General features: G+C 46.3%; 45 protein-coding genes (2 of these 45 cut by a window edge). 23 read left to right on the top strand and 22 right to left on the bottom strand.

Translation table 11 applies throughout. From position 1 onward, the window contains the following. The 5 genes from ACJJIP_RS06095 to ACJJIP_RS06075 form a co-directional block, all read right to left on the bottom strand. A protein-coding gene (locus ACJJIP_RS06095; RefSeq protein ID WP_282952927.1) for a glutamine synthetase family protein crosses the window boundary here: on the bottom strand, nt 1–799 show its 5' portion. The gene continues 587 nt to the left of window position 1, outside the view; 799 of the gene's 1,386 nt are visible here — the first part of the coding sequence; it begins with the start codon at nt 797–799; its stop codon lies off the left edge, out of view. A 124-nt stretch (nt 800–923) separates the two neighbouring features. After that, a complete protein-coding gene (locus ACJJIP_RS06090; RefSeq protein WP_353376609.1) occupies nt 924–2,273 on the bottom strand; it encodes an aspartate aminotransferase family protein in 1,350 nt (449 codons plus the stop codon). Between the two features lie 329 nt (nt 2,274–2,602). Next, the gene (locus ACJJIP_RS06085; RefSeq protein WP_353376608.1) at nt 2,603–3,274 is read right to left on the bottom strand and encodes a GntR family transcriptional regulator; all 672 of its coding nucleotides are present in this window, start codon (nt 3,272–3,274) and stop codon (nt 2,603–2,605) included. Continuing rightward, nucleotides 3,271–4,377, bottom strand: a complete 1,107-nt coding sequence (locus ACJJIP_RS06080; RefSeq protein ID WP_282952924.1) for a hypothetical protein — start codon at nt 4,375–4,377, stop codon at nt 3,271–3,273. The genes ACJJIP_RS06085 and ACJJIP_RS06080 overlap by 4 nt, the downstream gene beginning before the upstream one ends. 60 nt (nt 4,378–4,437) lie before the next feature. After that, nucleotides 4,438–4,878, bottom strand: a complete 441-nt coding sequence (locus ACJJIP_RS06075) for a VOC family protein (protein WP_026305087.1) — start codon at nt 4,876–4,878, stop codon at nt 4,438–4,440. A gap of 75 nt (nt 4,879–4,953) precedes the next feature. Here ACJJIP_RS06075 and ACJJIP_RS06070 point away from each other — a divergent pair, with 75 nt between their 5' ends. From ACJJIP_RS06070 to ACJJIP_RS06060, 3 genes are all read left to right on the top strand, one after another. Next, on the top strand, nt 4,954–6,123 hold the full coding sequence (locus ACJJIP_RS06070; protein WP_444946412.1) for a hypothetical protein: 1,170 nt from the start codon (nt 4,954–4,956) through the stop codon (nt 6,121–6,123). Nucleotides 6,124–6,258: 135 nt separating this feature from the next. After that, nucleotides 6,259–7,005, top strand: a complete 747-nt coding sequence (locus tag ACJJIP_RS06065) for an aspartate/glutamate racemase family protein (protein WP_353376604.1) — start codon at nt 6,259–6,261, stop codon at nt 7,003–7,005. 403 nt (nt 7,006–7,408) lie between these two features. Next, complete coding sequence (locus ACJJIP_RS06060) at nt 7,409–8,119, top strand: SIMPL domain-containing protein (RefSeq protein ID WP_020413393.1); 711 nt, start codon at nt 7,409–7,411, stop codon at nt 8,117–8,119. A 52-nt stretch (nt 8,120–8,171) separates the two neighbouring features. On the opposite strand, the gene ACJJIP_RS06055 is transcribed toward ACJJIP_RS06060, so the two are convergent. Next, nucleotides 8,172–9,533, bottom strand: a complete 1,362-nt coding sequence (locus ACJJIP_RS06055) for a metal-dependent hydrolase family protein (RefSeq protein WP_020413394.1) — start codon at nt 9,531–9,533, stop codon at nt 8,172–8,174. 91 nt (nt 9,534–9,624) lie between these two features. Here ACJJIP_RS06055 and ACJJIP_RS06050 point away from each other — a divergent pair, with 91 nt between their 5' ends. Then, nucleotides 9,625–10,236, top strand: coding sequence for a glutathione S-transferase family protein (locus ACJJIP_RS06050; protein WP_020413395.1), 612 nt, complete (start codon nt 9,625–9,627; stop codon nt 10,234–10,236). 437 nt (nt 10,237–10,673) lie between these two features. Here the strand turns inward: ACJJIP_RS06050 and ACJJIP_RS06045 are convergent, their stop codons facing one another. From ACJJIP_RS06045 to ACJJIP_RS06030, 4 genes are all read right to left on the bottom strand, one after another. Then, nucleotides 10,674–11,585 carry a hypothetical protein gene (locus ACJJIP_RS06045; protein WP_444946411.1) on the bottom strand — a complete coding sequence of 304 codons (912 nt, stop codon included), beginning with the start codon at nt 11,583–11,585 and terminating at the stop codon, nt 10,674–10,676. Between the two features lie 923 nt (nt 11,586–12,508). Next, on the bottom strand, nt 12,509–13,099 hold the full coding sequence (locus ACJJIP_RS06040) for a hypothetical protein (protein WP_353376600.1): 591 nt from the start codon (nt 13,097–13,099) through the stop codon (nt 12,509–12,511). A 2,939-nt stretch (nt 13,100–16,038) separates the two neighbouring features. Beyond that, complete coding sequence (locus ACJJIP_RS06035; RefSeq protein ID WP_026305088.1) at nt 16,039–18,855, bottom strand: M16 family metallopeptidase; 2,817 nt, start codon at nt 18,853–18,855, stop codon at nt 16,039–16,041. A gap of 254 nt (nt 18,856–19,109) precedes the next feature. Next, nucleotides 19,110–20,198, bottom strand: coding sequence for a Glu/Leu/Phe/Val dehydrogenase dimerization domain-containing protein (locus ACJJIP_RS06030; protein WP_444946410.1), 1,089 nt, complete (start codon nt 20,196–20,198; stop codon nt 19,110–19,112). 347 nt (nt 20,199–20,545) lie between these two features. Here ACJJIP_RS06030 and ACJJIP_RS06025 point away from each other — a divergent pair, with 347 nt between their 5' ends. Then, nucleotides 20,546–22,513 (top strand): VacB/RNase II family 3'-5' exoribonuclease, encoded by a 1,968-nt coding sequence (locus tag ACJJIP_RS06025; RefSeq protein ID WP_444946409.1) that lies wholly within the window; start codon nt 20,546–20,548, stop codon nt 22,511–22,513. Between the two features lie 124 nt (nt 22,514–22,637). After that, nucleotides 22,638–24,110, top strand: coding sequence for an aminoacyl-histidine dipeptidase (locus tag ACJJIP_RS06020; RefSeq protein WP_444946408.1), 1,473 nt, complete (start codon nt 22,638–22,640; stop codon nt 24,108–24,110). A gap of 1,353 nt (nt 24,111–25,463) precedes the next feature. Here the strand turns inward: ACJJIP_RS06020 and ACJJIP_RS06015 are convergent. The 4 genes from ACJJIP_RS06015 to ACJJIP_RS06000 all read right to left on the bottom strand — a co-directional run bounded on the left by ACJJIP_RS06015 (nt 25,464) and on the right by ACJJIP_RS06000 (nt 29,004). Beyond that, nucleotides 25,464–26,369 carry a polysaccharide deacetylase family protein gene (locus tag ACJJIP_RS06015; protein ID WP_020413403.1) on the bottom strand — a complete coding sequence of 302 codons (906 nt, stop codon included), beginning with the start codon at nt 26,367–26,369 and terminating at the stop codon, nt 25,464–25,466. Beyond that, complete coding sequence (locus ACJJIP_RS06010; protein ID WP_282952914.1) at nt 26,369–27,232, bottom strand: GNAT family N-acetyltransferase; 864 nt, start codon at nt 27,230–27,232, stop codon at nt 26,369–26,371. The genes ACJJIP_RS06015 and ACJJIP_RS06010 overlap by 1 nt, the downstream gene beginning before the upstream one ends. A 45-nt stretch (nt 27,233–27,277) precedes the next feature. Beyond that, nucleotides 27,278–27,721, bottom strand: a complete 444-nt coding sequence (locus ACJJIP_RS06005) for a hypothetical protein (protein ID WP_157533490.1) — start codon at nt 27,719–27,721, stop codon at nt 27,278–27,280. 206 nt (nt 27,722–27,927) lie between these two features. After that, nucleotides 27,928–29,004, bottom strand: coding sequence for a bile salt hydrolase (locus ACJJIP_RS06000; protein WP_444946407.1), 1,077 nt, complete (start codon nt 29,002–29,004; stop codon nt 27,928–27,930). A gap of 327 nt (nt 29,005–29,331) precedes the next feature. Between ACJJIP_RS06000 and ACJJIP_RS05995 the strand changes: the two genes are divergently transcribed. From ACJJIP_RS05995 to rdgC, 6 genes are all read left to right on the top strand, one after another. After that, nucleotides 29,332–29,730, top strand: a complete 399-nt coding sequence (locus ACJJIP_RS05995; protein WP_020413407.1) for a VOC family protein — start codon at nt 29,332–29,334, stop codon at nt 29,728–29,730. 401 nt (nt 29,731–30,131) lie between these two features. Further along, entirely contained in the window at nt 30,132–31,232 is a 1,101-nt protein-coding gene (locus ACJJIP_RS05990; RefSeq protein ID WP_282952912.1) for an alpha/beta hydrolase family protein, read from the top strand. 89 nt (nt 31,233–31,321) lie between these two features. Continuing rightward, nucleotides 31,322–31,825, top strand: a complete 504-nt coding sequence (locus tag ACJJIP_RS05985; RefSeq protein WP_444946406.1) for a hypothetical protein — start codon at nt 31,322–31,324, stop codon at nt 31,823–31,825. Nucleotides 31,826–31,835: 10 nt separating this feature from the next. Continuing rightward, nucleotides 31,836–32,174 (top strand): hypothetical protein, encoded by a 339-nt coding sequence (locus ACJJIP_RS05980; protein ID WP_444946405.1) that lies wholly within the window; start codon nt 31,836–31,838, stop codon nt 32,172–32,174. A 509-nt stretch (nt 32,175–32,683) separates the two neighbouring features. Then, nucleotides 32,684–33,811 (top strand): alkaline phosphatase family protein, encoded by a 1,128-nt coding sequence (locus ACJJIP_RS05975; RefSeq protein ID WP_020413411.1) that lies wholly within the window; start codon nt 32,684–32,686, stop codon nt 33,809–33,811. Between the two features lie 165 nt (nt 33,812–33,976). Further along, the gene (gene rdgC / locus ACJJIP_RS05970) at nt 33,977–34,969 is read left to right on the top strand and encodes a recombination-associated protein RdgC (protein WP_020413412.1); all 993 of its coding nucleotides are present in this window, start codon (nt 33,977–33,979) and stop codon (nt 34,967–34,969) included. Between the two features lie 98 nt (nt 34,970–35,067). Here the strand turns inward: rdgC and gnd are convergent, their stop codons facing one another. Further along, the gene (gene gnd, locus ACJJIP_RS05965; protein WP_020413413.1) at nt 35,068–36,588 is read right to left on the bottom strand and encodes an NADP-dependent phosphogluconate dehydrogenase; all 1,521 of its coding nucleotides are present in this window, start codon (nt 36,586–36,588) and stop codon (nt 35,068–35,070) included. 1,143 nt (nt 36,589–37,731) lie between these two features. On the opposite strand from gnd, the gene ACJJIP_RS05960 reads away from it, so the two are divergent. Beyond that, a complete protein-coding gene (locus ACJJIP_RS05960) occupies nt 37,732–38,214 on the top strand; it encodes a PraA/PraB family alkane oxidation protein activator (RefSeq protein WP_444946404.1) in 483 nt (160 codons plus the stop codon). Between the two features lie 436 nt (nt 38,215–38,650). Here the strand turns inward: ACJJIP_RS05960 and ACJJIP_RS05955 are convergent, their stop codons facing one another. Then, nucleotides 38,651–41,653 (bottom strand): TonB-dependent receptor, encoded by a 3,003-nt coding sequence (locus ACJJIP_RS05955; RefSeq protein WP_444946403.1) that lies wholly within the window; start codon nt 41,651–41,653, stop codon nt 38,651–38,653. 422 nt (nt 41,654–42,075) lie between these two features. Beyond that, nucleotides 42,076–42,591 carry a sigma-70 family RNA polymerase sigma factor gene (locus ACJJIP_RS05950; protein WP_083922726.1) on the bottom strand — a complete coding sequence of 172 codons (516 nt, stop codon included), beginning with the start codon at nt 42,589–42,591 and terminating at the stop codon, nt 42,076–42,078. Nucleotides 42,592–43,621: 1,030 nt separating this feature from the next. Here ACJJIP_RS05950 and ACJJIP_RS05945 point away from each other — a divergent pair. The 6 genes from ACJJIP_RS05945 (at nt 43,622) to ACJJIP_RS05920 (ending at nt 48,583) form a co-directional block, all read left to right on the top strand. Beyond that, a complete protein-coding gene (locus tag ACJJIP_RS05945; RefSeq protein WP_444946402.1) occupies nt 43,622–43,999 on the top strand; it encodes a hypothetical protein in 378 nt (125 codons plus the stop codon). A gap of 72 nt (nt 44,000–44,071) precedes the next feature. Continuing rightward, complete coding sequence (locus tag ACJJIP_RS05940) at nt 44,072–45,544, top strand: alpha/beta hydrolase (RefSeq protein WP_444946401.1); 1,473 nt, start codon at nt 44,072–44,074, stop codon at nt 45,542–45,544. A gap of 116 nt (nt 45,545–45,660) precedes the next feature. Next, nucleotides 45,661–46,755 carry a PaaI family thioesterase gene (locus tag ACJJIP_RS05935; protein ID WP_020413421.1) on the top strand — a complete coding sequence of 365 codons (1,095 nt, stop codon included), beginning with the start codon at nt 45,661–45,663 and terminating at the stop codon, nt 46,753–46,755. 140 nt (nt 46,756–46,895) lie between these two features. Next, the gene (locus ACJJIP_RS05930) at nt 46,896–47,429 is read left to right on the top strand and encodes a DUF2058 domain-containing protein (RefSeq protein WP_020413422.1); all 534 of its coding nucleotides are present in this window, start codon (nt 46,896–46,898) and stop codon (nt 47,427–47,429) included. A 6-nt stretch (nt 47,430–47,435) separates the two neighbouring features. Continuing rightward, nucleotides 47,436–47,981: a DUF1415 domain-containing protein gene (locus ACJJIP_RS05925; protein WP_444946400.1), complete on the top strand. Its 546-nt coding sequence runs from the start codon at nt 47,436–47,438 to the stop codon at nt 47,979–47,981. A gap of 14 nt (nt 47,982–47,995) precedes the next feature. Further along, entirely contained in the window at nt 47,996–48,583 is a 588-nt protein-coding gene (locus ACJJIP_RS05920) for an endonuclease dU (RefSeq protein ID WP_020413424.1), read from the top strand. Between the two features lie 626 nt (nt 48,584–49,209). Here the strand turns inward: ACJJIP_RS05920 and ACJJIP_RS05915 are convergent. From ACJJIP_RS05915 to ACJJIP_RS05905, 3 genes are all read right to left on the bottom strand, one after another. Beyond that, on the bottom strand, nt 49,210–49,740 hold the full coding sequence (locus tag ACJJIP_RS05915) for an isochorismatase family protein (protein WP_020413426.1): 531 nt from the start codon (nt 49,738–49,740) through the stop codon (nt 49,210–49,212). 107 nt (nt 49,741–49,847) lie between these two features. Further along, nucleotides 49,848–50,282: a hypothetical protein gene (locus ACJJIP_RS05910; RefSeq protein ID WP_020413427.1), complete on the bottom strand. Its 435-nt coding sequence runs from the start codon at nt 50,280–50,282 to the stop codon at nt 49,848–49,850. A gap of 181 nt (nt 50,283–50,463) precedes the next feature. Next, complete coding sequence (locus ACJJIP_RS05905; protein WP_020413428.1) at nt 50,464–50,949, bottom strand: hotdog fold domain-containing protein; 486 nt, start codon at nt 50,947–50,949, stop codon at nt 50,464–50,466. 449 nt (nt 50,950–51,398) lie between these two features. Between ACJJIP_RS05905 and ACJJIP_RS05900 the strand changes: the two genes are divergently transcribed. From ACJJIP_RS05900 to ACJJIP_RS05885, 4 genes are all read left to right on the top strand, one after another. Continuing rightward, nucleotides 51,399–52,046 carry a hypothetical protein gene (locus ACJJIP_RS05900; RefSeq protein ID WP_444946399.1) on the top strand — a complete coding sequence of 216 codons (648 nt, stop codon included), beginning with the start codon at nt 51,399–51,401 and terminating at the stop codon, nt 52,044–52,046. A 352-nt stretch (nt 52,047–52,398) separates the two neighbouring features. Beyond that, on the top strand, nt 52,399–53,421 hold the full coding sequence (locus ACJJIP_RS05895; protein ID WP_020413431.1) for a phospholipase C/P1 nuclease family protein: 1,023 nt from the start codon (nt 52,399–52,401) through the stop codon (nt 53,419–53,421). A gap of 58 nt (nt 53,422–53,479) precedes the next feature. Next, nucleotides 53,480–54,808: a peptidylprolyl isomerase gene (locus tag ACJJIP_RS05890; RefSeq protein WP_444946398.1), complete on the top strand. Its 1,329-nt coding sequence runs from the start codon at nt 53,480–53,482 to the stop codon at nt 54,806–54,808. Next, nucleotides 54,793–55,374, top strand: coding sequence for a hypothetical protein (locus tag ACJJIP_RS05885; RefSeq protein ID WP_282952906.1), 582 nt, complete (start codon nt 54,793–54,795; stop codon nt 55,372–55,374). The genes ACJJIP_RS05890 and ACJJIP_RS05885 overlap by 16 nt, the downstream gene beginning before the upstream one ends. A gap of 575 nt (nt 55,375–55,949) precedes the next feature. Here ACJJIP_RS05885 and ACJJIP_RS05880 read toward each other — a convergent pair. Together ACJJIP_RS05880 and ACJJIP_RS05875 are read right to left on the bottom strand one after the other, a co-directional pair. Beyond that, nucleotides 55,950–56,924 carry a DJ-1/PfpI family protein gene (locus ACJJIP_RS05880; protein ID WP_051089500.1) on the bottom strand — a complete coding sequence of 325 codons (975 nt, stop codon included), beginning with the start codon at nt 56,922–56,924 and terminating at the stop codon, nt 55,950–55,952. 742 nt (nt 56,925–57,666) lie between these two features. Continuing rightward, nucleotides 57,667–57,671, bottom strand: the end of a protein-coding gene (locus tag ACJJIP_RS05875) for a neutral/alkaline ceramidase (protein WP_444946397.1). Its footprint extends 2,080 nt past the window's final position; 5 of the gene's 2,085 nt are visible here — the last part of the coding sequence; its start codon lies beyond the right edge, outside the window; it ends in the stop codon at nt 57,667–57,669.

Genomic DNA, 57,671 nt, shown 5'->3' with positions numbered 1-57,671 from the left:
CGGCCTGATCCCCAAACGGCTTGGCCATAGTGCTCACCCGGAAACCATGGCTGCGGGCCACACCTTTCAACAGTCGCTTGAACAGTAGGGTCTGATCGGCAACCTTCACCGGATCAGCACTGTGCAACAAGTTAATTTCAAACTGACCTGGCGCGCACTCGGACAGTACAGAATCAGCCGGGATCCCCTGCTCTTCACAAGCAGCACGAACATCAGCAAAGAAGTGGCGCTGTGCATTCAGCTCAGACAAATCGTATACGTCTGTGGAAGGCACCAACTCAGCGTCGTTATCACTAACCGGGCGCGGTCGTGCCAGGTGATCCACCTCATCACGTAACAGGTAAAACTCCAGCTCGGTGGCACAAACTGCGGTGTAACCAAGTTTTTTTAATCGATCCACCACTCGCTGCAACTGGGCGCGTGGATCTGCGTACAGTGCGCTTCCATCCGCCTCATGCAGTTGCATATGCAATTGGGCCGTCTCTTCTCTGTGCCATGGCGCCAGGCTGATCGGCGAAACCGGCAAGCAGACACCGTCGCTGTCTCCACTGGCGAAGACCAGGGGACTGTCTTCGATATCCCGCCCCCAGATGTCCAGGCTGACAGCGCTGCGCGGCATCTGCAGACTGCCTTTAAGCAGTTTTTCTGCCGCCTCGGCAGGCAGCCATTTGCCACGGGGCACACCGTTAATATCGAACATAAAGCCTTCAATCCACTTTAGGTCCGGGTGCTCTGCCAGGAATTTACGCGACTGCTCCAGCAGCTCTGGCTGGGCAGTGAATTCTTTTTCTTGAGACATAAGTTGCCTGAGGTAATCCAGTCAAACCGCAAAAGCGGCCTTGAGCCACCACTCACATCCGCCACCGACAGACGATGAGGGGCGACCTAGGGCCGCTCTCATAAATAGATGCGATACCGCGAGTTTACGCCAGTGCTTTTGCGGTATCGTCCAGGGCGCGATGCGCCTTCTCCACCAACTCATCGACCTGCTCAGTGGTAATAATCAGCGGCGGCGCGATAACCATTGCATCGCCCACAGCACGCATTACCAAACCGTGCTTGATACTGAGATCACGACACACTGCACCTGCGGTACAGTCGTCATCGAAGCGGGCACGGCTCGATTTATCTTTTACAAGCTCCAGTGCTCCAACCATACCCAGACTTCGGGCTTCACCGACAATCGGATGCTCTGCCAGCTCAGCCCAGCGCTTGGCCAGGTAAGGGCCTGTCACATCGCGCACATTCTCAATAATTTTTTCATTGCGCAGGATGTTAATTGTCGCCAATCCTGCCATACAAGCTGCCGGGTGCGCTGAGTAGGTGTAACCGTGAGTAAATTCACCACCCTTACTTTTAATCACGTCAGCAACACGATCACCCACCATGGTGCCGCCCAGCGGGAAGTAACCATTGGTTACTGCTTTGGCAAAAGTCATCAGATCGGGCTTGAGGCCGTAAAAATCTGCGCCAAACCACTCACCGGTGCGACCAAAGCCAAAAATCACTTCGTCCATCACCAGCAAGATATCGTACTGATCCAGCACCTTCTTCACTTCTGGCCAGTAGGTTTCCGGTGGGATTACTACACCACCAGCACCCTGTATAGGCTCTGCAATGAAAGCGGCAACTGTCTCAGGTCCGAGTTCCTGGATCTTTTCATCAAGGCTGCGCGCAGCATGAATGCCGAACTCTTCCGGGGACATATCGCCACCCTCGGCAAACCAGTAAGGCTGTTGCACATGCTCAATGTAGTCCAGCGGCTGAAACTGCTTATGCATACCACTCATACCACCGAGGCTAGCACCGGCAATGGTAGAGCCGTGATAGCCATTCTTACGGGAGATCACGATACGCTTCTCAGGTTTATCCTGAAGATCCCAGAAACGGCGAATCAGACGCAAGTTCGTATCGTTTGCTTCGGAGCCGGAGCCGGTAAAGAAAACGTTGCTCATATTGGCCGGGGTCACCTCCGCCAGAGCATCAGCCAGCTCAATAGAAGGCACAGTGGTGCACTGGAAGAAGCTGTTATAGAACGGCAGGGTATTCAACTGCTCATAGATGGCATCGCTAATTTCTTTACGGCTGTAACCCAGGTTACAACACCACAATCCAGACATACCGTCCAACATACGATTGCCATCGATATCAGTGATGTAGGCACCTTCAGCGCTGGTAATCACTCGGGTACCCTGCTGGCCCAGATCGTTGAAGTCCGTAAAGGGGTGCAGCAGGTGCTCGCGGTCGTGTTGTTGCAGCTCACTCTTGTTCATATTTCGCTCCTGGCTTTTGCTCTGGGGCTTTCCCGCCGCTCCGGACAATCAGCCTCTGCTTGTCGGGCGGAGGTTTTCCCGCAATCTGTCACCCGCCCTGCTCAATGGGTATCACAAGGCGAATTATTACTACCAAATTTGTGATCACATTTTAGTAGCGAGACTCACAGAAGCGCAAGATCTATCTATGCCTCACAGCAACCTTAAGGTCGAATGAGGCCAAGTGGGCAAACTGAGGGAAAGCTAAAACCAGATGGTCATTTTGTTTGGGCGACGTCTCCTGCCACGCGCGGTTTGATGTACAGCGGGTTAACAGTCACGGCGGCTTGCTAGAGCAACTCCTCAGCGGAGATTGAGCCGAGCCCCTCTTCTATATCCTGGCGAATGGCGCGGCGAATCCTCTCTACACTTCTGTCTGCAATGGCATCCAACAAATCCTCGTGGCGATCCGGCAGCTCCTGAACACCAAAGCGCTGAAATACAAGATGCTGAAGAGGCGCTGTCTGCAGCCACAAACTCTCGATCAACGAGAGAATGATATGCGGCCGCCCCATGCGATAGAGAGTAAAGTGAAAATCGAGATTAGCAGTGACATACTGCTCAATATCCTTTTGTTCGAGGGCAGCCGTCACCCGCGCATCCAGGGCTCGTAGCTGCTGCAGTTCTTCCTCCTGTACAAACGGCAGGGCCTGCTCTGCAGCCTGGCACTCAAGCGCAACACGCGCCGCACAGATCTCATCGAGCTTCTCAGGAGTCATTGTCGGTACCGTGACACGACGGGTATCGGATAACTCCAAGGCCCGCTCAGAAGTCAGGCGCCGTAAGGCTTCACGCACCGGCATAGGGCTGCAATCCAGCTCCGCAGCCAAGCCGCGAATGGTAATCGCATGCCCCGGCAAAAATTTGCCACGTAAAATAGCATCTCGCACCTGGAAATAGACTCTCTCCTGAGTGGTGCGAAACTCTTCCTGCGGATGATTAAACTCCAGCGCCATGTTCATGCGGCCCTGACCTGATGTAACTTGTGCGGAATATCATCGAAGCCAACCTCTATGAGATGGTCCGCTGCACGGCCACTCTGCCAGACTTCATGGAAATCATCGGCAACCCATTTGCTCAGTTCCACAACCTTCTTCCAATAGCGAATCCGTTCCTCGCGGCCCATCTTATAAAAATCATTACGATCAGGGATTTTGCCATAGGGCAGCTTCGCCACGAATGCAGGAGAAGGTGCCACCAACAGTGTCGATGACATAGCATCACCTCGCACACGACGCCAGGAAAGCCCTTTATCAAACCAGCCCGGCACCATAAACGGGAAAAAGTGCGGGTAGAGCACCAAACCCTGGGGGTGACTGAAACGTAAATCAAAATGGTAGTCGGTGATACCACCATCACGATAATTTCCCTGTGGAGCACCAGCGGGGTTGCGAACTCCCGCCATCACCAATGGAATAGAACCACTCGCCAGGACCGCTGCACAAACATTGTCCGCGGATAGCGTCGTATCCACCGTACTCAGGTTGCCAAACCGTACTGCGGCATCACGGCCAGAGTGAAAAACCACCCGTTCCCAAAAAGCGCTCAGGCTGTGCCTGGAGAGCGCGTTGGCCATGGCCGATGCAAACAACGCCGGGGCCAGGAAGGCGCGCTTTTCACTAGCCAGAGGACCGCGGCCACGCACAGTGACAAAATGGCTGTGCCACAACGGGTTGCCTGCTACTTCGCCTGCACCATTTTCACCTAAAACATTGAGCAGGATTTGCTCCCCGGCAGCAGTGATCTCCGCCGGTGTCGGTTTGTCTGAGGCATAACTCTGATGGATATAACCATATTCCAAGCACTCCAGGGCCTCCAATGGCTCCGCCATGGCGTAACACATATTGCGAAAGCTACCGATTGAAGACCCCAGTGTCGCGATAGGATCACGACGCCCCTTAAAAAATTCCCCCATCAGTACCCGGTCCAACTGGCTGATGACCAGCCACTTGGGGCCTCCTGAGGCCCCCACCAGGGTGGAAAACTGTTCCTGGCGTAAGCCCTCCTCACGAATCTGGTGCGCCGCATTTGCGCCGGCCAATAATATGCAACTGGTATTCTTCACAAAGCGTCTCTTAAGGTATCCATTCAGGCGGAAGTGTACCGGGTTTGAATCCTGAGGGGATCACCACTCTCCGGTATTCTCCATTGATTGCCAGGGTTCCTGAGGCGCCAACGGCTCTCCATTTTGTAGTAGCTCTATCGAGATACCATCTGGAGAGCGAAAAAATGCCATATGTCCATCACGGGGAGGCCGGTTGATAGTCACGCCCGCATCCATCATCCGCTGGCAAACGGCATAGATATCATTAACTCCGTAAGCCAAATGGCCAAAATTGCGCCCGCCACCATAGGATTCCGGATCCCAGTTGTAGGTAAGCTCCAGCATAGGGGCCTTATTTTCCCTTGCGGCATCTACATCTTCCGGTGCAGCCAGATACACCAAAGTAAAGCGACCTTTGTCGTAATCGTTACGCGTTACAAGCTGTAGCCCTAACTTTTCACAGTAAAATTTTAAAGATTCTTCCAAGTCGGCCACGCGGACCATTGTATGCAGATACCTCACCCTCTACTCCTTCCTGCTATCAGGATCTAAAATCGCGGAATAATAAATAATTCAGCCTCGCGTGGCGAAAAGCAAATGTATAAGAAATTCTATCGAGCCTTTTCACAAGCCCCTAGCGGCAGCCCCTCTGCCATGTTGCATATGGCCTGCCACTCCCATCATTATTGGCCGGATATCACTCTGGAGGCGGTGCAACAATATTGGCACGATGCGGCACTGCTTGCCGACGATAAATGGGGACCCATTTTTCACGAGAAAATACCCGCCTGGCAAAATGCTGTCGCGCGCACACTACAAATTCCAGATGCCGGGCAAATCGCTATTGCCCCAAACACCCACGAATTGGTTTACCGCTTGATCAGCGCCCTGGATCCCGCCAAGCCACTGCGCATACTCACCACCGATGGCGAATTCTACAGCTTTGCACGCCAATTACAGCGACTCGAAGAATTGCCTCATGTGGAAGTAACGCGTATTCCAAAGACCCCCTATGCGACACTAGCCGAGCGCTTTGAGAGAGAGCTGCATACCCGGAACTACCAGCTGGCTTATGCCAGCCTGGTATTTTTTGATTCTGGCGTGGTATTCCCCGAGCTGCTACGTATTACTGAGCAAAAACCCGAGGAAACCGAGTTTGTTATTGATGGCTACCATGGTTTTTTTGCTCGCCCCATTGACCTGAGCAAGGTCGCAGATAAGGCCTTCTTTACTGCAGGCTCCTATAAATACCTAGGTGCCGGTGAAGGTCTGTGCTTTATGAGTATTCCATCCCGGTGTCGCTTGCGCCCGCTCAACACTGGCTGGTTTGCCGAAATGGCAGAACTTGAAAATCGCCCTGGAAGTGTCAATTACGGGGATAACTGGCTGCGTTTTGCCGGCGCCACTATGGACTATTCCTGCCTGTACAAGGGTCTTGCCATTTTCGATCTATTCCGACGCGAAGGTATCACCGTAGATAAAATCCACCGCTATGTCCTCAATGCCCAAAGCCGCTTCCTGAACACAATGGACAAAAACAGCCACCCGCTACTCAACCGGGAGCGCCTGATTCACCACGACCTGAAGGAGGGCCATGGCCACTTTTTCACGTTCGATTGCGGCACAACAGAAAACTCAGAAAAGCTACAAAAAGAGCTGAAAGCCCGAGCAGTCCTTTGCGACAGGCGCCAACATCTGCTGCGCCTGGGCTTTGCTATCTACCATGACGACAATGAAACTTATCAGCAGGTTTTTGACTCTCCCTAAATAAATTCGCGGGCACCGTTCTGCTGATTAACATACCAAGCTAGCCAGCGGCCCGCTCAGCCTCTATTGATCCATACTCTAATCCATACTTTAGCGGGCGATATAATCTAGAAATAAGAGAGTCTGGACCTGATCATGAAGCTGCTTCTCCTCAACCCAAATACCACAGAATCTATGACGTCACTAATGGCGGGCGCCGCACAAAGGGTTGCATCTCCGCGCACCAAAATCGTAGCGACCACCGCCAAGATCGGCTTTCCTTATATTTCAAGCCGGGTCGAGGCCGAAATTATTGCTAGTGATATCCTCGAGACAATTGCTGAACACCACACACAGGTAGACGCAGTCATTATCTCTGCATTCGGGGATCCAGGTCTTATTGGTGCGCGTCAGTTATTCGACATTCCCGTGATCGGTGTTGCCGAGGCGGCAATGCTGACCGCTTGTGCGCTTGGCCAGCGCTTCTCGATAATCACATTTAGCGATAGTTTGGCGGACTGGTTTCGCGATGGTGTGCTGCGTGCCGGTCTCGAAAATCGCTTCACCGGCATTCGCCTACCTAGCGAGCGTTTCCAATCGATCGAAACCGTACAGGAAGAGCTTAGCGAAAGCTTGGTTCAGCTCGTAGAAGAAGCCGCATATACTGACCGGGCAGATGTCGCCATCCTCGCTGGAGGGCCACTCGCCGGTCTTGCCACAAAGGTTTCTGGCAGACTGCCGATTCCTGTAGTCGATCCAGTCCCTGCCGCTGTCGTGCTAGCAGAGGGTCTTGTACGGCTCAACCCAGGCATTGCCCGCGTAGGTGGTTTCGCCCGTCCGCCCGCGAAAGACACATTGGGCCTCCCCGATAGCCTCGCCAGGCGAATAGAGCACACTGACTGAGCTTCTTCCAAGCCCTCCTTATAATAATCTCTACTCTCCCGACAGCTCTGACTCATAGAATTACGGCGGCTGGATTTAGCCTGCCAGGTACAGCCTGCGATTGAGCATCCTAAAAACACATGCAGCCACGTGTTTCCAACAGATGTCGATACCTTCTTCTCCTGGGGTTTGTTATCTACCAAGAAAGATGAAACTTATCAGAAGAAATTTAGCTCTGATTAAGTTGGCAGCACTTTCCCGGCCAAGTGGCAAGCCAATATTGCCAAGCAGCTTGTCTACAGCTCCCCGATGATCCGTTATGCTGACCTTCTTGCTCAGCTGCGGTTCAGAAAGGCACTGATAGTATTTGGCGCCTAATGCATCGGAGTGATGCCAAATCCATAGCGATTGATAAGGAAAAATCATGAAGTTAGTAAAATTCTCGACAATCACAGTGCTTACTCTGCTTATCGCCGCTTGCGGAAATGGGCAGGCTCCCTCCGAACGGGGAACCCTGGTCTCTATTGCGGCTCACGGTGAAGCCAGCCAGATACCAGATGTAGCCAATATTTCCGTGGGCGTGGTAACAGAAGCCCAAGACAGCAAAAAGGCCATGAGTGATAACGCTGAACAAATGGAATCACTGATGGCGGCGATAAAGAAAGCGGGTATCGCCAAGAAAGATATCCAAACCAGCGGTATCAGCCTTTCTCCCCGCTATCGCTACCAACAAAATCAAACCCCGAAAATAGTGGGCTATACAGCGCGGAATACGGTGAGCGTTAAAGTGCGTAAACTGGATAAACTGGGCCAGGTACTGGACGGTTTGGCAGCTGCTGGAGCAAACCAAATTCACGGCCCAAGTTTTGAAATCGGCGAACCTGGCCCGGTCAAAGCGGAAGCCCGTGAAAAGGCCCTCTTAGATGCCCAGGAGCGAGCTACTATCTATGCAAAAGCCCTGGGAATGAAAGTTCGAAGAATTGTTAGTATTTCTGAAAATGGCAATGGCGGTATGCCCCGCCCGATGATGCTGCGCAGTGACATGGCGGTAAAGGAAAGCGCTTCAACCCCAATCTCTCCCGGTGAGACGACCCTTTCCGTAAATCTTGAGCTGGTATTCGAACTGGAAGACTAAGACAAGCTTTCCGGCTCCACCAATATTTTATGGGGCCGGAAATCTGTTCCCTTCAGCTCTCGCCCACACCCTCGATAAATACCTCAACCGCAGGTTCGCTGGGCTCCTTAAATACTTTGCCCCCTTTCATTACAAATTGCACCCGCTGCAATTCGGAAATATCCTCCAGGGGATTGCCCGCGACTGCGATAATATCGGCAATTTTACCCTCGCTGATGCTACCCAGTTCATCCTGTACCTGCAGAAGTTGAGCCGCATTCCACGTGGCCGAACGGATAGCGTCTGCTGGCGTCATACCACCTTGCACCATCAGTACAAACTCCCGAGCATTCTCTCCGTGCCTGGTGACCCCTGTATCGGTGCCAAAAGCAATTTTGACACCGCGCTTATAAGCTTTGGAAAAAGTATCCTGCATTAACGGGCCCATAGTTGCTGCCTTGGGGCGCACAATATCTGGCAGGAACCCTTCGATTGCAGATTTTTCAGTCACCCACTCCCCCGCCATGAGTGTCGGTACAAACCAGGTACTATTGCGCCGCATCAGGTCCATTACTTCTTCATCCATGTAGGTGCCGTGCTCAATTGAATCCACTCCAGCACGGATCGCACGTATCATCCCCTCCTTGCCATGGGCATGCACCGCCACGGTAAAACCATAGTCCTTAGCCGCTGCAACAATGGCCTCAAGCTCATCCTGCATAAACTGTGGGTTCTGTCCGCTTTTGGCAACACTCAAGACACCACCGGTTGCAGTAATCTTGATTAGATCTGCACCATCTTTATAGCGCTGACGTATTGCCTTACGAGCAGAGATTGGGCCATCGACAACACCATCGACCGGGCCGGGATTGCCAACCAGATCTTCACGGCGTCCATTTGTGGGGTCCGCATGGCCACCGGTGGTAGCAATTGACTTACCCGCAGTATAAATTCTCGGCCCCTCAATCGTGCCAGCTTCAATAGCCCGGCGCAGGCTCACGGTTACATTATCGTGATCACCAAGATTGCGTATAGTAGTAAAACCCGCTTGTAATGTGCGATTAGCTGCATCTACACTGCGCAGAGCAAAGTCTGCCGGATTCCAGGTATAGGACTCCACGTAAGCGCGAGGACCAAACTCATAAGTAAGATGGCTATGCATATCCATAAGCCCTGGCAATACGGTGTACTCGCGCAGATCTACCAGGGACTCCCTATCCCGCTTGGCAAATCCTTTTTGTACCGATTCAATCCGGCCATCCACCACATGAATGGTGCGATTTTCCAATAATTTTCCATTAGTGCTGTCGAACATTTTCCCCGCATAAATAGCGATACTCTCTGCAGATACCGGCAGGCTGAAGAATCCTACACAAACCGCCACGGCAGTGGCGGTGCGGCGAAAGAAGCTGTTTCTCTTGGCACTTGTGGTCATTGTCCTCACCAGTAAGTCTCTCTTAGATTTGAACTGTTTTTATTGGAAATCGTACAATTTACCGTAATCGCCAAGGCGAGAGGAAGCCCCTATGAAAATCTATGAGTTTGCGAGTGCACCCAATTGCCGCCGAGTTCGTATGTACTTGGCTGAAAAAGGCATTGATGTAGAGTTTGCTCCTGTGGATATTACAAAGGGGGAAAATCTCACCCCAGAATTTCGCAGCAAGGATATCAATAAAAAAGTACCGGTTTTGGAGTTGGACGATGGCGCCCACATTGCCGAATCTGTGGCTATCCAGCGTTACTTCGAGGAATTACACCCAACCCCTCCCCTTTTCGGGCGAAATGCTAAAGAAAAAGCCCTGGTGGAGATGTGGAATCGTCGCGCTGATTTTAATTTGATGTTCGCCGTTGGGATGTGCTTTCAGCATGTTTCCGGATTTTTTAAAGACCGTATGAATGTCTACCCAGAGTTTGGTGAGGATGCAGGTAAACGCGCCCTGAAGTTTATGAGCGTTTTAAACGATCACTTTTCCGATAGTGAATACCTGGTTGGCGACTATTTTTCAGTCGCGGACATCAGTATGGTTTGTAGTCTGGACTTCGGCAAAGTTCAAAATCTGCGCCCGAATGAAGAAAAGCACCCCCACCTGATTCGCTGGCGCGAGCAGCTCAAGAAGCGCCCCAGCTTTAAGGTATGACTGCAGCACACAACTAATTTCACTTCACAAAGATAAAGACTATCGCCCCATATAAATGCCGTGGGGCGAATTTATCGAGAAAGAACCTGAAATTACAACAGCATAGATCCCATTCAAACAAACAAGTCATCATCCGACTAATATTTAGGGTTACTCTAACAATTAAGCTTCTCTAGATTTCACCACCTTCAGGTCTCCATAAGTTACCATCAACAAATATAGAGGAAACGTCGCAAGTTCAGTCGACAGATTATGGATAGAGTTTTCGACAAAATTAACTTGAACCCAGACATTGAAAATTGTAAGAGATTGCCCAATAAGATAGCAACTGTGAGGCTATGAATGTACGAAAACTTCCAATGTATTGAAATCTATTAAGAAACTCCTGAGGAGGGTGGCTACTAACAGAATTTGCCTAATACGCTCACCAAAAAAACCTATATTAAACCAATATCAGTAAGAGCATCCTTCAGTGCCTGCTGATTATCATCCAAAGACCAACCTAATATTGACTGACTTAGTTGTCCGTCGTGAAAGAAGTAAAACGCCGGTGTACCCAAATTAGCATCTAAGAAAGACCACGATGATGAATTATATATCAAGCCGACCGGTAATTTTGGATAAGTTTGCATCCAGTTTTTATGCTGCTCAACTTGCAGACTTCCGCCTGGCTGGGTAAGCCAAACAGAATGCTTAAAAAACATCTTTTTAAATTGTAAATCATCACTAATATAATTTGCTGCAGCCCTGGAAAAACGACACCCAGGATTTGAAATAACTAAAATAAAAGGACCCTGTGAAGGAATCTCAAAAGCACGCTGCTTAAGCGACGAATTTTCAAATTCCAAAATAAATGGCTTTTCGAGCGCCAGGTCATTAACCCTGTTAATTTTAGGCAAATATTCCAAATAGTTTAATTTCTTTTCTTCAACCATACTCCTGGCTAATTCGAACTGCCCAGCGGCAACATAGGCTTTTTGCAAATCAGCATAATGCCGTTTCTTTACAAATTCTTTTCTTTCAAGAAACTCCAATAGCCTACGCAAATCACGGGTATAATTAACCTGAGGATCATAAAAATTGACAACCGTTACAGCTCTAAATAAATATTCTAGATCCAGCTGCCTTAGCTGCTGCTCACCAAGGTTAGCTATAATTGGTTTAAAATTCTCTAGATATAGACTCTCAGCTACCTCCCTTCTTTCCTTAATTGAGCCAAGCTCTACATTAGAATAAATTTCATTCAACTGATCGTAACGATCCTTGATAGAAGTGTTACTACTTGCCCATATCTCCACCACGCTTAAAAAGGGCAGCATAAACAGTATCATTACGGGTGTTTTTTTCATTATGATGTCCTAGCTTTATGATAATCCCTTCCGGCTCAGAAATCCGTTTTCGACTGCGTCTGATATATAGCCCTGAAAAAGGAAGCCTTTCAAAGACTGAGCGTGTGACACAACATTTAACACCTTTAAGAAAAGTTCATCCATAGAACCAAACCACCAATACATGGACACATAATTTAAATTACACTAAGGTGTTCTACCGAAATATATAGATTCTTAATTATTCCGGACAGGAAAACTAATTTTTCTATCTTCGCCTGTATACGCAATCAGCATCCTTCTACCAGCCAAGCACAACAATACTTTGGTAGTTTTATTATAAACTGTAATTTTCTTGCCCAGAACACCTAATTGGTTAAAGCAATGCAAACCTGTATCAAAATTCACCTTGCTACTATATTTCCGTGGAAATATGCACTCGAAGCTATTTTATTTAGCCACTGAAAGATCTTCAACAATGAATATCTCGTTAGCATAGATTGACTTTCGACCAACGCTAATTATCTATTGGCTACTGAACATCTAAAGTTAAGATGGCACTCGATTTAAAGCCATACTGTAATTCACAGTATTGTCATTACAATATTAGTCCAGTCCTGCCACCCTACTACCCGCCAAGATTCTTCCACAAAGATGCAGACAACTGGAACACTGATTTTCAAGTAGCAATAGCAGCCCTAGCCTTGAATCTATAGCAACACCGCCTTTGAACTGCACCTGTCAACATTCATGTGTTTTGACGTAGTTTTCGAACCTTTAGCCTGCTATAGCTTTTCTAGCAATCTACAGCAAAAATTGAACTCAGAAGGTAGGCCGATCCTATGACAGCTCCAGAGAAACTATCCTGCCCCAACCACTGGGCGAAGGCAGGATAAACCGTGTAGATTAGTAGCGTCCTAATAAGCTAGCTTTAAATCCGCAGATTAGGGATAATTACACGTCCGTGAATTGCACATAGAGCGCGCCTGCTTTGCACAATAACGAATCGGCCAGCCACCCATATCTACGTCAGACTTACAAGTATAATCTTCGACCCACTCCCAATTAAGAGAGAGTGCAGCTTCAGCTCGCTCTGCTATCGCTCTGTCTTTTTCTGATTCCACAGTTAAATTTTTCATCGCCAAGGTAAATGACTGCAAACCAAATAATTCAAGGATATCATGTACTTCTGTTGCTGTTGGCCCATATTCTAACATCCCGTAATCAAACCCAGCCAAACCCTTGTCGGTGAATTTTAAGCTGTTGATAAATAGCTCTCGCTCTATTTCTGGCAACTTCCCGAGGGGCGTCTTTTCCACTGGATTAGCCACCAGATAATGATTTAAGTCTGACTCACTTTTGATTGGAGCATTCAAGAATTCAACCTGCCTCTTTAAAGACAAAATTTCCTCTTGAAGCTTAAGGAGAGCACTGTTCTCTTGAGCACCTAAAGAAACATCCTTAGAAAATACCTGCTGAGAAAATACAACAAGCAAAAGTGCAAACGTTGTACCAATTAGCCTTAAATTTTTCATACTTCAATTCCTTTGAATAATCATATTTTTGCACCAAAGAAAAGTTAACAGTAACTTTTCCGGGCCGTAACTTACCAACCACATAAAAAAATGTAAAGGTTAATTATGTGCGAGACCTTCGCAAAAACTCAGCTTTACGATGGGTAATATTAAATTCCATCATGACAACCTTTCTAACAGATAGACTTATTTCCAGAACCCTCCCACCTACATACCAGCCGAACAACCATCGTAAACCATGTCGAACTTTATATCGCAATCATATACTGGTGACAACCGGGAATTATCCATTTCAAACCTTAAGCTTTAACGGAACAGAAATTATGCTGGCCACGAATCCCATTATCTTTCCGCACAGCACCCCCCATAATTGGCACCCCAAAATTCACGAGGAACCATTTTAGCCACTTCCACCTAATTTATTTCAATTTCAGTAAAGCAGAACCCTCAAATCATACCTTTTTGTGAACTTCATTTTTATATCCGCCATGTACAAAATACCTCTTGCTTTGAGTCGATTTCGTAGCACACTAATAGGCGAAGTGAAATGAAAAACTCCTGGATATTCTAAACATAAAAGCTCTAGAATGATAAATATAAGCATCCTTCAAGCCCCCCTTACAGACTCACCCCCTTAATTTCACCATCACAAATTACTATTTAATTTAAGGTGCAAATGATGTTACCCAACCACGATAAAATTTATAGAAGACACTAGAGTTAAGCTAATTATAGGAATCAACAAGCAAGGGGACAGGGCTCTCAGATTGCGCTCCTAATTTGAATATGACCCCAACTATCTTAAGCTAGACACTCTAGGTAGGAAATTCCTCACAAGCCTTAGCATGTTGATGACGAGAAATAATCTTAAGCGCCATCAGAATTGAATTAGCGGCGCAAATCAAACTGAAGTGCAGACACAGAGCTTGACTACCATAAATAGAAAATAAGTACAGAAATTATTTTCAGGCCACTGCACAGAATCTAGCTTATTATTCCGTTAATTTTGCCAACCCCTGAAAGCCGTCCCTTAATAAACCTCAGACCCCCTCAACGCTTTAAATCAGCAATTCATAACTTCGCTGGATGGAAACTTAAATAACACCCTCGAATGACCCTCAACTAAATAGTATTTAGAGACAGCTAACTGGCCGCCCTTAGCATTTATCTCAATCTGGCAGGCTCAACTGAAAAGTTGGCTATTTTACTTTGCAAATACAACCTTAAACACCAACATCGTAACGAGATAAATTTTCCTGGAAAAATAGATCGTATCAATTTTGATTTAAGCAGCTTTCTCGTTCCGAACTTCAAAAAACAACTTGTATAACAATTGTACACCTTTAAACCATCAAATGATTCATTTAAGAACCTTGTAATCGGACAATACATTCAAAAATGATAGACTTCTTACCTGAAGGACCAACTCGAAAATAGCAAAGTTTTAATTATCGACCTGTATATCAGTTGGACTCACTAGAAAGTTGGAGTATTATTGCTCCCCACAATATCATTGCCAGTGGCTTCATCTTTTAGCAAACCAGGAAATAGCATAACCAACCTTTGCATGCCCCTGGTTCTGGTTAATTAAAGACAGCTTGGATCTCAAACTGTTTTTTTCAAGAAGTAGTAGGATTCCTGATCGACAACAATGAAGCAAGTTAAAACAGGTCTGATAAACTATCCCAGAATGTATAATATGCTTTGACACAGGATTCACAATCATCCAGCCTGCGCGACCTTTCCGGGAAGGCAAATCCCTCTTTCAATTTGACAATCATTTCATTTATCAATGGTATGCAAATCAAATAATCGTGACACTCTTAATCAAAAGAGTTCTTTTGACAACTATATATACAGTTATTACTCTATTCTGAGGTAGAAAATTATCCCTTTTGCTTGGCAAGTGATCACCAAAGGTTTTCCCTGCCTCATGTGGGACTTATACGCTATCCTGCCACCCATACTTCCTGATTTTGCTCACTATTAATACCGACACCCTCAATAGGATTTATATTTATGAAAGCCTGCATTGTTGAATAATAACTCCAAGAGATGATCAGGGTCTTTAAACCATATAGTGCCCAACCAAAGGAACACATTGAAATTACGTGAATTAAAATACTATTTTTTCAGCAACTCCAACCCTGTTCGCACCCCCGTAAAAAATAGATATTATTTCCTTCTTCTATCTGCTTTCGAAATCAATAAGTGGTGATTTATACAGACTTTGATGTTAAACAGAAAATATATACACTTACCTCCGAAAAAATTAGATGAATGCCCATCCAGCAGCGGATTACTAGTAATCAAGTTAATCCGCCAGAGAAAGCTCGTGCCCCCAGGCTTTGCACATATCTATGTCAATAGGACTGTGACCAGGCTTAACATCTATAAGGTAACCGGCTGTGGAGAGGAGATTTTCAGCCCCTCTCAGAGCCAACAAAGAAGCTGACCGCCTGGAAAACTGCGCGTACGATACTATCCGCACCTTGAAAATGGACTGCATTCGTAGATATTGATATATCCCATGCTACCGTTGATTCACCCAGCCTTCCTCCAGAGTAGATGGGGGCGGCAGCATAACAACCAACCTAAGCAAGTTGAATAATAAGACTTATGAAACACCTGTAATGCAAAAAATAATTTATAGTAGCCTCTTAATACATCTAGAAGTTAAGGCACCCAAACTAACCCTACAGCTTCTGTTAAATTGTTTGGCATCAAAGCCGCGTAAAATCGATGGGCATTTATTCATTTCACAGGCTTTGGTTGAGCTCGCCCCCCCATAACCATTCACTAATCGGTTCTAGCAGAGATATTCGAATTGCAAATCAAGCATTCAAGTACTTTTTTATCGTAGAAAGTTTTTAAATATGCGCTACAAACTCAGGTTGAAAAAGGCCATAAAAGGCCTTTTTCAAAAGTCTGATAAAGCCCTAATCCTTTGAAGGCAGAACTTCTACCGGGCCAATATCCAGCGCCTCTACTTCTCCCTTGATCTTATCCAGGTCTCCAACAATGACCCAGGTAAATTGCTCGGGGGCCAGGAATTCCTGTGCCGAGGCTTCAACTTTATCGGTATCAAGCGCGGCCACCCGCTGTGGGTACTCAGCGATATACTCCTCCGGCAGCCCCTTTTCTACCTGCCAATTAATACTGGAAAGCAATTGCCCCTTGGTTTGGAAGCGTGCACTCTGCTTGAGTACCTCATCATTTCGGTAATCTTCGAGCTCCTTCTCCGTAATTGGACGATCACTGAGATAATCCCGATACTCTTTCACCAACTCCTGTATTGCTGGTGCGGTTTTATCCGTTTGCACTGGCGCGAACAAAATGTAGGGACGCTGGCCTTCTGTATCCATAGAAACAGCGCGAGCTCCATATGACCAGTGCTTATCTTCACGCAGATTCATATTTACTCGGGAAGTAAATTTCCCTGCGATAATATTGGCCATTGCATCGAAGGCCTCAGCACCTTGGGGTTGCCAGGGAGGCATAACCAAACCGGCCATGATAAAACTCTGCTGCGCTCCTGGGCGATCCAGCAAATACACTCGGGCTTTTTCGGGACGCTCAACTTTAGCCACTTCAATTTTTGGTAATTCAGTTTTAGGTGCCTTCCAACCACCCAGAGTTTCGTTCAGTAATGGCTCAATTTCTTTTTCCGTTACATCCCCCACAACCGTCAGAGTGGCGTTATCCGGTCTCACCCAGGTTTTCTGGAAGTTCACCAGATCTTCCCGGGTTATTGACTTTATCCCCTCGGGAGTACCGGAACCGGTCAACGGTGAACCGTAGGGATGATCTGGACCAAACAGCAATGGCGGCAGCTCACGCAGAGCCAAGCCCTGGGGCTGTGCCTTTTCCTGGGCTATGGCATCCAAGCGGTTGGATTTTACCCTTTCAAGATCCGACTCAGGGAAACGGGGCTCAGTCACCACTTTGGCAAACAACTTCAAAGAGGGCTCCAACTGGGTCTTGAGGGCGCTCATACTGATGGAGTTGTAATCCAGTCCGCTCCCCCCGCCAATACTCACCCCAAGCTCCTCAGAGCGCGCACTAAACTCCAGGCTGTCCAGGTCTCCAGCACCCTCATTTAACATTTGAGCAGTCACAGAGGCGAGACCAGGTTTATTCTGATCGGCAGAGGCCCCACTGCGGAACTGCAAGTTCATCAATACCACAGGCGTATCATGACGCTCCGCCAGAACCACCTTGAGGCCATTTTTCAATGTAAATTCGCGCTGCTTGGGCAACTCCAACTCTACATTCTTATCGACCTCTGGCAATTTGCTGCGGTCGGCACCCTCTGTGGCGGCGGTGTACTTTTTCTCGGGCTCAATGATCAGGGTATAGGAATCATCCTTTAGCCACTGCTTTGCCACATCCTGCACCTCAAGCGCGGAAACTTTGGCATAATCTTCCACACCTTTAAGCAGGGCCCCAGGATCCCCATAATAAAATTCAGAGCGGGCAAGAATATCGCTCTTGCCACCAAAGCCACCGGTTTTTTCCAGCCCCTTCACCAACCCGGCAAATTCTCCCTGCTTAACTCGGCGTAGCTCCTCTGCGCTCACCCCGTTTTTCGCAAATTCTCTCAATTCTTTATTCAAAAGTTTTTCAACTTTATCGAGGGACTGCCCAGGTTTCACATCGACAATAATCATCAACTGCCCAGCCAGCTGGCGCCCATAATAAAAAGCGCTCACACTCGTCGCTACTTGCTCATCCCGCACCAAGCGACGATAAAGTAGTGAATTTTTTCGGTTAGCCAACAAGGAGGTCATCAGCTCAAGTGCGTGCTCCTCATTACTACCTACCGCAGGAACATTCCAAACTTTGTAAATACGAGTTTGCGGCACCTGGTCTCGTACCACCTCCCGTTTTTTAACCTGGGTAGGCAGTTCCCAGTTTTTAATTCGCGGTTGTACTCCTGTGCTGGGTATATCGCCAAAATACTTGCGCGCCTTGTCCATAGCCTCATCAACACTGACATCGCCAGCAATTACCAAAGTGGCATTTGCCGGTTGGTAGTGATCTGCAAACCACTTTTTCACATCCTCCAGGCTGGCATTATCCAGGTCTTCCATTGATCCAATTGGCGTCCAGGAGTAAGGATGATCTGCCGGAAAAGTACTCTTGGCAATAATGTCGAAAGCCTTTCCATAGGGAGCATTCTCCCCCTGGCGCTTCTCGTTTTTTACCACTCCACGCTGTTCATCCAAAACTTCCTGGGTGATAGCGCCCTTGAAGTGGCCCATTCGGTCAGACTCCATCCACAGAGCCATATCCAGGGCACCTTTAGGCACAGTAGCAAAGTAGTTGGTGCGATCATTATTAGTGGTGCCATTCATATCCGTAGCACCCGAGCGCTGGAAAGGCTCGAAGTATTCACCTGGATAGTTCTCACTGCCGTTGAACATCAGGTGCTCAAACAGATGTGCGAAGCCAGTTTTGCCCTGCGGTTCATCCTTGGAGCCCACTTTGTACCAGATATTGGTGGAGACAACCGGGGCTTTGCGATCCTCGTGCACTATCACCGTCAACCCATTGGGCAGAACTTCTTTGTGATAGGGGATATCCAGCTCCGGCGGCGGTACATAGGCCTCTTTATCGGTGGCTGCTGCCTTGCTGCTGGCAGCGGCTTCTTTATCCACAGATAACGCATGGGGTGTATCGTCGACAGACTTGCCGCAACCGGCAAGACCTGCAGTGGCAATAACGACACTGATAAGTACTGGACGCAAGTCCATATTGTCACTCCCTCTTAATAACCGCGGCTTCAGGATGGCAAGTTTAGGCCAGGATTCACTCCTGATATCTGCTAAACCCTCAGCACATTCAAACAGTGGATCTGGCATCTTACCCGGTTGCCAGATCGATCGGACAAATATCAGACAAAAAAATGGGCACCGAAGTGCCCAAAAAATACATCACAGAGAGAAATGATCATAGCAATCGCCTGTGGCGATCAGGTCACCGACACTTCTCTTGCGTTAAACTGCTGTTATGCGGCTACAGTGCCGGATTTATTCTCGGTATCGCCAGTCACAGAATGGTGGCCAAAACGCTCTTCGGCTATCCGGTCAGCAACATGTGCCGTAGTCTCACCAGTCTCATCCGCACGTACAAACACCTCTTTCATAGTGCTGCCAATTTCTTCAATGTGCGCACGCACCTCATCAGCGTTGTAGTCGCCTTTCTGCTGGTAGTACACATCGATTATTCCACCGGCATTAATTACATAGTCCGGGGCGTAGAGGATTCCCTTCTCACGCAATGCTTCTGCGTGACGCTCTTCAGCTAACTGGTTATTTGCCGCACCGGCCACCGCACCAACTTTTAGACGGGAAATAGTGTCATCATTGAGGATCGCACCCATGGCACAGGGAGCAAATAGATCCACATCGAGGTCAAAGATCTCATCAGCGGTTACAGCAATCGCGCCCAGCTCAGTCACTGCGCGATCAATGTTGTCCTGGAAGATATCGGTAACGAACAGCTCCGCACCGGCATCTTTCAGCAGTTTAGCGAGGCGGAAACCCACATTACCAACGCCCTGGATGGAAACTTTCAGGCCGGCAAGGTCAGCTTTACCCCAGCGATGTTCCACCGCAGCTTTAAGGCCCACAAATACACCGTAGGCTGTAGAAGGAGACGGATCACCACCGTATTCAGAGCCCGCAAACAGTCCGGATACATATTCGGTGGTCTCACCAATCACACTCATGTCAGCGACACTAGTGCCGGAGTCCTCAGCGGTGATATAGCGACCACCGAGGGTATTGATAAATTCGCCCATGGCGCGCAGCAACTCAGGAGTCTTTTCCTTGCGCGGATCACCGATGATCACAGATTTCCCGCCGCCGAGCTTTAACCCCGCCATTGCAGACTTATAAGTCATGCCTCGGGAGAGGCGCAATACATCATTCAGTGCCTCACCATCATCGGCGTATGGCCACATGCGACAGCCACCCAGTGAGGGACCTAAATTCGTATTGTGTACCGCGATAATTGCCTTGAGTCCGCTCTTAGCATCTTGGTAAAACGCCACTTGTTCGTGTTTATCGTAGGCGGAATGGGAAAAAATACTCATTAACTGTTCCTCTCCGGAAGGCCGGTTCTACAGCTGGGGAACAACCACAGCCCTTATCTGTTTTTATTCAGGGGTAAGATTATATCCACCTTCGACAGATAAAGTTTGCATATTTTGCACATAACCACAAAGCAATAGCTAAATTGTCACATAAAGCATATTTTTTTAGGATAAACGACCTTGCGAAAATATAGTCGCCTAAGCGGTCAGTAATCCTGACCTCCCCTTCAACCCACCGCGCGGCCCTATTAGCACAGGGATACTTTCTTCCACTACCGGACTCCGTTACATCGTGTCAGCATGGTCTGGTAGAATCCGCGCCCAAATCGACCCGAGAGATAAACTCGATGCTGAATGCCGACGCTCTGAAACAACTTTCACAACTGAAAACAGATATTCGCTCCAGTAAGGACTTTGCCGAAGGCCGGGTACGCGGCAGCAATGGCAAATTTGGCTTCGTGGAGCTGGAGGATGGACGGGAGGCCTTTCTGCCACCCAACGAAATGGAACGTGTTTTCCCAGGTGACCGGGTTCGCGTCTGCATTACAAAGGAGAGCAAAGGCAAACTGACAGCCGAATTAGATGCCCTACTCGACAGCCAGCTGGATTACCTGGTTGGCCAATATGTACAGCGAGGTCAAGGGCACTTTATCCAGCCCACTCAGAATGGCCTGTCTCGATGGATTTTCCTGCCTCCTAAAGCAAGGGGCAAGGCACAGCCAGGCGAATTTATCGCCTGCAAAGTCAATCGTCATCCCTTTAAGGACGGGCGCGCCCAGGCAAAAGTTGAGACTGTTATCGGTAAACCAGAAATGCCTGGCATTGAGCATGCCTATGTAGTGGCCCAATACAAGCTACCTGAGCAGTTTGGTCCGGCAGCGGAGAAACAGGCTAAAACCATTTCTGAACAGATTGTCACCAATACCTCTGAGCGCACCGACTTATCCGAATTGGGCTTTGTCACTATTGATGCGGAAACCACCCGCGATATGGACGATGCCCTCGCCGTTACGCCTAGCGAAAACGGCTGGACCCTGCATATCGCCGTTGCCGACCCCTCAAGTGCTATCACCGAGGGCAGCCCATTGGATCTCGAGTCGTTTAAGCGCGCCCACAGCCAGTATCTCCCTGGCGAAACTCTGCCTATGCTGCCGCGCAGCCTATGTGAGGACCTTTTTTCCCTGATACCTAATGAGTTGCGCCCTGTACTGGTAGTACACATCGATATCGACAGCGACGGTAAAATTATTTCAAGCCGCTATGAATTTGCCGCAATTCGCTCCCAATATAAATTGAGCTACAACCAGGTAAGCCAACTCATAGAGGGAGATGAGTCCGCGGTACCGGAAGAGCAAAAAGAAAGCTTGCGCAACCTTGCCGCTCTGTATGAGGCCCGCGCCAAATATCGCGCAGGGCACTCCCTGGCAATGGAAGAGCGCCCTGACTATGAAATTCACCTCAACAAAGAGCGCAAAATCGAGCGTATTGAGAAGCAGGAGCGTAATATTGCCCAGCGCATGGTTGAGGAAGCTATGCTCGCCACCAATATCTGCATCGGAGCAAAACTGGCAGAATTACAACAGGGCTGCTTCTCAGTACACCTGGGTTTTCGCGAAGAGCGGATGGGCGAAGTAAGAAGCCTTCTAAAGGAATTACTCCCAGAACATGCGGAAAACGATCTCAGCCAATTGCAGCACTATTTAGCGCTGGTTAAACACCTGGAGAGCCATGAAGATGCGCAAATGCGCAACCTTCTCGCAGTGCTGAAGCGCATGCTGCGTCCCGGCCAGCTCAACAACAACTCCGGTGCGCACCTGGGTCTGGGACTTGAGGCCTACGCCACCGTAACCTCACCCATTCGCAAGTACAACGACCTGTATAACCACCGCGTACTGCGCGCAGCATCTGAGAATAGTCCTGCGAAAACACTGAGCGACACAGAAATCGAGAGCCTGCAAGATAGCCTGCTCCGTGGACGCCAAGCCAATCGAGCCCTCGAACAATGGCTTTACACTCAGTTTATGCAGGATAAAGTAGGTCAGGATTTTACTGGCAAGATTGTCCTGGTTAATGGAGCTGGGCTGGGCGTACGCTTGGACCAATACGGCATTGATGGATTTGTCCGCTTGAACGGCGATAAAAAGAATCTACCCACATTTGACGGCAAACACTTAACACTCACCCACAATGAGCAAAGTTTTCAGTTAGAGCAGACCGTCAATGTCAAAGTTACTGCGGTGGACATAGATAAACGCCGCATTGCACTCGAGCTTTTGTCAGAGAGCTCGGTAACTGAAGAGGCCCCACAAAAGTAACGACGAGCAACATCCAAAGAGCCCGGCAAATGCCGGGCTCTTTCCTGTTACCTCTTGGTCGACCCCATAAACAGGTTTTACAGGAAACGACAATTAATCCCATAAGAATGATTTGAGGCCACCAATGAGCAATATTGCTGAGCTGAACCCTACCCCTCTCTGGAAACACTTCGCCAAACTTTGTGAAATCCCCCGCCCTTCCAAGCATGAAGATAGAGTTGTTGAGCACATTGTCGATTTCGCCAAAGCCCGCGGCCTGGATGTGCAGCTGGATGAGATTGGCAATGTTATTATCAAAAAGCCGGCAACACCGGGCATGGAAAATCATCAAACTCTGGCGCTGCAAAGCCATGTCGACATGGTGCCGCAAAAAAATGCGGATACTGAACACGATTTCCTCACCGACCCTATCAAACCGCATGTTGATGGTGAGTGGATTACCGCCGAAGGCACTACCCTTGGAGCCGACAATGGCATCGGCGTCGCCGCCATTCTTGCCTTGATGGAGTCTACAGATATCCCCCACCCCGCCCTGGAAGCTCTGCTCACCATCGATGAAGAAGCGGGCATGACCGGTGCTAAGAACCTGCAGCCAGGCTACTTCGAAGCCGATCTGCTGTTAAACCTCGACACTGAAGACGAAGGTGAGCTCTACATTGGCTGTGCCGGTGGTATCGATGTCAATGCAGCTCTGCCCTACAAGGCAATACCTGTAGCAGCTGGCAGTCAGGCATATAAACTGTCTGTACGCGGCCTGCGCGGAGGCCACTCAGGGCTGGATATTGATAAGGGACGTGGCAATGCCAATAAGATTGCCAACCGCATTATCGATGCCGCCCTACGTGAAATTCCTACTTTGAGAATCGCTACATTAGATGGGGGAAGCTTGCGCAATGCCATTCCCCGAGAGTCATTTAGTACCCTCGTAGTTCCTGCTGACAACCGGGAGCAACTACAAACAGTTGTCCATACTGAAAGCGCACAAATTGCGCGGGAGCTGGATAACGAAGCGGCACTGGAAGTTAGCCTGGAGAGCACCGATACACCACTCAATACAATGGATATCACGAGTCAACAAAAGCTGATTCGCGCTATTCGCTGCTGCCCCAATGGCGTGGAGCGCATGAGTACCGCACTGGAAGGTATTGCTGACACTTCCAACAATTTGGCCCGCGTGGTCACTATAGAAAAAGACGGCCAACACCGGGTTCAAATACAGTGCCTGGTACGCAGCCTTTCTGATAGTGCTAGGGATCAGCACAGCCTGGATGTAGCCGCTACTTTTGAATTGGCCGGTGCAGAAACCAAACTGGATAATTCATACCCCGGCTGGACGCCAAACCCCAACTCACCACTACTCGCGATGATGAAGGGTGTTTACAAAGAAATGACCGGAGAAGAGCCTGAAGTGAAAGTGATCCACGCCGGCCTGGAGTGTGGCCTTCTAGCCAAACCTTACCCCAATTGGGATATGGTCTCATTCGGCCCCACCATTCGCCGCGCCCACTCGCCAGAAGAGAGAGTACACATCCAAAGTGTCGCCAACTTTTGGGATTACTTTATTAAAGTTGTTCAGGCAATCCCAACTAAAAACTAAACTCCCTTTCGTGCCTATTAATTATAAATAGAATGATCCCGTTACCATCCATCGGAGTGAGCCCGGTGGATGGGCTGCTCACCCACTCCCTCTTACGACACTATCTATAGTCCTTGCGAAGCAATCACATTTTTCAGGTGCTAATAGAAAAAAATCGATTAAAAAGATTAAGGGCTAGACTGGGAGCTAGATAGATACTTTTTAGATTAAATTTCAATCAAAATAAGAATATGGAACTTTACATCCAACCTTCTAGTCAATACATTCACTTCAACTATGACATGGAAGAGGCAATAAAAAATTTAAGTTTGTCTGCAATCCCTAAAGCGTCACAAACTACATTCATAGGTGTGGGCACTAAATTATTAAAGGATACCGGCCACCATAGCGCTTCAGTCACAGATGAAAAGCTTTAAACCGGAATATTAATTTCTCAAGGAAGTTATATAATTTATGAAAAATCTAATTTTAATATTGAGCATTTTTTCTCTAACAGCTTGCGGAACCGTTACCACCTTATCAAGCACAGATCTCGAAATTGCAAGAAACTTAAAAAAGCAGAAAACTAATTGTGAATCCATCCCTAGAGTTTATAGCGGTCTGTCGTACAATATGTGCAAAATGCATTCAAATAGCGAATCTTTGAATTTTGCACCGCTTCTTGGGGCCTATCTTGTTGACAGTGTTCTCTCCGCAGCCACTGACACAGCTGTCCTTCCCTTCACAATCTATGAGCAGCATAAGAGTGGAAACATATTAGTTCAAAGTAGCCAACATTAACTTGTCCGATACTAGCTACTTTCCAATTCAATCGGCCGGCGCTTAAGGGGTCGGCTGGTTTGACTCGCTGGACTATTGAAGATAATATCCACAGTATTGTCAATCTTCTTTATTGCAACCCTCACGTCTGTTTGATCAAGTAGATAGGATGCACACATCCTTAACTTTGTTGAGGGTATTAGCGCAGGCAGCTTTTCCTGTAAGCGACTCCATGATTCATCATAAGCACCCACATCATCGCAATCCACTCCAGGCTGATTAATAAGGAATTCTGCGGCATGCTATGAATATCAGCCAATTCCTTTTTAATTCATACCAAAATCATTAGCTGCCTCTTCAAAGCCCCGCATGAGTAGCTATTCTTTGCCCGGTCCATGATCCAAGGCATTGTTTATCAGATAGGTGCAAACAGGAATTTTTTATGCCCCTATGCCGAGATCCGCACTCCGAATCGAAAATCAATCGCTTCAACTTTATGCAGAGACTCAAGTAGAGAGTTCAGTGAAGTGTAGAGCACTAACCATCATACAAATACCAGGAAAATTCAGAACCTCAAGATATTCCCCAAAAACTCTATATATTATTGCTTTTAGATTGCTTAGATATCCACCATTTAGCAACATCCTCCCGACGACAAATCCAAACAGCTTCAAAGGTAATGATATAATCTAAAAATCGAGCAATAGCCATAGCCCTGGCCGGGTGCCCACTAATACGACCATGTAAACCAATACTCATCAGTTTGGGGCTTTTCTTTCCCTCCTTCCAAAGACAGTCAAAAGCGTCCTTCAACAATAAAAAGAAATCCTGCCCCGATGAAAAACCATTAGGCATTAGATATCTCATATCGTTGTTCACTAAGGTGTATGGTACTATCAATTTCTCAGATACACTGGACTGCCAATAAGGCAGGTCGTCACAATAAGAATCAGAAATATAAATAAGATCACTCTCATCATTTAGTAATTTCCTGGTATTAAGGCTCGTCCGACCCGTATACCAACCTCTAGGTGGACATCCTGTTATGTGCTTAATTATTTCAATAGTGCGCCTAATACCCTGCCGCTCATCTTCAACTGGCACTGTCTTATAATCCAACCAGCGATAGCCATGACCCGCGACTTCATGCCCCCCTGCAGAGAGGGCCTCCCCAATTTTTGGATTTAATTCCAGCGCCAACCCCGTAGCAAACGCAGTTAACTTTAACCGTCTCTCCTCAAATAGGTTTAGCAAACGCCAAACTCCAGCCCGAGCACCATACTCATACATACTTTCAACACTAAAATCCCTCTCACCTACCCGGGGAGGCCTACCAGAAATTTCATGTAAATAAGACTCAGATTGTCCATCACCATTAACCAGTGTAGATTCGGACCCCTCTTCAACATTAAGAACAAATTGCACGGCAACTTGAGCCTCATCAGGCCACTGAGGATGCGGAGGTTTACCGGCATAACCAATTAAATCTCGCTTTTGCATTAGCCTAACTCAAAAGTTGTAACGCCAAACACGCGATTATGCATAATTTTCGGTTTGGGCCCTAGATACATTCTGGCACAACCAAAAACTTCCTCCATACCGTATGCTCGGGCCAATGCCATTGCTGCAGGATTATTTTCTGGAACGTCCAAGAATACTTCCTCACCTGCCGCATGTACCAATAACTGATCACAAAGGGACTTCGCTACCTGTCGATCATTTGCAAATAGAGGTCCAATTTTGAATCCTTTTCTACACCGACGCATTACTCCATACCCTTCAAGGCGACTGTCCTTTAAGTACCCCAAAGACAGCGCCTCAGGTTGAGCTATCCACCCCTGTAGAAACTTACCCCTGCAGGCAGGAAAACAAGCGCGATCATATTGGTTTAGATGATCAAAAGGCACTTGGCATAGAGGAACAACATTCCCTTCAAGGGTTTTTACCCTGCTTGAGGGCCGGCAAACAAAACGCAGGTTACGATGCGAGAAAGAAAATCCGCCCTTGGCATAGTAGCTTTGCATGTCAAAAACGCCATCTAATCCAACAGTAGACCCAGGACAGAGCCGCGCCAACATTTTATCTCTACGTATATGCCATAAGTAGTTTCCGTAGCCACGATGTCTAAATTCTGGCCGCACAATAAAAAAACCCATAAATCCATACCTCCCATCGTAGGAAGTAATCGCTCCACCTCCTATCAGCTCCTTATCTTTTAATGCTGCAACGAATGCTTCAGGGTCGGTATTCCAAAATATTTCCGCATCATTTAACCCAGGATTCCAGCCTTCCTCTGCCGCCCAATCCACCAATAAATCCACTTCCCCTCTTGTCATTGGGCGAATAGTAAGCTCTTGAGACATTATTTCCTCCTTTTTCGCCACATGTTAAACATCCTACATTCAACATCACATCAAATCTGCAAGAGAGCCTTTATTAAACTGAATTTTCCCCATATTTAAAAAGTGGATTACTGAAAGCATTGCTCCATATGAAATACTTAACAGAGATAAAATTGAAAACACATGCATAGGAATTACACACCAAGCTTGCTTACAAAAGAAAGCAATTATTACGTAGCTTTCCAATATGTACATCCCAAGAAATACTCCCAGCACTATCAGACCAACATCCAGCTCCAGAGTGGATACCTGAACGATAGAAAATATAATAACGGTAAAGAATAGAAAATTACCAGCAAGGCGAAATCCCCAGGCAACTTTTATTCTAGGTAGTGCTACAGCCTTCTCAATATTCCTTCGCGAATGAGTCAATCTCTCTGATGCACTTTTCGAATTGAATTTACTTACCACTAAATCCGCTTGTGGTGTTTGATATATACCACCACTCACAACACCCCGTTCAAATACATCCCATCTACTAGTCAAGCAAAATCGCACCAATAAGAGACTTTTTATTATTAAACTGTTAAAAGGGCATATTCCGCCGCTTGAACAGACAATTTTATCATCATTTTCAAAAGCCGCTTCCCCTATATTGACTAGATGCTATTTTGAGGTGAAGTGAGAGATATTTCTAACATCATGAATTGTAGGTCTTATTTTGGTGCAAGAAATTTGAAAGGACTCGCCGGCTTAAATTCAGAAACAACCTCTCCCCCAAGATTCTCAGGAACATCCAGTTTCATACTCATTACTTGAGCACCGAGACTAAGGTTTAACTTATCAAGATCCACCCAAATGACTGAGGGATTGATAACCGATTCAAAATAGTAGCGTTTGGCAGACTGGTCTATCACTGAACGCCACAGTGTCGAGGCGATATTAGGCTTCTCTGGATTACTCATCCCCAGAGGAACGCTAACAGCGCGTATTTGTGAGAACACGGAAGCTAATGCATCCCTACGCGCATTGTATTTCGGGGATGACTCCAAGGCATAGCTAGCTCGCACAAACCTGTCAGCTGCACTAATAGTACCAGGCAGAAAATTCTGGCCACCAATAAGGTCCCAATAGGTATTGATAGCTAGTTGTTGTCCATAAATTGGCGAGTTTGTCATTACCGTGTATTGTTTCCCATGATGAACCTGCAACTCCCCTTTTATATATTCAAATATTGCAGAATCACCAGATGGATCAGAAAGAGCAATATGTGCGGTAGCCGGCCTGCCATTGGGCAGATCTGTACCAACCACGGTGAAAGGCTCTCGCTTCATCGCATTTACCGCTTCACTAACTGTACGAAAGTTATCCAGAAAATACTGTAACCAGGCCCCAACCGAAATTGTTGGCTTACCCCGTGCTTCCGGATTACCGTAATCCGCTTCAGCCAGATATAGAAGATTTCCCACTAAACCAGCTTCATTGATCCCATCTGAAGTCGCAGACTCATAGATACTGATCACAACAGAACCATAATTGGATGTCCACTCAATAGAGCCTCTACCAACCCCTCCGTTGCGTTGCATCCCCTTTGGAAATGCCCAGAAATCCATAGCAGCTTTAATATCACTCCAGTCCATGCTTCTTCCGGTGATATAGTTCCCTGTACCAGTTCCATATAATATCCGCGTGCAAGCTTGTGAAGATGCAGCAACCAGTAAGAGGGAAAAAAAGAGGATTGGAGCAATCCAGTAAAACAAGGGCTTGACTTCATTTAAACTATGCAATCTCACAGATATTCTCCGCTTGCTTTAGGTGTTCAATAATCCACCCTTCATCTGAAAAGCTCACTTTACCTAACAGACTCAAACATAATAAAAGTGAAAATATATGTAGAATAGTTTTAGCGCATCAGAGGTATTCAGTATGTAGAAATTGAGGTGTATAACCTCAAATCTAACGAAAACTCTGTTTAACCTCCTATTTCTGGCGTGCTTTCCAACCAACCGGATTCACGCCCCTTTCTTTTTAAGTAAAATTCCCCGTTACTGAAAATGATTACACTATGTAGGAAAGAAAACTCACGCCGATCCAAATGTAAAATGTAATAGGGGGAGAGTATGAACTCCATTGGTAGACTGGTAATTTTGGTCAGGGAGTACGAAGAGGCAATCAGGTTTTATAGAGATAAGCTGGGCTTTGAGGTATTTGTCGACTCCGAAGCGCCTCCCCTTCGGTTCGTCCATGTCCGCTTACCAAAACAGAAAGATGTAGGAATCTGGCTACTTCAAGCTTCCTCAGAAAATCAGGAGAAGAGTGTCGGAAAACAAACTGCCGGGCAACCATGCGCCGTCATTTATACGGATAACTTTCAGAGTGAATATGAACGCCTGGTGGATAACGGTGTTCAGTTTACTAAGCCCCACAGGTCTGAAGCTGGTGCAGAATTTGCACACTTTGAAGATTTATATGGCAATGAGTTTGTCCTAGTTGAACTGAAAACCGAGCTTGCTGAGTAAATTTTATGGGCCTTTGTCGATTCCCTCACTTGGGCCCGATTTGTGAAGCGGTTGCCCTCATGCCGAACAGACTTTCAGATTTCTTAGAACCTTCTGGATTACCCGATACTTTCCTGAAAATTTCCTGTTTACTTCTCCTGCCCTATCACATATAAATCGGACAAGACTCATTCATTGGGTACCAAGTTCCTGCCACCTTAATCACGATCACTGCGTGAGCCCGGTTATAGAACAAATTTTCGGCACTGGAATGTGCCATTGCTGACTTTCTGCCAGCATACACCTAAAGATAAGGAAGTTCGTTTCTCAAAGCAGCACCGAACAACAAAAGTTTAGTTGGCTATTGGCCTTCGATCAATTTGGAGTGCTCACGCTACCGTTACCGATCATTTGGAAGCATCATGAATAGAAGCCTGATTTTGCTGGTTCCTGGCTTAACGAGGGTCACCAGCACTGCTCAGCTGTCCGAATTCACCGAAGGACTTATCGCAGCAAGCGAGCGCATGCCGCTCACTCCCATTGCAGATCCCTCTATTCCCCCTGGAGTCCACCGCTTACGAGTAGCTTCGAGCGGACAGCCCCAGGAGCTGGATCTTGTGGAGGCATACTGGAACGACTTGGTTCCCAGTATTACTCAGCAAACATTGAAAACTCGGCTTGCCAGAGGATTCTCATTGATCTGGTTCTGGCTTGCCAATCTTCACATCTGGAAAGGGGTACTTAGACGTAAATACTTAACTTTTGGCCTGACGCTATCGGCTCTTGCTTTTATTGTCTGGTACCTAGGTACCATTATTTTATTTGTTGAGGCCATAGAGCCAGCCACAGACAACCCTTTCTTCTTCCTGGTGGAAAAGTTGAAGCGCTCCGTGGAGTACATTGGTGGCTGGCGAATATGGGCTGTAGCCACGGCAATAGTGGCATTAATGCCGGTCTCCCTATTAGTGGACATCTCTGATTTTTGTAAGCGCTACCTCACCAATGAACCGGCGGCCAGGGGCAAACCTGCGGTACGTTTTGAAATAATCCGACGAGTACGTGAACAATTGGAAAGCAGCCTTGCACAAGAAAAATACCAGTCGGTGACCATTGTCGGACACAGCTTCGGTAGTGTTGTCACTGTTGACCTGTTTGCTGACCTTCCCCCCATTGGAGTCCCTGTTCGCATACTCACAATGGGCTCCCTAATTGAAGTATTAGGTAAGCAAGCACCCTGGCTGCAGAATGAAGTACTTGAACTGTCCCAGCGCAAAGACTTAATTGAGTGGATTGATATCAAGTCTCACTCAGATTGGTTTGCCAGCGGATCGGCAGTACCAGATGCCCATCATTGCTATGAGCGTATTATTGGCTCATATGGCACTTTCCCAGACAAGCTGGCTGCCAGGGTACACTCTCGTTACTTTGACAATCAGGAGGCCGTGAGGCTACTGCTATCTTATTACGAGCGACAAAATAGTATCGTTAGCCCTAGCGAAAAAATAGCCATAGAGCCAGCCTGAACCAATAACAAAGCGCACTGCTCGTGCCGGTAAGAAATTTCCAGAACACAACAGTCACCAACAATACACTTACAGCAAGGAGAGTAGAGATGTCAGCCAACCAGCCAATGAAAAGAGCATCGACTCTGTGCTTATTTCTGGCGATTCTTGTCAGTAGCTGTACCCAGCTTGCTCCCAGGTATGATGCGGAGCTTTATTCAGGCCTAACCGAAGTCAATGCTGAATTGATGCAATTCTTTTCCTCGGTTTCCCATGGCACCAACAAAGGCTCCTATAGCGAGAGAAGCCAAAACTATCACTCCTTAATTGGTAAAATTGATGCGCTGGCCATGCAATCAAATACCCGACCTGTCCCCGGCAAGGTTACTTTGAGAAAAATCAACAATTACCTTGACTCTACAGATAGCAATATTAGTTTTGAATCTGCACCACCAAGTGTTGCTTCCCTTGAAAAAATTTCCAGCAGTCTAAATCGAATGCGAAAGGAAGATGAAGATAAGGGACTGCGTGCTACTGCTGTTGCTCTCTTCAAAAATGAAATTGTAATCTCCATGGACCAGGCCCTGACCTATGAATCTTTTCTAAACCGCTGAGGAATTAGACATGTCACTTGACGTTAACCAGCTGATTTCCAATATCAAAGATGCAGCTTCCACAGTTATCAATCACGATATCACCGAGATTCGCGGTTTTTCAGAACGCCAACTGGCTGCGCTGGCGCTGCAAGCAAAGCTCATCGCCAACGCAATTTTGGCCGAGGAAATTGATGATGACCTCAGAGACTACTTTCTAGACTCTCTGGAAGATATGGCCCTAAACTTTGCCAAAACTTTACGTGGACTTCTCGCAGTCACTATTGAAAAGGTTTGGAATGCGGTTATCGGTATTATTTGGTCAGCAATAGAGGCCTGCACTGGAATTTCATTGAAAATTGCCTCTTGACCCTAAATGAATTTTTCCATCTCACGCCCCGAAATTTTATCGTAAAGCTCCGGGGCTTCCAATTCATCAATGTACAACCCATTTTCTCATGTTTTGTGCCCTATCAGAGCCTATCCCTAATTTTGACTCCCTAAGAACGGAATATTTATTGAGCCTCTAATCAGAATACTAAGCTCGCTTCCCCTTAACCCGTTTGATGAAGACAACCTGGGTGGTGTAGTTTCAGGCGTTGCCTGGGGGGGGGCGCTCCGTGCACAATATCACCATCAGTTATCCTGGATTTCTAAGTAACTTTCCATAAGCATCCAGGCAGCTCCCAATGAGCGCTGCTTGGATGCTTAAATTGGCTCACCTAAACAGTTGCCCTTTCGCAAAATAAAGCTGAATAAGCTTGTAGTTTTTTCTTACCGTGTTTTTTCGGTAAAATTTGGCATCGCTCAAACCATAAAGAGATATAGCGCGATATAACAAATAATAACACTGGGCAACGCCCACAGAGGATACACTCTATGAAGGCCCTTCTCACGGCAATACTGGCTATAACACTTTGCGCCCACTCTAAGGCTGCCGATAATCTGGTACTGGTAACTATTGATGGCTTGCGCTGGCAGGAAGTTTTTTCCGGTTACGACCAGGAAATATTGAATCACGAAAAGTTTACGGAGAATAAAGATCAATTGATCAAGCAATTTGGAGGCGAATCAGCAAAGGTAAAGCGAGAAAAACTTTTTCCTTTTATCTGGAATAAAATAGAAAAAGGCGGATTTCTGGCCGGTAACCGTGACAAGGAATCTTTTGCCAATATCACTAACGGCTGGTGGTTTTCCTACCCTGGCTACAATGAAATCCTCACCGGGCGCGCCGATCCAAAAATTAACAGCAATGATCCACTACCCAATGACAATATCACTTTCCTGGAATGGTTAAATAACAAACCAGAGTTTGAAAAAAGTGTAGCTGTTTTTGGTAGCTGGGGCGTATTCTCAGCTATTATCAACCGGGATCGAAGCGGTGTTTTTGTCAATGCAGGATTGGAACCCGCCAACTGGCCTGGAATATCCCAGCGTGCTCAATTTCTGAATGAACTGCAAGGCCAGCTGCCAGTTTTCTGGCAGGATGTACGCCCGGACGCCTTCACCTATGGGCTCGCCAAAGAATATTTAATCCATAATAAGCCAAAGATGCTCTATATAGCCCTGGGTGAGACCGATGATTTCGCCCACGATGAACAGTACCACCAATACCTCGATTCCGCCCATCGCAGTGATGTAATTCTCGCAGACCTATGGAGTACCCTGCAATCTATCGAAGGCTACCGAAACAATACTAACCTGATAATAACCGTGGACCATGGCCGCGGTAACATTGCCGAAGCCTGGCCACACCACGCCAGCGGCCCGGCACTGACTCAATATTTTGGCAAGGAAGACCACCCACACAAAAATGGCATGCCCGGATCAGATGAAATCTGGATTGCAGCACTGGGCCCGGATATCAAAGCACATGGTGAAGTATCAGGGGGCCCCACTCTGTACCAGAATCAGATTGCCGCCACAGCATTACAGTTGCTGGGTTTCACTCCCACAGATTTTTCCAGGGACGCCGGTCCAGCCATAGATAACTTAGTGAAGAAATAGCCTTTTCTGCTTCGGGGCCACTATGGCTGGCCCCAGTCAGTTCAGCAATAGAACTTGGTGCAATCGTCTCCAATCTGGCATTTGGAAACAGCTCACTAGCTGCCCCGCCCCAGTTTCCGCATAATTGTCGGCCGCACTCGTAACTAAATACAAATGGCCTGATGTATGTGGTTTAAAAACCTTCGTGTCTATCGCTTAACCAAAGAATTCAGCCTGGATGCTGAAAAATTCAACGAACTACTGGAGCCACAGGCATTTATACCCTGTGGCAGCCAGGACTCCTCTCGCTATGGCTGGGTCCCCCCCCTTGGACGCCACGGTAACCAGTTGGTCCACGCAACCAATGGCTACTTAATGGTCTGTGCCAAAAAACAGGAAAAGGTTCTGCCCGCGGCAGTCGTCAATGAAAAAGTCGAAGAGCTGGCCCAAGCTATCTCCGCAAAAGAGGCCCGCCAGGTTGGTCGCAAAGAGCGACAAAACCTGAAGGATGAAGTGTTGCTTGAAATGCGGCCTAAAGCCTTTGCTCGCTCGCGCCTACACTACGCCTATATCGCGCCCCACGATGGTTTGGTCGTAGTAGATGCCTCCTCAGCATCTGCCGCAGAGGAATTGCTGGAAAACCTCCGCGAAGCGATCAGCAGCCTTGCGGTAATCCCCCTTTCCGCCAAAAATTTGCCACAGCAAACCATGACCCACTGGCTCACCGCACCTGAAGCGCCAATACAGTTTGATTTTGGCCATGAATGTGAGCTTCGAGACCCTAAAGACAGCGGTAGTGTGATCCGCTGCAAAAACCAAGACCTTTGCGCGGAGGAGATACACAACCACCTGGTGGCGGGGCTTCAAGTCCACAAGCTGGGACTGGTCTGGCGTGGAGGAGTTGAATTCCTGGTTGACGACCAGCTCTCCCTGAAACGCGTCAAGTTCAACGATGAATTACTGGAAAAAGCCGATAGCGCCGATGCAGATAATGCAGCTCTGCGCTTTGACGCCGATTTTGCCGTAATGACCCTTGAAATCTCAGCTCTGCTCAAGGACTTGCTTGCCGCTTTTGGCGGAGTAAATATGGAGGCTGCCAGCGTGGAGGAAATAGTAGCCAAAGCCTCACGTGGAGAAGTCGATGAGCGGGTACGAGAAGTGGAAGAAGTAGCGTTCTGAGTACTTACCCGGTGCCATTCGCACCGGGAGGCCCACCGGGTGAAGCCCACTCCTACCCTCAGAATATATGTGGGCTCTTCCCCTCACTCTCTATCAGATCATATCTCTACAACAGGGCGACCTGGCTCACTCCAGAGTACGTGGTATTTCCTCTGCTCAGGCTGGTCCACACGGGAGAAAGTATGCGCGCCGAAGAAGTCCCTCTGCCCTTGTAGCAAATTAGCTGGCAGGGACTCTGTGCGGAACGCATCGTAGTAACTCAAAGCCGAAGACAGTGCCGGTACCGGAATACCATTCAACGTGGCACTGGCAACCGCCTGACGCCAATTGCTTTGGTGTTCGGCAATCTGCTGAGTAAAGAAGTCATCCAATAACAAATTGGACAGCTTGGCATCGCGCTCATAAGCATCGCTGATAGACTGAAGAAATACTGCACGGATAATACAGCCCGCCCGCCAAATACGCGCAATCTCAGAAAAATTCAGCTGCCAGCCCTGCTCTCGCGCAGCCAGCTTCATCAGATCAAAGCCTTGGGCGTATACACAAATTTTCGCGCAGTACAGGGCATCGTGCAGCTCCTGGATTACCTCATCACGCTGCTCCACCGCTACCGGGGATACTGACGGCCCCTTTAGTTTCTGAGCAGCACGAGAGCGCAGGGTCTTACGCGTAGACAGGGAACGAGCATAAACTGCTTCGGCAATACTCGGTGCCGGACATCCCACCTCCAGACTGCTGATTGCCGTCCACAGCCCTGTTCCCTTCTGGCCGGCTCGATCCAGAATCACATCAACCAGCGGCTGCTCGGTGACAGAATCCAGGGTGGATAGAACTTCCGCACTGATATTGATCAGGTAGCTGTTCAGTGGGCCGCGATTCCATTCTCGAAACACTTCAGCAATCTCGGCTGGTGACATCTCCAGGGCACTGCGCATCACATGGTAGGCCTCACAGATCATCTGCATATCAGCGTATTCGATACCATTGTGCACCATCTTTACATAGTGACCGGAACCAATGGGACCAATATAGGCCGCACAGGGCTCTCCCTCACGCACAGGATTGCCTGGCTCAAAGCGCTCGATAGGTTGGCCACTGGCCTTATCGACCTTGGCTGCAATGGAGTGCCAAACCGGCTCTATACGGCTCCAGGCATAACGGTCACCACTAGGCATCAAAGAGGGGCCAAAACGGGCACCAACCTCGCCTCCGGATACTGCCGTGGTAAAAAAGATCAGCTTACCTTCATATCGCTTGGCGCGCTCAACGGAGTCAGTCCACAAGCTGTTACCGGTATCCACCACGATATCGTCTGCTTTAAGCCCTGCATCCAGTAGCTTGCAGCAAACATCATCTACTGGTGCACCCGCTGGCACAGACAGAATAATCAGGTGCGGCGCCTTTACTTTTGCCAACAGCTCGGTGTACGAATTGCAGGTCTCCACCCGTGCCGGCTGATCACCGCGCTCTTTCTTGTCCTGCTCCAGCAGTGCATTGAGCCGATTGTGATCCAGATCGAAAGCACAAACCTTGTAGCCGTTGTCAGCCAGGTTCAGGATCAGGTTCTTACCCATCACACCGGCGCCGATAAAGCCAATATCGCACTGTGAGTCAGACATCAAGTTCTCCGTACTAAGATAGGGGTCTTTCAGGGGCGCGGAGTATAGCAATATGCATACGAGGCCGGGAGAGCAAAGATCCAGCGACATCACCCTAATGTACAAAAAACAACCAACAAAATATTACTCACTGACAAAAACTCAGCATGGAGTAGGTACTTTCCTAGAGGGATTAGGTTGGACCAGCCCGGTATATCTTTTAGCGCCAGGGCCCTGATCACAGGCAAGTACAATAGCCTTCTTCCCTGTCCACATTCACCAGGAACAGTCATTCTGTTAACCATTACAAATGGCTGATATAACCTTAGAAATCAGATCCAGAAGACAGCTTTCAGATAGCGGCAGGAAGTAGATTCCATTTATAAGAGAGATGACAACCAGAAGATCGGCTATGCCAGTTTTAACTTTTCGTTGAGGCACACTGTCGGAGATCTGATAGGTAACTCCAACCAATCCACCGGAGGGAAGTTTCTAAAAATGTTAGAGTCCCCATTACCAAGTTCAATTAAATCCTCAAAACAAAGAGTGGTATTATCTTAAATAATTCACGACTTTTATTTACCGCACCACAGAAAACCGTAAAAATTTATATCCCAACTTATTTTTAAATAAATTTGAACATGCAGGATGTACTATCATAGTCACTTCAGACCACTTTTGGCAGTTCGCCAACATTCAGCCTTCATTCATCCCTTCGATCCCCCAGGCTACATCTTTTAATTTTCCAGGAAGTATGAACTCATCGTATAAAAAATATAAACTCCAAAATGTTTAAAATGGAAATCATTATCGCTCAACAGATCCAATATTGAGGATAACCAAATCCCACTGTGGTAGAGGCTTATTAGGTACAGAAATCTTAATATAAAATATTCTGACTATAATCAACTAAATTTGAGGATAAAGAATGTTCTTTACCGATAAAATCGCGTCTATTTGAATTATCCCTCCCCCCAATAATCGTCCCTGTTCGTCTTTAAGGATGGATGGTGTTGATACTTAAACCCTATTCAGTTTTTCTAGGCTATAAGTGGAATCACCTCCAAGCGATGATGCGCTTATTAAAAGGCGGCGGATTATAAATACCCAAGTATTGACACTACGCCTGCCGTAACTTACAAAGCTACTAGGAATATTATTATTATGAAAAAGATCCTTACCGCTGCTTCTATCTGTCTCGTTTCCATTGGGGTTACCAGTCTAGCCAACGCCGAAACCTGGTCCCCTCCGGGTGCTATCGCCTTGGCAAATGTTGGCACCCTAACGGTTAAAAAAGGAATTTCTCTTAACTGCACACTTTCAGGCAGTGTAAATTCCACCGGCGCAGATGCTTCAGTAGGCAGTCTTGCGCTATCGGGCGGATTCCTCAATATGTGCAACAGTGTCTCCTTCAATAATCTTCCCTATGACCTGATAGGAAACGCAAACAATACAGTAACCTTAAAGAATGTTGCTGTTGCCGCCGTAACTGGTAACTGCGCCGGGGATTTAACAGGTTCTTTCGATCAATCAACAGGAAGGATCACCTTTAATAATGCTCAAATTCCGAGTGTAGGTTCAGGTAGTGCCTGTGTAATTAATGGCGTTGTATCAACCAACCCACAATCCTCATTCACTGTACCCTAAAAAACCCTCGAGGTAGCCAATTTAAAATACCGCCGGCAACCGCTAGCGGTATTTTTTATAAACAACTAATGAATTTCATTTCAAAGCATTTTCTTATTACCTTTACCTTTATATAAAATACTACTATTCAAATCCTCTTATAATGTCATGCAACATTAATCCCTCAAAAGGAAATCAGGCCCTGCAATTACAGTACCTTCATAGTAGAATACGCTAGAGAAGATATTCCCTACAACCAACCTAATCTTGAAAGAGAATAAATGTCAGCTCTATTAATCTAAAAATTAATTTAATTTAGACATATAGTAAATTAGCAATCTATCAGAAGAAGACAAAGGAAAAGCCACAGTAAGTAAGAGATGAAATACCGCATTCTAACTTACTGTGACTACTCTAATCAGCAGGCCTCCGATACCGGGTTTAAAAAGTAAAAGTATTAAAAGCCTTTACTGACACTAAACCCAACAATACGAGGCTCTAAAGTAAATACATTTGTAGTAAGACCTGAATCATCACTATTTGTAAACATATCTGTAATCGGCGCATCGTCAAATATATTTTTCACATAGAGCTGCATATACAGTTCAGAATTCGGGTTGTTCAAGCTCACAGAAGCATTAAGGTTGCTCCATGCCTTCAAACGATCATATTCTGTATTATAAACACGTGCATAGCTCTCAGATTGGCGATAGTAATCCGCCCGCAACGTCAGATCCCAGTCCTCAATAGGAATAGTATGTTCGACACCAAAATTCACAGTAAAACGCGGAGCATTAGGTAGCTCGTTACCACTCAGATCAGCAGCAAAGCCCCGCCCTCCATTTGGAGCATCAGTGAGTGGATTATAAGGGTCTACACCATAAAGCAAGTCCCAGCGCGCAAAGCCCTCTATCTCTGGCGTAAATGAACCGTATAGCGCAGAGCCTGCACAGAGTGACCAAATGGCAAGCACATTGCCGGTGGCGGCAACTGTTTCAACCAAATCCACTGGTGCAATACAGTTTGAAGGAACCTGAATACTAGGTCTTACCAACATCCAATCTTCATTTCCTTGAGTGCGATTCATAACATCAATAGACTCTTCACCATCTGCGATACGAGTCTTCAGGTAGCCCATATTCATATCAACTCTGGTGCTATCTGTAAGCTGCCACGCCAGCTCAAGCTCAAGCCCCATACTCTCCGCATCAAAGTTCTCATTTAAAGAAATGCGATCAACAATTTGGGAAACTTGATAGTCTGTATAATCATAGTAGAAGGCGTTGGCATTGAATGTCAGACTTCCATCTAACATTACATTCTTGGAGCCGATTTCTATCGCATTAACAAACTCCGGTTCAAAGGAGTCCTCCAGGGGTTGATACTGCACTACGGTTGGATCAATCTCTGCTCGAGGTGGATTAGTGCCGCCCCCCTTATAACCGTGAGCAAAAGATAAATAAAACATGGTATCGTCAGTAAAGGGGGTGTCTACTCGCCAATCTAGTACCGCACGGCCTGTATATTCCTGCCAATTCTGAGTAACTTGATCTCCCTCTGGATATCCTCGGTGAACAAGCCCACCTGAACGCTGGCCCGATATTATTTCTCCTGTTTCACTATCAAAGCTTGTACCTAACAGTAACTGGCTAGGTACAGGAGTTGATTGCTTACGGTCATCGGTGTAGCGCAAACCTGTGGTAAGTTTTACATCCTCTGTGATCTGCCAATAGGCCTCACCAAACAGGGCCCATGAGCGAGTTTCCACTAAGTTCCTGCTAAGAAAATAGTTATGCCCCTCCTCATCAATATTCTCAAGTGAATTTGGATCTACATAAATACAATCCATATCACCCGCACCGACCTCTGGATCAATACATTTTTCAGAAATCAATAAACCTGTATCAGGGTCTCTGGTACCGTTATAAAAATATTCTGCAATCAAACTAAACATATTATTGAATACAAAATAATCATCCTGGGTTTTAAAGTCCAGGTAGTTAGCACCTAATGAAAAGTTCCAGGGCCCATCAAAAGATGTCTGTAACCGGAATTCCTGGCTCCATTGTTTATTATCGGAGCGGCTAATATCTACTGCTAATATTCCATCAGAGGGGCCTAACTGTGGATCAGTATAAATTCCTCCAGGGGTGGGAACAAATTCAGCAGAATCATTAAAAATTGGGTCTGATACATAACGATTGTAATCTTGAGAAGAGTAGTAATCATCCTTTGCATAAGTTGATTGGGAGAAAAAAGTGAGTGAATTACTCAATTCCCACTCAAAATTCAGCTGCACTAAATCATTTTCAGCACGGAAAACTGGATCATAGCTGGTGGCAATCTCACGTAAATCCCTTGATTGCTCTGCATTTCCATAGGGATTACTGTAATAGTCGATAATCGGAAATCCAGTATCTAAATTGATAAACTGGGGTACCAACACAAAAGCAAACCCTCTTCCATTCGGCGCGCTATAGGCATCATCACTGTAAATTGATGCCGGCATACACCCCTGGCTAAAAAAAATGGAAGTAATTTCAGTTAGCTCAGTATCCCCGATCGTCGATGGTCCAGGGTCGGTGGTACAAAGCTGCTTGCCAGTACGTGAGCGTTTGTCATCTTCTTCAAAGTGCTGCCAGATCAGGTTTGCACTAAAGGTTTCACTGGGTTCCCACTCAAAAATGGCACGCGTGGAATAAAGGTCCCTATCATTTACATCGTTCCCAGTGTAGGTATTGGTATCAAAGCCATCACGCTTGGTCATAGCACCTGAAAGCCGCAGTGCCATGGTATCGCCCACGGGCAAGTTAAACATGCCACTTGTGCGCTTCGAGTTATAGCTACCTATTTCAGCTTTAATCTCAGAAGCAAATTCATCCTCTGGCATCACCGGCAACATATTAACCACGCCAGCAGTCGCATTTCGGCCATACAAAGTACCTTGAGGTCCTCGTAACACCTCTACTCGCTGTACATCAAAAAACTCCTGCTCGAACAACCGGTTACGAATAAGTGGTGCATTATTGAAGCTCACCGCCACAGCCGGATCGGTTGCAGCAGAGACAGCCTTGGTACCAACGCCACGAATTGAGAAGTTATAGGTACTAAAGTTTGATTTGGAAAAGTTTACGTTAGGCACCGCACGAAGTAGTTCTTCACCCCGTTCAATCTTCAGGGCATCTATATTGTCCCCCGACAAGGCAGAGACAGCGATAGGAACATCCTGAATACTCTCCTCTATTTTTTGTGCTGTTACGGTAACTTCTTCGATAGGCTGCCTTGCTCGACTACTTTTATCCTCGCTTTGGTCATCCTGGGATAAGGCTGTCAATGGCGTCGCAGTCATTATCATGCAGGCAATCGCAACGCTATACCAAGGGGTATGATTATTGACTGGATTAGTGGTACGAATCGCTTGTGCAATCAACTTTTCTTTCTTACGAAGGCTCATCATCATACTGAGTCTCTCTATATTATTTTCTCTATTATTTTTAAGTCAGCCAAACACCACCTTATCTCAGGCCTAACCAAGTTAAAGACGCAACACACTCGCGGTAGGGGGGATTAAGATTACCCGCCCAGAGAACATCAAACATAAATCAAGAACAACAAAAACTTATATTTTTAATTGATATAAACTTCCAACTTCCAACTTCCAACTTCCAACTTCCAACTTCCAACTTCCAACTTCCAACTTCCAACTTCCAACTTCCAACTTCCAACTTCCAACTTCCAACTAGAAAATAGTAGCTGATAAAAATGAACCCCCCATACAAAACAACAAATAAATCAACAACGCCTTAAACACCAAGATTAAAAAACTAATCTATTGAAATTTCCCTCAAGATGTCTCACTTAGCCTAGTCAAAATTGGCAACGTCAAACGGCCTCTTCCATTACCTTCCGAATTCGAACTAATGCACGTTGAATTAGTTCTTTCACTGACTCCTTGGAGATTCCCATGCGCTCGGCGATATCTTGGTAAGTTAAACCTTCAAAGCGATGAAATTTAAATGCTGTACCTGCTCTTGGCGGTAATCTCAGGATAGCTTGACAGACACGACGGCAATCCTGCATCCCTATAACCGTTCGCTCAGGTGTGATCACATCTGGAATATCTATCTCAGAACTAAGTGGCTCATGATATGCACGGCAGCGAGACTTCTGGTAGCGGCCATGGCTTACCAAAAGATTTTTCGCAATTGTGTAGATATAACTCCTTGGATTTCTAATATTCGTATTAGATTTCTTCATCTGAAAATGCAGATGCGCAAAAACTTCTTGCACCAAGTCATCCACATCAGAAATATTCACCCTGGAAGAAAAATATCGCCTCAACCCCAAACGATACTCCCCGACCCATGAAGCCATATCTTTTTGGCAGCTTTTGTTCATAGGCAAACAAGTATTTGGTCAATTGAAAGTGTGCCAACCGCCTAGAGCTTCATCACTAACTCGACTAGCGCTAAGCCGGTAATTAAAACTGGACGAACACCAAAAAAACTTATTTGAATTACCACAAAGCTTTCAGAGACTTATAAAATTATGACCATTAATTCACGAAACCAATCAAAAATGCAGACTGCTAGGTCAAAAACACACTTTAAAAGAATTCTCTCTGGAAAATTTTTCTTAAATTTATTTTGACTTATTCGGTTTCCAGAAAATTTAGAATAACTGCACCACACTTATTGATAAACGCCTTCAATAAACTAAATGGTGAATAGAACGCCTATATGTTTCATAAGTGAATAATCTCTAGAATTACACGCCACAAGATTTCCAAGTTTAGCTAGCCTGAGAGGCATTGATCACTCATTGAGCGACACCACAGCTAGCATCGCAAACCTTCATAAATTTGTAACTGGTACTAAAGAAAGCCTACTGCAGTTTATTCAAAGGCCACTTGACTTTCCCCCGCATCATTCTAATAACATAGAAAAAGCCTCTCACCAGAAAAACAATTCCCCACTGGGCACTTTAAAAACCAGTAGAAGAGTCAGAATTCTGCATGGCAGCTCAAACAAATCCAATACTTTGCCCTCTAGTTGCCTAATCGCCGTCCAATAGACGCCCTGGAACCAATCAAACTGGCACAAAAAGATCAAACATAAGCACCCCACATCAAACAAATTTAGGCTCATTAATTAAAATTTTCTTTTCTTTATATACTTTATTCGATAACCTCTATGACTTTAGTGACAACTTTTAAATTCTTTACTTTTTCACAACCCTCGTATCGCAGTAAAAAAACTTGGAGAGTTGAGCCTGAAAATACCCACTTAAAAAACAAATAGTGGTTTTCTATTTTTTCAAGGAAAAATAATAAAAAGGAGAGACTCCCTTAAACTATGTACTCCATTATTACAGCTTCAAGCCTACCTTCAGAGGTGCTGGGAAAGAACACAATAATGCCCTTACAGGTATGATGAACCATTTCGGATTGCAGAAAGCAAGATTTTGCGGATGCGACTGGGGAGGTTTTGTCGTTGATGCTATGGTCCTACTCTATTCCGGGCGCCATGCTGGATTGACAAATATTGGTACTCCGCACAGTTATCACCCAAAGGAACTTCCAGCAATGGATTTGCCAATAAAAGAAATCACAGATAAACCAGATTATAGCCAGTTTTTACAACAACCTGAAATTCCAGAAAATCTGCTCAATAACCATGTAGATAATTTCTTCTGTACATTTTTTCGGAAGAACTATCTGGCCAACAAAAACCTTTCCAAGATGCCAAATAACTCTTCAGAACGAAAAGTCGAACTTGCTCCGATGATAAGTTCCACAACCGGATAGCTAATTGGCTTGAGTTGACTTTTTCTATCACAGACAATCAAAGCAAGCATATTAACAAACAGGCAAGTTTGTATGAAAGGACTTAAAAGACTAACCCTTTTTTGGAGTTCAGCAGTTGCTGGCCTCCTATTGACCTCCTCTCTCGGGCATGCAAAAGCAATAAATAATGAAAAGCCCTATACATTGACTACCTGGAATAAAAAAACTGCAGATGGTTACAGAGGTTTTTTTAAGGTCCCAGAAAATCGCGCTATCAAAGATAGCCGCAACCTTTCAATTCAGTATATCCGCTTCCCTTCGACAGGTAAAAAGGCGGGTCCGCCTATTGTCTATCTGGCTGGGGGCCCCGGCGGATCCGGAATTATGGCAGTCAACTATCGCTATGAAATGTTTATGGCATTGCGGGAATACGGTGATGTCATTGCCCTGGACCAGCGCGGCACCGGGCATTCCAATGACCTGCCTAACTGCGAGTCTAAGCAGATAGTTCCACCGCTCATCTCCACCTCCGATTCGAAATATGTTGAACTGCATCAAAGTGCCCTTCTTGAATGCCTCTCTTTCTGGCGCGATCAAGGTGTTGATCTCGCAGCCTATAACACATTGGAAAGTGCTCGTGATCTAGAGGCTCTACGGCACCATTTGGGAGAAGAGAAAATTGTATTGTGGGGCACTTCTTACGGCAGCCATTTGGCACTAGCAGCCTTAAAGGAGATAGAGGGGTCTATTGATCGGATTATTCTTTCCAGTGCTGAGGGGCTAAACCAAACGATTAAGCTACCTTCCCGTACAGAATCCTATCTGGATCGCCTTCAAAAAGCCATCGATCAGCAGCCCGAAGCGAAGGCGATTTACCCAGATATTAAAGGCTTGATACATCGCGTCCATGCAAAGCTGGAAAAGCAACCTCTAAAAATTCAGCTTCCGCAAAGGGATGGGAGTAAGCTGGATATCCTATTACAACGCAGAGATATGCAACAAATAGCCTCTGCATTTATTGCAGACCCCAAAAGTGCAGCCCAACTGCTCGCTTTTTATCGTGCAATAGACTTGAGAGAGGTACCGGCCTTCGACAAAGTTCCTTCCCGTTATTTTCCTGATGGGTTCCTACAGCCTGGAGCTCCCATTACCCTCAGACCGATGCCCACTGCTATGGATATTGCATCCGGTATCGATAAAGGACGCAAAGCCAAGGTGGCCGAACAAGCTAAAGCTAGCCTGCTGGGGGACTACTTAAACTTTTCATACCATTATGACGGCTTGGCGCCAGAGCTGGACTTGGGAAATCGCTTCCGGGCAAACCCGCAAAGTGATGTGCCCGTATTATTATTCAGCGGTACGCTAGATGGCAGAACTTATATTGAAAGCCAACACGAAGCCGTTTCAGGTCTTTCAAATACAACCTTAGTAACCGTAAAAAATGCCGGTCACAACTTGTTTATGGCCTCCGAAGAGGTTCAAGACACCATAAACTTATTTTTGGAGGGGCGCCCTATTGAAAAGACAACGATTACAGTGGATCTGCCCACTCTAGCTATAAAATAGAGGCTCTCTATAGGTTTTCGGTAGTGGCATTCTTGCCGCTACCTATCCACTACACAATATCTCGTATCCCCCACCCCCGCACATTAACCTTGCTATAGATGCAACTGGAGGCGGGGATGACCAATATCACCGACGAAGTTCATCGCGGCGCCATTTGTGACCTGCGAGCACTTCAGCAACCTGGATTGCAGACATTCAAGCAATATATTCGCGGTAGCCTGCCAGGACCTCCCTTTTGGCGCTTAACTGGCATGCAACCTATTGAGGCAGGGCTTGGAAAAGCTACCTATTCCATGCCTATTACACCTTGGTTAGCTGATGGTACCGGCATTTACTGGGGCGGTATCTATGCAATGTTCGCTGATGCTCCCCTGGCTTCTGCTATCTGGACTACCCTACCCGCAGGTAAAGTACTGAGCACTTCTGAACTGAACATGTGCTTTATCCGGCCAATTACCACTAGTACTCAGAACATTGTCGGCCGGGCAACGACGATTCACTCCGGTAGCCAGGTTGGCCTCTCCAGCCTGCAGATCAACGACCAAAATGGCAGGACTCTCGCTTATGGGAGTACCCGCTGCTTAATAGCAGACTTTCCAGTCAGCCCAGATCAAGAGCTTCCTCTACCAGACTTAGGGCCCACCGAGCCACCTGATCCTTATTTACGCCCTCCTCCTGAAACCTTCTTTTGTGATATGGCACACTTTCCAGAACAAGTGCCCATTGAACTTCAGCGGTTGACGATCAATGAAGGGCGAATGCATCCAGTTTGGTTACTTACTGGTTATCGAGCAGTCGAGATAGAAAATGGGCGCTGTATCTCTACCATGCCTTCCTCCCCCTGGTTCTCTAATGGAACTTTATCCATTTATGGTGGGCTTCTGGCCTGGGCTGCAGACTTCACCATGGGCGGAGCTGTTTACTCCACTCTACCTGCCGGATCTATCTTCGCCACTCTAGATATGCATATTCGCTTTGCACGACCAGCAAAGCTCAACAGTGGGGATTTGATCTTAGAGTCCCAGGTACTTCACCGAGGCCGGCAGTTAAGGGTTTCATCCTGCAATATTGATACGCCCAGCGGTAAGCGCGTGGCTATTGCCACTGGTTCCGCACTGGTTATCCCCGGCGGTGCTCAGATGCTTGCGGATGGCAAACAGCCAGATGAAATTATTGCCACTGCAACCTCAGGCAAACCTTGGACACCCTGAATAAAATTCCTTATCAATGCTAAGGCCAACTTCAGGTAAAATGCTCATCACCAACATTCAGGCAAAGCCTCTGAATATTTTTTGACCGAATAGTCGCCTATTGCGACACCAATTCCAATGTAACTTTTGGGAAGCACACTATGGCCTCATTGCAAGACCAACTCCTGCAAGCAGGACTTGTTGACAAGAAGAAAGCCAAACAAGTTAGCAAGGAAAAGCGCAAACAGCAGAAAGTTGCTAAGAAGTCTGCGCAGCCCCAGATAGATGAAACCAAGCTGGCCGCACAAAAGACTCTCGCAGAGAAAGCTGCTCGAGATCGCGCCCTGAATGCCGAGCGAGATGCCGCTGCTCAACAGAAAGCTATCGCAGCCCAGATCAAGCAATTGGTGGAAACAAACCGCCAGCCCTACTCTGGAGAAACGGCTTACAATTTTACTTTCGACAAGAAGATCAAAACCATCTACGTCAGTGATGAACTACGCGATCACCTAATAGCCGGTCGCCTGGTGATTGTCGCCCAGGATGCGCGTTTTGATTTGGTGCCCAGGATAATCGCCGACAAGATTGCCGAGCGAAACACTGAGATTATCGTTAAACCTGCTGAAACATCAGCACCGGTAGATGAAGACGACCCCTATGCAGATTTCCAGATCCCCGATGACCTTATGTGGTAATTGGCAATGAAGCAAGATGTTGTCCAGGTAGTGGAGCAATGGCTCACCGATGTGGTGGTGGGCTTAAACCTCTGCCCTTTTGCGCGCAAACCTATGCGCGCAGGCCAGATACGCTACATAGCCAGTGAAAGCAAAAACGACCAGGCCCTGCTGGCCGATTTACATACAGAACTGCAACGACTCGACAGTACGCCAGAGCGTGAGCTCCTTACTACCCTGCTGATTATTCCCGATCATCTGCAAGACTTTGCCGACTACAATCAATTTCTCGATCAGGCCGAATGGCTACTGGAACGCTACAACTATGTAGGCACTTATCAGCTGGCCAGCTTCCATCCGGACTACCAATTTGCCGGAACAAATCCGAATGATGCTGAAAATCTCACTAACCGGGCCCCTTTTCCTATCCTTCATCTATTGCGTGAAGATAACCTGGAAAAAATGATCGAGCTTTACCCAAATCCAGAGAGCATTCCTGAAAATAATATTCTTCAGGTTGAATCACTGAATCAAGAAGAAAAGCTGCGACTCTTCCCCTACCTTTTCCGATAGCAAAATCTCAAGTGATGAAATCCCTGGAAGAACTACTGCGCTTGAACAAGCTGATCCGCCTGATCGGATTTGACGATGCCCCTTTCAAGAAAGGGCGGGGCACGCCAGTAAAGGTTAGCGGCATCGTCTGTTCCAATACACGCTTCGAGGGAATGCTATGGGGAGAAGTGAAAAAAGATGGTATGGAGGCCACCCAGGTCATTGCTGAACTGTTAAAAAACAGTAAGTTTTATAGTCAAATAAACGTAATCCTTACGGATGGCCTTGCTGTCGGTGGTTTTAATATTATTGATTTACCTGAACTCTCAAAAACTATCGATCGCCCTTGTATTGCCGTTATGCGTAAGCTGCCGGATATGGCAGCCATAGATCGCGCCCTTCAAAACTTCCCCGATTACCGGCTCCGCAAAGAGACGTTGTTAAAAGCCGGCGAAATCCACTCACTCAGGAATTTTTATTTCCAGGTACAGGGCTGCAACCCCGATATCGCTGCCCGGGTACTGGAGCAGGCAACGGATAATGGCAACGTGCCCGAAGCACTGCGGTTAGCACATATGATCGGTGCCGCGGTAATAACGGGACAAAGCGGTAAACGGGCATAGAATGATAGTGAAGGCTGAATTTACTCCTGCCCTTTTTATGCATAATAAAAGCAAGGGGGTTCAAGGAATTAACTCACACTTGCTGGGCAAATATCGCAAAAAATTTTAAACCTAAAGAAGTAAGTTCACACAGCGCCAATAAAACGCATAGGACTAGGCCTGGCTATGCTAGAGGGGGAGTAGAACTCCAACAACGAAAAGAAAACGGCAGGCTGTGACTAGAACTACAAACCACCAGACTTAGGGCGCCCAGCTGCCCGAGGCTGACGAGATAAATAAGAATCATTAAGAAAGACGCATATTCGACCGTATTGGCATGGGCTCTCACCCAATTATGTAAAGTGTTATCCAGCTCAAAGGAATGCCCCATCTTTTACTTACTATGCCCTATAGCGACAAGAGTCCTAAGGAAAAGCGATAATGCGACTAGAAATCCAATACATAACTAGTACACATTCATAAAAATTTCCTCTCTAATCGGCCTGACAATTACTTAGCAATATATCGAGTCGACTAATTGGTATAATAAAAAACCAAATTAAATCCTGGCAATTCCTTGAACTTCTTTCAAAAGCTGATAATTCGGTAAAAAACCTTAATATAAGCAAACAGTTATAGAGGGAAAATTATTGCAGAATTTCCTCCAGCAGTTCCACCCGAATAGTTGTGTCGTCGGTAATCAGCTCACTCCATATCCAGTTATGGTGGGCTATTACAGTTTGTGCCTTAAGGTGTGGACGGTCTTTCAAGGTATGACAATCAGAAGCTACTAAGATATTGATCTTATGGCTCACAGCAGACCTAATAGTGGTATCTACACAAAAATCCGTCGCCCATCCGCTGACAATCAGACGATTTACATTAAGCTTTTCCAAGGTGTGCTTTAGATCTGTCTGATAAAAAGCATCATTGGTTTTTTTTCTAATTACAAGATCACTTTCACTTTTTATCAGATCATCCAGCAGTGCCCAGCCCGTAGATCCGGGCAGGAGTCCCTCTTCTTCAAGCCCATCATGCTGTATAAATATTACACTTCCATCTCGCTCCCTAACCCAGGCAGCGAGCCTGTTTATGCGGGCTATGGTACCGTCTACATCAAACTGATTACGCTCCGCAAAGGAAGCTTCCTGCATATCAATAATCAGCAAAACATCCATAAGTTCACTCTGTTACTCACCCACATAGGCGGAGGCGATTGATTCATATCTTGCACCCTGCCGCAATTCATCGGCAGTCATTAGGAGCCTTCAAGTACGACTTGGTATTAAAGGATAACAGCGCTGTCCCTGGACTTATCAGCAAAAAGTGCCACAAGGGAAAACTGGGAAAATCCCTGGTCCGTAGATAGATATTCCTTACACCAAAACCTCAGGTTCTCCGTAAATGCCTCCGATGGCTCCAGCGCAAGGAAATGACACCGCACGACAATATCAGAATCCTTCTTCCTGCTATCGTCAGTAATAGAGATTGTCAATGTAGAAGAAGCACTTTCCCAGCGAATCAGGAAGTAGAGGGAAGAGTCATTGATACTCTCATTGAGCTTGGATACGGCCATACCCAAGGTCTCGGTTAAGTCCTGGTATACATCACTATCTGTAATAGCATTGCTCTTCGCATGGTACAGCTGGTATTCCGCACCGTCATCACTGACCAAATCAAGCAGGCCTGATGATCGACCCAACTTCCACTCTAAGCCCATAATTCCTCCAGATAGATACAGTTTAAGAAGCCGGGTATTTTACGGATTCCTCAACCAATCCACACCTGTTGAAATCAAGGTTAGTACAGGTGCACATTTTCCATACAGGTAGATGGCTGGTTAGCCGGCTTCTTAGGCAAGGCTTAGGAGTAAAGAACCTCCAAGCCTTCCAGAACAGCATTTATTTGGCGCTGGGCCGTTGGGATACGCGCATAGTGATATCTGCATGGAAAACTTCTTCCCCGTTCTGGTCGAAAACCCCGACTGGCATGATTACATCACCCGCATCAATAGATTCAAACTCAGGGTACTCACATACGGCTCTCAAGTTAGTTTTAGCCATCTTCAAGTACTTAACCTCCATCCCTACAGGTATCCAACGAAATCGTCGATCAAGGGATACATCAAGACAAACGCCACCAGCTAGCTCGGCGGCATTACACATGGCAATAGCATGTACAGTTCCAATATGATTAGTAACACTCCAGCGCTTTTTTACGAGCACTTCGACATGTCCTGGGGACACTTCGGCAAAGCATGGCTTGATAGACCTGAAATATGGAGCCTTGAAGGCCACTACTTTAGAAACTGCCCAGCGCCCGAGTGCCGAGCTCCCAAACTTTTTCCACAATTGCAACACGGGGCTTTTCGAAGATTGATAGTCCATCTTGCCTCACTATCTAAATCATTGGTTGACGAACTTCCTCATAGGCATCCGTCGTTGCCCGCAACTATACATGATCAAAGGGTTACGCCAGATAATCAGATCTATCAGGTTTATTGACCAGCCTAACTATCGGAGAACAATACAGCCGAAGATCTGCACAAAGAATAAGAAATACCGGATATCTTCCGGTAATAGCTATTAGTATAAGCGAAAGCCTCTTTCCATCTTTGATGGTTATAAGTTTAAAAAAGAGACAAGAAGATAATTTGGCATCAATGTCTGCGGAGTCCCTTAATAAACACATGTTAATCTGGCAATCAGATCTAGCGAGTGGTCACAAAAAATAGCAGCTTTCGGGGGAAATAAACTTCTATTTTTACTCATAACCAAGTGGCAGATGCCACATTATGGGTATTTTTGTTTCATACGCCTATAAAAGGAAAATAAACATGGCAATCTTACCGGCAACCGCATTCAATCAACTGCAAACAAATACATCAACTTTTCTGAAAACCTACCCAGTTAGAATTTATGGTGATCCTGGAGCATCAGGAATAACTCAATACTGCATCGGCAATGGCGGAAATTCATATCGTCCTGGAACCATTCTGGGAACACACAATATGCACTCAACTGAATCTTTCCACATAAGGGGTAATGCTTTTTATCTTGCGACAAATCCACACCTGTTTTTTACACACTCCATACATATGGATGTCGGTGCGGCAAACCTGGGTTTTTATCGTTTACCCAGCGCAACTGGGCCCTCAATGATGGTAACCGGCCAACTATCTGCCTGCTCTTTTGTCATCCGCCCAGTCATAGGCAGTACTGCCCTTGATGTTGCTCATGTACAACCTGCGGCTGTTAATGGCGATACCCTTCGCAACAACCTAGCAGCTACTTACGGGACAGCCTTTGTTTATGGCACCAGCAATCAACGGGGGTTTTACAATGGGGCAAATCGTACCGTTTCAGTTATTGGCATACGTACAGGTACTAGCTGGAAAATATACGCGCAGAAACATGACAGAACCACGGGGGATTATCGCATTCTCAGTGTGTACGAGATCTACCCGACACATCAAAAACTTTAATGACTAAAAATACTAAAAAAAGAGTCTTAAAGAAATTTCAACTGAGGACTCAGCCTGTATCATTAAAGACAGCCATATTGTATAAACAATCAACACTTTCACCTGAGAATTTACGTAATAAAGCGCCCGAAATAATCTTAGTTATTTAAAGTATCCAAAAACTATAAATCTTTTCTTCATGTTTCCTTATATGAGATCCATCGCATAGATTGACCGCTTACACCGAGCCAATTGATTATCTTCATAGAAACGCATTAAAACTGTCATTTCTCGCCAGCATACTTACGCCCGCTCGCCTTTGGGCTTCCACAGGCGCTCTCTATAAGACATAAAAACCATATCAGGAGCTGTCGTGAAGAAAATTATCACCACCGGCCTAGTCCTCGCGGCCTTAAGTGCATCCTCTACCCAAGCATTCCAACAGATCACCCATAAGCGCATTGCAATTGACGCTGTTTCCTATATGCGCAACAACCCAGAGACTACCGAATACAATAAACTCAAAGCTTGGGTAAATGCGGCCGGATTTAGTGTAGATGAGTTTGCGGAAGTACTTGGCCAGGGCGCTTATGATGTTGACGACTTCAAAGATACTTACCTGTGCGGGGCAATCACTGGTGACTGTGTCTACGCTCCAGTGTTTAACGCCGGAGCCTCACTAGTAGGTTACACAAGCTATTGGCATTTCCAAAATCATACCCGCGGTTCAGATGTTCACGGGAACGATCTCGGCGGCTACAACTACGACCTGCTTACCGTATGGGACAGCATTGATAATATGGCAGCTACCTGGCTGGTTGGCGACTATCTGGATGATGGTAATGGGGGAATGACCGGTTGGTGGTCAGCCGATGACTCAGAATACAATACCTATGGTATTACTGAAGCCAACTATCGCCAGGGTAGCCATTCCTCCAAATCGATGTATGACGACTTTGAGGAGATCCCCTTTCAACCTATCGACAACCTCGGCCAGTACTGGTACAGCCAATTCCTTGCCCAACCAACCGCACAAACTCTCGGCTTTGTAATGCATACCACTGACCTGCTTCAGCCACACCATGTGTGGACCACCTCAGGGCTCAACCACAGCGGTTGGGAGGGCTGGGTTGCAGATTACTACGATAGCGAAAACCTCAATGACGAAGCACTGGTTGCTCAGGCCATGTCTAACTTTACTGCTATAGGGCAAAGCAGCGATGATATTCGCCCCTTACTGACTCAAGGCGGCGCCCTCGCCTATGCCAATGGTGGTATTGTTTTATCCAGTACCGATCATAACGACAGGCTGCAAGTAGCCAAAACGGTCGTGCCTCATGCCATTGCAATGGTGGTTCATATCCTCAATCACGCTGCTCAAAAAGTCAGTGAATAACAACAAGAATTAAGCGCTCACCACTGGCGCCCGCAGCCAGTGGTCTAAGGATATTCTGATGAGAGTTATCTGGGTATTGGCCGCCGTACTGATAGTGACCACTCTGGCTTTCGCGGACTCACCTACAACGCTACCAGATAGTGTTGCAGCAAGAGTTAATGGCGAAGATATATCTCTAGCGGCATTAGACGTATTTGTAAAAGCAGCACGTCGCCACGATAAAGAGGCCAACAGGCGGTCAGTTCTCAAAGGGCTTCTAGAAAGCCATCTACTAGCCACGATGAACACCACGAAGTCTGTAATAGATAACCACAACACTGTAGGCTACGACTACCATACGCAGGTTGAGCAACAGCTCTTCAAACTGATTCGCAGCGCTTACCAGACCCCGCTTGAAAAGACCATGCAATCTGCAAACGTAAACAGCAGTCTGGATTTTCTAACAGCTCCTCTGACACTTAATATCAACAAACTCAAACCAATTCTTCAGTTACAGCAAAAGCTCTATAGCTCCATGACAACTGACCAACGGAATTCAGCGGAGCAGCTAGTGATTGCTCGCTACAAGTTCAGAGATACACAAGCTGAACAAGTATTGACTTTATGGGACTTATATCGTCGCCAGAATATTCAGCTTAAGGTACAGATGCACAGCTTGAATTTGGAATTCATCCGCGAGGCCATAAAGCAACAGCTCACTAGCGCCTATGTGTTAGATTGGTTTGAAATCGGCTCATCCTTGGACCAGGTATCCCGCGCAACCGTCAAACAGTGTATAGAATATGCCCTACAACGTGATCTTCTATTACAAAATATGGGATTGATTCATGATATTCACGATGAAAACCCACATCTCCAAGCTCTCGTAAAATCTGTGACAAAGAAAGAAGTCCATCAGTACTATAAAAAACACAAAGAGAACTTCAAGCGTATTGAAAAGGTTCACGCCTATCATATCCGCCTGGAATCACAAGAAAAGGCCGATCTTGTCTATAAGGAAATCAAAGCCGGCCTGCCCTTTCATAAAGCAATTCAGAAATACTCTAACGCAACAGACCGTAACTCCAACGGCAGCCTGGGGTGGATTGATCGAGAAAACCATCGCGATCACTGGACACTCGCCATGGCATTTAGCCTCCCTGGAAATACAGTCTCAAAACCCTTTCGCAGCCCCCAAAAAGCCGGGGATGTGCACTGGGAAATACTCTGGATAGACCAGCGGGAAGTTAGCTATCAGCCAATCGAGAGCGAATCGGTGCACTATAGAGCCACTAATGCTATTGCTCAGAAAAAACTCCAAGAAAAATTTTATACACTGATATCACTGGCTAAAAAGAATGCATCCATACAATTAAATCAGAGGTTGCTGTCTTGCGAATCTTGCTAATTGTAGTCGCTCTAACATTAGTTGGACTGATCATTACTGCAGTGGCTCTAAATGATCAAAGCATAGCTTTGGATGGGATAGTCGATAGGGACAAACCTAAACCAAATTTCCCTTATTCCACCCAAGCTCACCAACCTTCGACAAAAACCGTAGTTACCCAGTATTCAGAACTCAATGTAAATAATGACTTCGCATTCTCTTCAAACCCTAAAAGCGTAGCTGTGCAATCATTAGCAGAGACTATGAAAACTGGCGATCCACGTACACCTCCACTTGCCCCTAAAAATAATCCACGCACAAAGCCAAGCACTGAAGAACTTGCATCTCGCGATCTCTACCGAGAGTTTGAAGCTCGGCAGGAACAGGCCATATATGCCTCTTTTGCCGCAGCTGCGAAGCATAAAATTACGGAGCTAGAACAACAAATTGAACTAGGGAAGCAGTTTGGTATAAACCAGGAACAACTCTACGAGGCGACTCAAAAACTGGATTCGCTGCGAAAACAAAGAGAAATTATTCTCAGGGATCACCTGGAAGTCGATACCGAATCCCCCACAAAGCAATAGCTATAAAAGTCAGATTTAGACCCTATACGCCTTTATAACTTTTCAGTCTATATTCAAATAAGTCAATAAATTTTCGCAAATGGAAGCTTATAACACTATCATTTCCGGTGTTTTAAACCTGAGTGGCGCCAAGCCAGGTAGGAAGGATAATTGTGAAAGCGGCCCTCCTTCTCTTATTAAGCTTATTCTCCACTTACTCCCTGGCATCCTCTGTCAGGGTCCAATTAATGGACTGGGATAGCATTTGTAAAGTGCAAGTAACTGGTGGAAAGAACCCCTCATTCACAAATTTCCAAACCTACAAAAATGTAAGACGGGGCTGGGAGATTGAGCGCCCCTACCAAATTTGCTACCGTCGCAATGAAGAGCCCTCACAGTGTAACTCAAAAATGACTTTGTGGCGCTGTAAAAGATATGTTGAATCGGATGATCCCAAGAGCAACACTTTCCCGCTATTCTGATTTTTTGAAAAATAGGATTGGATCAAATGTCATTGCAAACTCATAGCGCAAACTAAATATATAACTTAAATTTTAACGGAGATTCCATACGCACTAATAGCCACAACCGCCAAGTTACGACGCTTGATCCAATATACTTAACTTAATCATCCAAGGATTGACCTCAGAAGGAGAAACAAAATCAATCTGCAGTACAATACCATCATCAGAAAACCGATATATCCATTTATTATCAATAAATTTTCCCTGACTAATTTTCCAATCTGGATTCTCTTTCATCTGTTCACTTAACCAGGCTTTTACAGTCTCCACATCACCGGAAACCTGAAATGCGGTATACCAATCTTCCAAGTCGCCATAGCTATATTCCTTAGAAACAAATTGAATTGACTCAGGCAAGTCACCAAAATTCGGCATAATTTTGTCTGCCATTATACCCCGGATATAACCGCCCTGCGGCTGCCACTGGTACTCAATCTTCGCCGCAACACTTCTGGCTTTCTCCATCGTATCAATCTTGCTTACCAGGTATAGAGCACCATCTATTCCGGATGAAAGACCGGCGGTAGTAATGATCTTCCCGTTATCTACAAACTTTTTATTCTTTACCAATTCGATATCAGGGAAACTTTTCTCGAACGAATTGAAGGCTCCACGAATAGTGGTTGCTTTCTTACTATGAAGCAGCCCGGTATTCGCCAAAATAAAGGCACCGTTACATACCGATAGCACATACTGCACCTGCTCAGACTGCTCCTTAATCCACTGCAATATCTCCGGGTTCTCCATCGCTTTATTGATGCCACCCCCAGGGATAATTACCGCATCAAATTGATTCTCTTGATCAAAACTGGCATCTGGAACCACCTGTAATCCCATCGCTGAAGTAATGGTTTCACCATCTTCAGAGATGGTTGTCAAACGATAACGCGCCTGACCAAAAACCTCATAAGGGCCAGCATAATCAATAGTTTGTGCACCATCGTACAATAATATTCCAATATGGAAAGCGTCCTTAGATATAGAGTGGGCCCAAGCCTTACTACTTAAAAGTAATGAGCACAGGGCAGCCCAGAAAAATATTTTCATGGTTATAACCTTAAATTCGAAAGTCAGTTATTTTTAGCAGGAGCAAAGGTTTATTCGACAATTGATCAGACACATCATAAAAATTCCGCTATATGAATAGGGCGCCTCCAGTCGAGGCAGTTGAAAGCATAAATTAATAGCATTAGTCGCAAAGGACATAAAGCCGACAAATTAGGACATCAATTATCAGAGAAGGAGCCTTTCTATCTCATTGATAATATTTAAGCTCGGCATTGGCAATGTTTATATAGGCTCCACTGCCCTATGTTTCTTCGCAACAAACCATATTGCCCGTGCTGGGCCAGTGAGGTCCCTAAATGAATCTATTGAATTAGATCAGCCTCACCCCGTTCACGAGCAATAATTTTCCATAGTTCTTTATAGATTCTGGGGATTAGCTAAGCCTGCTTTTCGGCAAGCACTGCATCTGCAAATAACCCCAACCCATACATTGCGAATAGCAAGAACAGCTAGTTATTCATATATCAGTAAAGTAAAAAACTTTCCCTATATTGCGTATTACCAGGCGGACTACATGTGTTTTAGAGAATGGAGAAATCGCGATTATACTGATGGAAAAGCGGAAAATGAATTACATAGTAGAAGCAGAATAAAAAGAAGAACAAGCAACTTATAATGGCACACAAATATAGTATATTTAGGGCATTTATAGAAAATATGGCATTACCTAGATGTCGATATCACAGTTTCGGTAATGCCATCTAATTGGTGCAGGAATCTGCTAAT

Source organism: Microbulbifer variabilis, assembly GCF_052467165.1.
This window is presented reverse-complemented; position numbering and strand designations above follow the sequence as displayed.

Excerpts from the sequence above, each read along its gene's own strand:
- ACJJIP_RS06015 (WP_020413403.1), bottom strand. The coding sequence starts at position 26,369 with ATGCAAAAGCGAGATTTAATTGGTTATGCCGGTAAACCTCCGCATCCT.
- ACJJIP_RS05995 (WP_020413407.1), top strand. The coding sequence starts at position 29,332 with ATGAACTCCATTGGTAGACTGGTAATTTTGGTCAGGGAGTACGAAGAG.
- rdgC (WP_020413412.1), top strand. The coding sequence starts at position 33,977 with ATGTGGTTTAAAAACCTTCGTGTCTATCGCTTAACCAAAGAATTCAGC.
- ACJJIP_RS06030 (WP_444946410.1), bottom strand. The coding sequence starts at position 20,198 with ATGAGTATTTTTTCCCATTCCGCCTACGATAAACACGAACAAGTGGCG.
- ACJJIP_RS05935 (WP_020413421.1), top strand. The coding sequence starts at position 45,661 with ATGACCAATATCACCGACGAAGTTCATCGCGGCGCCATTTGTGACCTG.
- ACJJIP_RS05930 (WP_020413422.1), top strand. The coding sequence starts at position 46,896 with ATGGCCTCATTGCAAGACCAACTCCTGCAAGCAGGACTTGTTGACAAG.
- ACJJIP_RS06055 (WP_020413394.1), bottom strand. The coding sequence starts at position 9,533 with ATGACCACAAGTGCCAAGAGAAACAGCTTCTTTCGCCGCACCGCCACT.
- ACJJIP_RS05990 (WP_282952912.1), top strand. The coding sequence starts at position 30,132 with ATGAATAGAAGCCTGATTTTGCTGGTTCCTGGCTTAACGAGGGTCACC.
- gnd (WP_020413413.1), bottom strand. The coding sequence starts at position 36,588 with ATGTCTGACTCACAGTGCGATATTGGCTTTATCGGCGCCGGTGTGATG.
- ACJJIP_RS06025 (WP_444946409.1), top strand. The coding sequence starts at position 20,546 with ATGCTGAATGCCGACGCTCTGAAACAACTTTCACAACTGAAAACAGAT.
- ACJJIP_RS06085 (WP_353376608.1), bottom strand. The coding sequence starts at position 3,274 with ATGAACATGGCGCTGGAGTTTAATCATCCGCAGGAAGAGTTTCGCACC.
- ACJJIP_RS05910 (WP_020413427.1), bottom strand. The coding sequence starts at position 50,282 with ATGGGCTTAGAGTGGAAGTTGGGTCGATCATCAGGCCTGCTTGATTTG.
- ACJJIP_RS05960 (WP_444946404.1), top strand. The coding sequence starts at position 37,732 with ATGAAAAAGATCCTTACCGCTGCTTCTATCTGTCTCGTTTCCATTGGG.
- ACJJIP_RS06020 (WP_444946408.1), top strand. The coding sequence starts at position 22,638 with ATGAGCAATATTGCTGAGCTGAACCCTACCCCTCTCTGGAAACACTTC.
- ACJJIP_RS05890 (WP_444946398.1), top strand. The coding sequence starts at position 53,480 with ATGAGAGTTATCTGGGTATTGGCCGCCGTACTGATAGTGACCACTCTG.
- ACJJIP_RS05955 (WP_444946403.1), bottom strand. The coding sequence starts at position 41,653 with ATGATGATGAGCCTTCGTAAGAAAGAAAAGTTGATTGCACAAGCGATT.
- ACJJIP_RS06065 (WP_353376604.1), top strand. The coding sequence starts at position 6,259 with ATGAAGCTGCTTCTCCTCAACCCAAATACCACAGAATCTATGACGTCA.
- ACJJIP_RS05975 (WP_020413411.1), top strand. The coding sequence starts at position 32,684 with ATGAAGGCCCTTCTCACGGCAATACTGGCTATAACACTTTGCGCCCAC.
- ACJJIP_RS05950 (WP_083922726.1), bottom strand. The coding sequence starts at position 42,591 with ATGAACAAAAGCTGCCAAAAAGATATGGCTTCATGGGTCGGGGAGTAT.
- ACJJIP_RS05920 (WP_020413424.1), top strand. The coding sequence starts at position 47,996 with ATGAAATCCCTGGAAGAACTACTGCGCTTGAACAAGCTGATCCGCCTG.
- ACJJIP_RS06070 (WP_444946412.1), top strand. The coding sequence starts at position 4,954 with ATGTATAAGAAATTCTATCGAGCCTTTTCACAAGCCCCTAGCGGCAGC.
- ACJJIP_RS05905 (WP_020413428.1), bottom strand. The coding sequence starts at position 50,949 with ATGGACTATCAATCTTCGAAAAGCCCCGTGTTGCAATTGTGGAAAAAG.
- ACJJIP_RS06035 (WP_026305088.1), bottom strand. The coding sequence starts at position 18,855 with ATGGACTTGCGTCCAGTACTTATCAGTGTCGTTATTGCCACTGCAGGT.
- ACJJIP_RS06040 (WP_353376600.1), bottom strand. The coding sequence starts at position 13,099 with ATGAAAAATTTAAGGCTAATTGGTACAACGTTTGCACTTTTGCTTGTT.
- ACJJIP_RS05980 (WP_444946405.1), top strand. The coding sequence starts at position 31,836 with ATGTCACTTGACGTTAACCAGCTGATTTCCAATATCAAAGATGCAGCT.
- ACJJIP_RS05940 (WP_444946401.1), top strand. The coding sequence starts at position 44,072 with ATGAAAGGACTTAAAAGACTAACCCTTTTTTGGAGTTCAGCAGTTGCT.
- ACJJIP_RS05925 (WP_444946400.1), top strand. The coding sequence starts at position 47,436 with ATGAAGCAAGATGTTGTCCAGGTAGTGGAGCAATGGCTCACCGATGTG.
- ACJJIP_RS06050 (WP_020413395.1), top strand. The coding sequence starts at position 9,625 with ATGAAAATCTATGAGTTTGCGAGTGCACCCAATTGCCGCCGAGTTCGT.
- ACJJIP_RS05915 (WP_020413426.1), bottom strand. The coding sequence starts at position 49,740 with ATGGATGTTTTGCTGATTATTGATATGCAGGAAGCTTCCTTTGCGGAG.
- ACJJIP_RS05985 (WP_444946406.1), top strand. The coding sequence starts at position 31,322 with ATGTCAGCCAACCAGCCAATGAAAAGAGCATCGACTCTGTGCTTATTT.
- ACJJIP_RS05945 (WP_444946402.1), top strand. The coding sequence starts at position 43,622 with ATGATGAACCATTTCGGATTGCAGAAAGCAAGATTTTGCGGATGCGAC.
- ACJJIP_RS05880 (WP_051089500.1), bottom strand. The coding sequence starts at position 56,924 with ATGAAAATATTTTTCTGGGCTGCCCTGTGCTCATTACTTTTAAGTAGT.
- ACJJIP_RS05900 (WP_444946399.1), top strand. The coding sequence starts at position 51,399 with ATGGCAATCTTACCGGCAACCGCATTCAATCAACTGCAAACAAATACA.
- ACJJIP_RS06010 (WP_282952914.1), bottom strand. The coding sequence starts at position 27,232 with ATGTCTCAAGAGCTTACTATTCGCCCAATGACAAGAGGGGAAGTGGAT.
- ACJJIP_RS06045 (WP_444946411.1), bottom strand. The coding sequence starts at position 11,585 with ATGAAAAAAACACCCGTAATGATACTGTTTATGCTGCCCTTTTTAAGC.
- ACJJIP_RS06090 (WP_353376609.1), bottom strand. The coding sequence starts at position 2,273 with ATGAACAAGAGTGAGCTGCAACAACACGACCGCGAGCACCTGCTGCAC.
- ACJJIP_RS06060 (WP_020413393.1), top strand. The coding sequence starts at position 7,409 with ATGAAGTTAGTAAAATTCTCGACAATCACAGTGCTTACTCTGCTTATC.